This is a genomic window from Photobacterium sp. GB-1 (assembly GCF_003026165.1).
Classification (GTDB): Bacteria; Pseudomonadota; Gammaproteobacteria; order Enterobacterales; family Vibrionaceae; genus Photobacterium.
On sequence record NZ_PYOB01000008.1, the window covers coordinates 115343 to 159546 of the forward strand.

Annotated in this window: 36 protein-coding genes and 2 tRNA genes (1 of these 38 cut by a window edge); 28 read left to right on the plus strand and 10 right to left on the minus strand. The window is 41.6% G+C overall.

The window, feature by feature from the left end; all coding sequences use genetic code 11:
- The 12 genes from glmM to nlpI form a co-directional block, all read left to right on the plus strand.
- Positions 1 to 20, plus strand: the final stretch of a protein-coding gene (gene glmM / locus C9J45_RS10845) for a phosphoglucosamine mutase (protein WP_107207280.1). It extends 1318 nt beyond the left edge of the window; the window shows 20 of its 1338 coding nt (coding positions 1319-1338); the start codon falls outside the window, past its left edge; the stop codon is at positions 18 to 20.
- A 263-nt stretch (positions 21 to 283) separates the two neighbouring features.
- Positions 284 to 625: a preprotein translocase subunit SecG gene (secG, locus tag C9J45_RS10850; protein ID WP_107207281.1), complete on the plus strand. Its 342-nt coding sequence runs from the start codon at positions 284 to 286 to the stop codon at positions 623 to 625.
- Positions 626 to 636: 11 nt separating this feature from the next.
- A tRNA-Leu gene (locus C9J45_RS10855) sits at positions 637 to 721 on the plus strand.
- Positions 722 to 777: 56 nt separating this feature from the next.
- Positions 778 to 854, plus strand: a tRNA-Met gene (locus C9J45_RS10860).
- Positions 855 to 1042: 188 nt separating this feature from the next.
- On the plus strand, positions 1043 to 1498 hold the full coding sequence (gene rimP, locus C9J45_RS10865) for a ribosome maturation factor RimP (protein WP_005369547.1): 456 nt from the start codon (positions 1043 to 1045) through the stop codon (positions 1496 to 1498).
- A gap of 22 nt (positions 1499 to 1520) precedes the next feature.
- Positions 1521 to 3008, plus strand: coding sequence for a transcription termination factor NusA (gene nusA / locus C9J45_RS10870; RefSeq protein WP_107207283.1), 1488 nt, complete (start codon positions 1521 to 1523; stop codon positions 3006 to 3008).
- Positions 3009 to 3034: 26 nt separating this feature from the next.
- Positions 3035 to 5767, plus strand: a complete 2733-nt coding sequence (gene infB, locus C9J45_RS10875; protein WP_107207284.1) for a translation initiation factor IF-2 — start codon at positions 3035 to 3037, stop codon at positions 5765 to 5767.
- Between the two features lie 93 nt (positions 5768 to 5860).
- Positions 5861 to 6259, plus strand: a complete 399-nt coding sequence (gene rbfA / locus C9J45_RS10880; protein ID WP_105059538.1) for a 30S ribosome-binding factor RbfA — start codon at positions 5861 to 5863, stop codon at positions 6257 to 6259.
- Between the two features lie 2 nt (positions 6260 to 6261).
- Positions 6262 to 7212: a tRNA pseudouridine(55) synthase TruB gene (gene truB, locus C9J45_RS10885; protein WP_107207285.1), complete on the plus strand. Its 951-nt coding sequence runs from the start codon at positions 6262 to 6264 to the stop codon at positions 7210 to 7212.
- Positions 7213 to 7409: 197 nt separating this feature from the next.
- Positions 7410 to 7679: a 30S ribosomal protein S15 gene (gene rpsO, locus C9J45_RS10890; protein ID WP_005369538.1), complete on the plus strand. Its 270-nt coding sequence runs from the start codon at positions 7410 to 7412 to the stop codon at positions 7677 to 7679.
- A gap of 387 nt (positions 7680 to 8066) precedes the next feature.
- Positions 8067 to 10193, plus strand: a complete 2127-nt coding sequence (gene pnp / locus C9J45_RS10895) for a polyribonucleotide nucleotidyltransferase (protein WP_369917577.1) — start codon at positions 8067 to 8069, stop codon at positions 10191 to 10193.
- A 131-nt stretch (positions 10194 to 10324) separates the two neighbouring features.
- Positions 10325 to 11245, plus strand: coding sequence for a lipoprotein NlpI (nlpI, locus tag C9J45_RS10900; protein ID WP_107260496.1), 921 nt, complete (start codon positions 10325 to 10327; stop codon positions 11243 to 11245).
- A 39-nt stretch (positions 11246 to 11284) separates the two neighbouring features.
- Here the strand turns inward: nlpI and C9J45_RS10905 are convergent, their stop codons facing one another.
- The 3 genes from C9J45_RS10905 to C9J45_RS10915 all read right to left on the minus strand — a co-directional run bounded on the left by C9J45_RS10905 (position 11285) and on the right by C9J45_RS10915 (position 15363).
- A complete protein-coding gene (locus C9J45_RS10905; protein ID WP_107207287.1) occupies positions 11285 to 12163 on the minus strand; it encodes a U32 family peptidase in 879 nt (292 codons plus the stop codon).
- Positions 12164 to 12173: 10 nt separating this feature from the next.
- Positions 12174 to 13181: a peptidase U32 family protein gene (locus C9J45_RS10910; RefSeq protein WP_107207288.1), complete on the minus strand. Its 1008-nt coding sequence runs from the start codon at positions 13179 to 13181 to the stop codon at positions 12174 to 12176.
- Between the two features lie 148 nt (positions 13182 to 13329).
- Complete coding sequence (locus tag C9J45_RS10915) at positions 13330 to 15363, minus strand: EAL domain-containing protein (RefSeq protein WP_199187067.1); 2034 nt, start codon at positions 15361 to 15363, stop codon at positions 13330 to 13332.
- A gap of 227 nt (positions 15364 to 15590) precedes the next feature.
- Between C9J45_RS10915 and C9J45_RS10920 the strand changes: the two genes are divergently transcribed.
- From C9J45_RS10920 to rimI, 5 genes are all read left to right on the plus strand, one after another.
- Positions 15591 to 16112: an SCP2 domain-containing protein gene (locus C9J45_RS10920; protein ID WP_107292517.1), complete on the plus strand. Its 522-nt coding sequence runs from the start codon at positions 15591 to 15593 to the stop codon at positions 16110 to 16112.
- Entirely contained in the window at positions 16102 to 16605 is a 504-nt protein-coding gene (locus tag C9J45_RS10925) for a GNAT family N-acetyltransferase (protein WP_107207291.1), read from the plus strand. The genes C9J45_RS10920 and C9J45_RS10925 overlap by 11 nt, the downstream gene beginning before the upstream one ends.
- A gap of 187 nt (positions 16606 to 16792) precedes the next feature.
- On the plus strand, positions 16793 to 17890 hold the full coding sequence (locus tag C9J45_RS10930) for a glycerol dehydrogenase (RefSeq protein WP_107207292.1): 1098 nt from the start codon (positions 16793 to 16795) through the stop codon (positions 17888 to 17890).
- A gap of 170 nt (positions 17891 to 18060) precedes the next feature.
- Positions 18061 to 18462 (plus strand): DNA polymerase III subunit psi, encoded by a 402-nt coding sequence (locus C9J45_RS10935; RefSeq protein ID WP_107207293.1) that lies wholly within the window; start codon positions 18061 to 18063, stop codon positions 18460 to 18462.
- Positions 18452 to 18907: a ribosomal protein S18-alanine N-acetyltransferase gene (gene rimI / locus C9J45_RS10940; RefSeq protein WP_107207294.1), complete on the plus strand. Its 456-nt coding sequence runs from the start codon at positions 18452 to 18454 to the stop codon at positions 18905 to 18907. Before C9J45_RS10935 ends, rimI begins: the two co-directional genes overlap by 11 nt.
- A gap of 74 nt (positions 18908 to 18981) precedes the next feature.
- Here rimI and prfC read toward each other — a convergent pair whose 3' ends face one another.
- Positions 18982 to 20571: a peptide chain release factor 3 gene (prfC, locus tag C9J45_RS10945; RefSeq protein ID WP_107207295.1), complete on the minus strand. Its 1590-nt coding sequence runs from the start codon at positions 20569 to 20571 to the stop codon at positions 18982 to 18984.
- 216 nt (positions 20572 to 20787) lie between these two features.
- On the opposite strand from prfC, the gene C9J45_RS10950 reads away from it, so the two are divergent.
- The 6 genes from C9J45_RS10950 to deoD all read left to right on the plus strand — a co-directional run bounded on the left by C9J45_RS10950 (position 20788) and on the right by deoD (position 28115).
- Positions 20788 to 21570 carry a TatD family hydrolase gene (locus C9J45_RS10950; protein WP_107292518.1) on the plus strand — a complete coding sequence of 261 codons (783 nt, stop codon included), beginning with the start codon at positions 20788 to 20790 and terminating at the stop codon, positions 21568 to 21570.
- 221 nt (positions 21571 to 21791) lie between these two features.
- Positions 21792 to 23081: a NupC/NupG family nucleoside CNT transporter gene (locus C9J45_RS10955; RefSeq protein ID WP_107207297.1), complete on the plus strand. Its 1290-nt coding sequence runs from the start codon at positions 21792 to 21794 to the stop codon at positions 23079 to 23081.
- A gap of 588 nt (positions 23082 to 23669) precedes the next feature.
- Positions 23670 to 24446 carry a deoxyribose-phosphate aldolase gene (gene deoC, locus C9J45_RS10960; RefSeq protein ID WP_107207298.1) on the plus strand — a complete coding sequence of 259 codons (777 nt, stop codon included), beginning with the start codon at positions 23670 to 23672 and terminating at the stop codon, positions 24444 to 24446.
- Positions 24447 to 24657: 211 nt separating this feature from the next.
- Positions 24658 to 25989 carry a thymidine phosphorylase gene (deoA, locus tag C9J45_RS10965; protein WP_107246723.1) on the plus strand — a complete coding sequence of 444 codons (1332 nt, stop codon included), beginning with the start codon at positions 24658 to 24660 and terminating at the stop codon, positions 25987 to 25989.
- Between the two features lie 10 nt (positions 25990 to 25999).
- Positions 26000 to 27220 (plus strand): phosphopentomutase, encoded by a 1221-nt coding sequence (locus C9J45_RS10970; protein ID WP_107207300.1) that lies wholly within the window; start codon positions 26000 to 26002, stop codon positions 27218 to 27220.
- Positions 27221 to 27392: 172 nt separating this feature from the next.
- Positions 27393 to 28115, plus strand: a complete 723-nt coding sequence (deoD, locus tag C9J45_RS10975; RefSeq protein WP_107207301.1) for a purine-nucleoside phosphorylase — start codon at positions 27393 to 27395, stop codon at positions 28113 to 28115.
- A gap of 90 nt (positions 28116 to 28205) precedes the next feature.
- On the opposite strand, the gene C9J45_RS10980 is transcribed toward deoD, so the two are convergent.
- Positions 28206 to 28820, minus strand: coding sequence for a YtjB family periplasmic protein (locus tag C9J45_RS10980; RefSeq protein ID WP_107290864.1), 615 nt, complete (start codon positions 28818 to 28820; stop codon positions 28206 to 28208).
- Positions 28821 to 29153: 333 nt separating this feature from the next.
- Between C9J45_RS10980 and serB the strand changes: the two genes are divergently transcribed.
- Positions 29154 to 30119 carry a phosphoserine phosphatase gene (gene serB / locus C9J45_RS10985; RefSeq protein WP_107292519.1) on the plus strand — a complete coding sequence of 322 codons (966 nt, stop codon included), beginning with the start codon at positions 29154 to 29156 and terminating at the stop codon, positions 30117 to 30119.
- Positions 30120 to 30209: 90 nt separating this feature from the next.
- On the opposite strand, the gene C9J45_RS10990 is transcribed toward serB, so the two are convergent.
- Positions 30210 to 32561 carry a PilZ domain-containing protein gene (locus C9J45_RS10990; RefSeq protein ID WP_107292520.1) on the minus strand — a complete coding sequence of 784 codons (2352 nt, stop codon included), beginning with the start codon at positions 32559 to 32561 and terminating at the stop codon, positions 30210 to 30212.
- Positions 32562 to 32708: 147 nt separating this feature from the next.
- On the opposite strand from C9J45_RS10990, the gene radA reads away from it, so the two are divergent.
- Positions 32709 to 34103: a DNA repair protein RadA gene (radA, locus tag C9J45_RS10995; RefSeq protein WP_005369493.1), complete on the plus strand. Its 1395-nt coding sequence runs from the start codon at positions 32709 to 32711 to the stop codon at positions 34101 to 34103.
- A 66-nt stretch (positions 34104 to 34169) separates the two neighbouring features.
- On the opposite strand, the gene C9J45_RS11000 is transcribed toward radA, so the two are convergent.
- Together C9J45_RS11000 and ettA are read right to left on the minus strand one after the other, a co-directional pair.
- On the minus strand, positions 34170 to 35153 hold the full coding sequence (locus C9J45_RS11000) for a M23 family metallopeptidase (protein ID WP_107292521.1): 984 nt from the start codon (positions 35151 to 35153) through the stop codon (positions 34170 to 34172).
- 183 nt (positions 35154 to 35336) lie between these two features.
- Positions 35337 to 37004, minus strand: a complete 1668-nt coding sequence (gene ettA / locus C9J45_RS11005; protein ID WP_107246717.1) for an energy-dependent translational throttle protein EttA — start codon at positions 37002 to 37004, stop codon at positions 35337 to 35339.
- Positions 37005 to 37267: 263 nt separating this feature from the next.
- Here ettA and sltY point away from each other — a divergent pair, with 263 nt between their 5' ends.
- Together sltY and trpR are read left to right on the plus strand one after the other, a co-directional pair.
- Positions 37268 to 39217 (plus strand): murein transglycosylase, encoded by a 1950-nt coding sequence (gene sltY / locus C9J45_RS11010; protein ID WP_107207307.1) that lies wholly within the window; start codon positions 37268 to 37270, stop codon positions 39215 to 39217.
- Between the two features lie 156 nt (positions 39218 to 39373).
- Positions 39374 to 39691, plus strand: a complete 318-nt coding sequence (gene trpR, locus C9J45_RS11015) for a trp operon repressor (protein ID WP_107207326.1) — start codon at positions 39374 to 39376, stop codon at positions 39689 to 39691.
- A 48-nt stretch (positions 39692 to 39739) separates the two neighbouring features.
- Here trpR and yjjX read toward each other — a convergent pair whose 3' ends face one another.
- Positions 39740 to 40255, minus strand: coding sequence for an inosine/xanthosine triphosphatase (gene yjjX / locus C9J45_RS11020; protein WP_107292522.1), 516 nt, complete (start codon positions 40253 to 40255; stop codon positions 39740 to 39742).
- 146 nt (positions 40256 to 40401) lie between these two features.
- Positions 40402 to 41043, minus strand: a complete 642-nt coding sequence (locus C9J45_RS11025) for a helix-turn-helix transcriptional regulator (RefSeq protein WP_045128392.1) — start codon at positions 41041 to 41043, stop codon at positions 40402 to 40404.
- 653 nt (positions 41044 to 41696) lie between these two features.
- On the opposite strand from C9J45_RS11025, the gene C9J45_RS11030 reads away from it, so the two are divergent.
- The gene (locus C9J45_RS11030) at positions 41697 to 44171 is read left to right on the plus strand and encodes a hypothetical protein (RefSeq protein ID WP_146144323.1); all 2475 of its coding nucleotides are present in this window, start codon (positions 41697 to 41699) and stop codon (positions 44169 to 44171) included.
- Positions 44172 to 44204 lie beyond the last annotated feature (33 nt).

Here is a 44204-nt window from a genome sequence, read left to right on the forward strand (position 1 = left end):
CAGTAAAAGAAAACTGTTAATTTGCATTTTGCGATAAATTTCAATTACGAATTTTATCGCACAAACAAGAAGGCAGGGTAGCGTGATACTCTGCCTATATTTTTATGTCGACTTCGTTTTGGCTAAATGTTGTGCAAGTGGTGTGGTGTAAAGCATTTTTCATCAAATATTACTTGTCACTACGATAGGGTTTCGCTAGTATTCAGTCGCTCCTTGGAAGATGGAGTGCGCTGGCCCTGCCTAGAGCAAAGCTGGCATAGCAATTTAACCATAGGTGGAAGCCATGTACGAAATTCTACTTGTGATTTATCTTGTCGCCGCGCTTGGTGTAATTGGCCTAGTTTTGGTTCAGCAAGGTAAAGGCGCAGATATGGGAGCCTCATTTGGGGCTGGAGCATCAGGCACATTGTTTGGCTCTAGCGGTTCCGGTAACTTTTTAACCCGAATGACAACAGTTTTGGCTGCAATTTTCTTTGTTATCAGCCTTGTTCTTGGCAACATGAGTGCAAAACAAGCAACAGAGGAAAGTAGTTGGGATAACCTAACTGCACCAGCGACAACACAACCTGTTGTTGAAAAAACAAAAACTGAGAAGGCGCCATCAACTGATGAGATCCCTCAGTAATTAAAGATTTAGCCGAGATGGTGAAATTGGTAGACACGCTAGCATGAGGTGCTAGTGCCGCAAGGTGTAGGGGTTCAAGTCCCCTTCTCGGCACCATTATACTGGTTACTTGAAAAAGTAACGCCCGAACGATATAATCGTTAGAATTTGGACGCGGGGTGGAGCAGCTTGGTAGCTCGTCGGGCTCATAACCCGAAGGTCGTTGGTTCAAATCCAGCCCCCGCAACCACTTTCCTGAAAATAAACTATTCTTAAATACGAATGTTTGTTTTCTTACTGAGGCAGATTTATAGAGTCTCGGTAATCAGGGTCCAGTAATAAAAAACCCCGTAATTCGGGGTTTTTTATTATCTGAAACATGACCATTCAGGTATCTACTGGGCTTTATGCCCTTTTTTTGTTTCCAGGGGGGTTGTTTTGACAGCTTTAGAGACACAATTAACCGAAATGCTTGAACCATCAGTATTAGCTTTAGGCTATGAACTGGTAGGTTTAGAGTTCATTCGTGCTGGTGAGCACTCCACACTTCGCGTATTTATTGACCATGAAAATGGTATCAATGTTGATGATTGCGCAGAAGTTAGTCGCCAAATAAGTGCCGTAATGGATGTTGAAGATCCAATTACTGTTGCTTATAACTTGGAAGTATCTTCCCCTGGATTGGAAAGACCACTATTCAAAGCAGCACATTATCAACAGTTTGTTGGCCACGAAGCTAACATAGTGTTAAAAATGGCGATGGGTAACCGTCGTAAGTGGAAAGGTGACATTGTCGCAGTTGAAGGCGAATTGATCACACTTAAAGTAGATGGCAATGAAGAGTCCTTTGCACTGAGCAATATCTCTAAGGCCAACCTGGTTCCAAAATTCTAACCGCTAAATTGGGGCATTAGAAATGAACAAAGAAATCTTGGCTGTCGTAGAAGCGGTATCCAACGAAAAAGCTGTTCCTCGTGAGCGTATTTTTGAAGCATTAGAAATCGCACTTGCAACGGCAACGAAAAAGAAACATGAAGCAGAAATTGATGTACGTGTTGCAATTGATCGTAAAACTGGTGAGTTTGAAACTTTCCGTCGCTGGAAAGCGGTAGAAGAAGTGACTCAGCCAACGCTTGAGATTACTCTTGAAGCGGCACAGTTTGAAGATCCAACAATTGTTGCTGGCGATTACGTTGAAGATGATATTGAATCGGTAACGTTTGACCGTATTACGACACAAACTGCAAAACAAGTTATCGTACAAAAAGTACGTGAAGCTGAGCGCGCTCAAATTGTTGAGCAATTTATCGATAATGAAGGTGAGTTAATCACTGGTATCGTTAAAAAAGTAAACCGTGATGCGGTTATTATCGATCTTGGTAATAATGCTGAAGCTGTTATCCAGCGTGATGATCAGCTTCCACGTGAAAACTTCCGTCCGGGTGACCGTGTACGTGGTCTGCTATACAAAGTTGCGCCAGAAGCGCGTGGCTTCCAGTTATTCATGACACGTTCTAAGCCAGAAATGCTTTCTGAGCTATTCCGTATTGAAGTGCCAGAAATGGGCGAAGAGCTTATTGAACTAATGGGTGCTGCTCGCGATCCTGGTTCACGTGCAAAAATTGCAGTAAAAACTAACGATAAACGTATTGACCCAGTGGGTGCGTGTGTTGGTATGCGTGGTGCACGTGTTCAAGCGGTTTCTGGTGAGCTTGGCGGCGAGCGTATTGATATCGTGCTTTGGGATGAGAATCCAGCGCAATACGTGATCAATGCGATGGCTCCGGCTGAAGTTGATTCAATCATTGTTGATGAAGATAACCATACGATGGATATCGCAGTGCAGAAAGATAATTTAGCACAAGCGATTGGTCGTAGTGGTCAGAACGTGCGTCTGGCTTCTCAACTTACTGGTTGGGAACTAAACGTAATGACGGTTGAAGATCTTCAGAAGAAGCACCAAGAAGAAGCGAAAGAGTCAATTGAAGTGTTTACTAAGCACCTAGATATTGATGAAGAATTCGCAACGGTATTGGTTGAAGAAGGTTTCACTACATTAGAAGAAATTGCTTACGTTCCAGTAAGTGAGCTAATGGATGTTGATGGTCTTGATGAAGAGACTATCGATCAACTACGTAGTCGTGCAAAAGCTGCATTAACGACACTTGCGCTTGCTAAAGAAGAATCGCTTGACGGTGCTGAGCCAGCTGAAGACCTATTAGGTCTTGAAGGCCTTGAGCGCGAGTTAGCATTTAAACTAGCAGCAAAAGGTATTTGTACGCTTGAGGATCTTGCTGATCAGGGAACTGATGACTTGACCGATATCGAAGGCGTGGACGATGCAAAAGCGGGTGAGCTAATTATGGCTGCACGTAATATTTGCTGGTTCAGCGACGAAGCGTAATCAATATAAAGCAAGGGAGGAGCATTATGTCAGAGGTTACCGTTAAAACATTGGCGGAAGAAATTGGTACGCCAATTGACCGTTTACTTCAACAGCTCTCAGAGGCAGGTATTGCTAAGAAAGCTGATGAAAATGTAAGCCAAACCGAAAAGCAGGCGTTACTTAACCATCTCCAAAAAGAGCATGGAGGTAACAGCAATACTGACGGCGCTCCAAATCGTCTTACTTTGCAACGTAAGACACGCAGTACGCTGAGCGTGTCTGGTAGCGGCGGCAAGAACAAAAATGTTCAAGTTGAAGTGCGTAAAAAGCGCACTTACGTAAAACGTTCAGCTTTGGAAGAGGAACAACGCGCAGCGGAAGAAGCTGTGAAGCGTGAAGCCGAAGAAGCCGCAAAACGTGAAGCGGAAGCTATTGCCAAAAAAGCAGCGGAAGAAGCTGCAAAACGTGAAGCTGAAGTAGCAGCTAAGCGTGCCAAAGAAGAGCAGAGTAAAGCAGAAGAATCTGCAAAACGAGAAGCGGAAGAAAAAGCAAAGCGAGACGCAGAGGAAAAGGCGAATCGTACCAAACAGGAAAAGCGTAAAGCTGAAGAGAAAGCTTTACGCGCTGTTGCTGACAAACAGGCTAAACTAGATGCTGAGGCACTACAGCGTCGTCTGGAAGAGGAAGCCAAGCGAAAAGCCGAAGAAGAAAGTCAGCGCCAGCTAGAAGAGGCTCGCAAGATGGCAGAACAGAATGAAAAGAACGGGGTAAAACCTGATCAAAACGTAAGTATGGAAAAATCTGATTACCATACAACGACATCAACTTACGCACGTGCTGCGGAAGATGAACAAGACCGCAAAGAAGAAACTTCTCGCCGTCGTAAGAAGAAAAAGCCAGCTGCTAAGCAAGATGAGCGCGGTGGCCGTGGTGGCCGTAACCAACGTGGTCGCGGTAAACCTCAAATGAACAAGCCAAGCTCAATGCAACATGGCTTCGACAAAACAGCGCAAGTTGCTAAGCAAGACGTTGTTATTGGCGAAACAATAGTTGTTTCTGAACTTGCTAACAAGATGTCTGTAAAAGGCGTTGAAGTTATCAAGGTGATGATGAAGATGGGCGCTATGGCGACTATCAACCAAGTTATCGACCAAGAAACAGCAGCACTTGTTGCTGAAGAAATGGGTCACAAAGTTATTCTACGTAAAGAAAACGAGCTTGAAGAGTCAGTGCTTTCTGATCGTAACGCAGATGACCTAGCAAAAGTTTCTCGCGCGCCTGTTGTAACTATCATGGGGCACGTTGACCACGGTAAAACATCAACACTTGATTACATCCGTAAAGCGCACGTTGCTTCTGGCGAAGCCGGTGGTATTACTCAGCACATCGGTGCATACCACGTTGAAACTGACAACGGTATGATCACTTTCCTTGATACTCCTGGACACGCAGCGTTTACAGCTATGCGTGCTCGTGGTGCTCAAGCGACAGATATCGTTGTATTAGTGGTTGCAGCTGACGATGGTGTGATGCCTCAAACAATCGAAGCAATCCAGCACGCGAAAGCGGCAGGTGTTCCTTTGATCGTTGCGGTAAACAAGATCGATAAAGAAGATGCTAACCCAGATAACGTTAAAAACGAGCTTGCTCAATACGACGTTATTCCTGAGGAGTGGGGCGGTGAGAACATGTTTGTTCACATCTCTGCGAAACAGGGTACAAACATCGAAGGCTTACTAGAAGCTATTCTACTTCAGTCTGAAGTACTTGAACTAACAGCAGCCTCTGAAGGCATGGCTAAAGGTGTGGTTGTAGAATCACGTCTTGATAAAGGCCGTGGTCCTGTAGCGACTGTTCTTGTTCAAGAAGGTACGCTTCATAAGGGCGATATCGTTCTTTGTGGCTTAGAGTACGGTCGTGTTCGTGCGATGCGTAACGAACTAGGTCAAGAAATCGAAGAAGCGGGTCCATCTATCCCTGTAGAGATCTTAGGTCTTTCAGGCGTACCAGCATCTGGTGACGAAGCGACTGTTGTACGTGACGAGCGTAAAGCACGTGAAGTTGCACTTTACCGTCAAGGTAAATTCCGTGATGTTAAACTAGCTCGCCAGCAGAAAGCGAAACTAGAGAACATGTTCTCTAACATGACAGCTGGTGAAGTTGCAGAGCTTAACGTTGTGCTTAAGGCTGACGTTCAAGGTTCTGTAGAAGCTATCGCAGATTCTCTACGTAAACTTTCTACTGATGAAGTTAAAGTGAATATCGTAGGTTCTGGTGTTGGTGGTATTACTGAAACTGACGCAGTACTTGCAGCAGCTTCTAACGCTATCGTGCTTGGTTTCAACGTTCGTGCTGATGCGTCTGCGCGTCGTACTATCGAAAATGAAAACCTAGACTTACGTTACTACTCAATCATTTACCAGCTAATTGACGAAGTTAAAGCGGCAATGGGCGGTATGCTTGCTCCTGAATTCAAGCAAGAGATCATTGGTCTTGCTGAAGTTCGTGACGTATTTAAGTCACCTAAGATTGGCGCAATCGCTGGTTGTTTGGTAACTGAAGGTACTATCAAGCGTAACAACCCTATCCGTGTTCTACGTGATAACGTAGTAATCTACGAAGGTGAGCTTGAGTCACTACGTCGCTTTAAAGATGACGTTAACGAAGTTAAGAACGGCTACGAATGTGGTATCGGCGTTAAGAACTACAATGATGTTCGCGTTGGTGATCAGATCGAAGTTTACGAAATTGTTGAAATTCAGCGTACTCTTGATTAATTATCAACGTCGCTAACTGATTCAACAACATGATTATGGGGAGCTTCGGCTCCCCATTCTTTCAAGAGCCCTATTCTTAGAGAGAGCAACAAAATGGCAAAAGAATTTAGCCGTACCCAACGTGTAGCACAGCAGCTACAAAAAGAATTAGCTGTAATTCTACAGCGTGAAATCAAAGATCCAGCGATCGCAATGACAACGATTTCAAGCGTTGATGTATCACGTGATATGAATTACGCCAAAATCTATGTGACGTTTTTCCCAATCGGTGAGCAAACCGCTGAAGGTAGCCTAGAAGCATTACGTGAAATGGCGCCTTACATTCGTTCACTCTTAGGTAAAGAGATCCGTTTACGTGTAACACCTGAGCTGAACTTTATTTTTGATCAGTCTCTAACAGAAGGTATGCGTATTTCAAACCTAGTATCGAAAGCGGTACGTGACGATGAAGATCGTCGTGGTGATGAAGACGAAGAGAAAGGCGAGGAATAAGCATGGCACGTCGTCGTAAAGGTCGCCCAATTAATGGTGTCATTTTAGTTGATAAGCCTACGGGAATTAGTTCAAACGATACCTTACAGAAAGTAAAACGTATCTTTTTTGCTCAAAAGGCGGGCCATACTGGTGCGCTTGATCCTTTGGCGACGGGTATGCTGCCCATCTGTTTTGGTGAAGCAACAAAGTTCTCTCAGTTCTTGTTAGATTCAGATAAACGCTATCGTGTGATCGCAAAACTGGGCGAACGTACTGATACTTCTGATTCTGATGGCGAAGTAGTTGAAACACGTGATGTGAACGTTAATCGTGAGCAACTCGAAGCGTGTATTGATAAGTTCCGTGGTACAACAGATCAGATCCCATCAATGTATTCTGCGCTGAAGTACAAAGGGCGTAAATTATACGAATATGCACGTGAAGGCGTCGAGGTTCCTCGTGAATCACGAAAAATTACTGTTTATTCTGTTGATTTACTGCGTTTTGATAATAATGAAGTTGAAATGGAACTTCATGTATCAAAAGGTACTTATATTCGTACTATCGTTGATGATCTGGGCGAAATGCTTGGTTGTGGTGCTCACGTTATCATGTTGCGTCGTACAGGGGTTTCTAACTTCCCGTATGAGCGAATGGTTACTATTGAGCAGTTACAAGCGATGCTTGATGATGCAAAAGCCAATGAGATAGAACCAGGCTCTGTGCTGGATGCGTTATTGCTACCAACCGACACCGCAGTACAAGATTTGCCTGAAGTGAATATCAGTGCTGAGGTTGCGGTGCATGTGCTTAATGGTAATCCGGTAGAAGCTGACAATGTTCCTGCAAAAGGGACCTTAGTACGTATTTCTGTCGGCTCTGAGCGTGAGTTTATTGGTGTGGGGACTATCGATCTTAAAGGTATGCTAGCGCCAAAACGCGTCATGGCGAATGAACATCAGCAAGATTAATTGACAACGGTAGAACCACTCACTGCTTTGCTTTTAAAGAATGCAATGAAGACTTCTATTTATTGTTTATTATTGTCGTGGTTACTAATTATTCGCTTGTAGTTATCTATATCGATCAGTATAATCCGCGGCTTGGGTGCCGGCTGAATCAGAGATTGGCGGCACAAATTAAAACATCTTTGTATTAGGAATGAGTTATGTCTCTGAATGCAGAAACTAAAGCAGCAATCGTTGCAGAATACGCACAATGTGAAAATGATACTGGTTCTCCTGAAGTTCAGGTTGCACTTTTAACAGCGCAAATCAACCACCTTCAAGGTCACTTTGCTAACCACAAACACGACCACCACAGCCGTCGCGGTCTGCTACGTATGGTTTCTCGTCGTCGTAAGCTTCTAGATTACCTAAAAGGTAAGAACCTAGATCGTTACCAAGACCTAATCAAGCGTCTAGGCCTACGTCGCTAAGATTGCTTTTAGAAAGGAGCCTTATGGCTCCTTTCTTTTTGTTTTAAAAGATAATACATACCGCAGTTTATATTTTTCCTTCTGTTATTTTCCTCAATTTCGTCTACTATCTGTACCGAAGTTAATCTTATGTTTGTTGTATGCATGCTAAGGCAGGAATATGATAGATAAAAAGAGAAGCTGTAGTTAATCCCATTTTTATGTATCACGAGTCGTTTTCGTCGACCTTTAGGTCGCGGCTAATAAAATACCTCATCATGATGAGATATTTCCTTAGTCGCGATACGTGAAATTACATGAAAGTGAATATCATCACATGACGCTGTTGTTTGTCTTAGTTATAATTAGCAAGCAAATAGAAAGCGGAATATATTTAAGGAAATTCACGTGAATCCTATCGTAAAGACTTTCCAGTACGGTAACCACACGGTTACTCTAGAGACTGGTGTTATGGCACGTCAAGCGACGGCTGCAGTAATGGTTAGCATGGACGACACTTCTGTGTTCGTTTCTGTTGTTGGTAAGAAAACAGCAGTAGAAGGCCAAGACTTCTTCCCACTAACAGTGAACTACCAAGAGCGTACTTACGCTGCAGGTAAAATTCCTGGTGGTTTCTTCAAGCGCGAAGGTCGCCCTTCTGAAGGCGAAACTCTGACTGCACGTCTAATTGACCGTCCAATCCGCCCACTATTCCCTGACGATTTCAAAAACGAAGTTCAAGTTATCGCTACTGTGGTTTCTGTTAACCCTGCAGTAAGCCCTGACATCGTAACTATGATCGGTACATCTGCAGCACTTGCTATTTCTGGTATTCCATTTAATGGTCCTATCGGTGCGGCACGTGTTGGTTACATCAACGATCAATTCGTACTTAACCCAAGCAATGTTGAGCTAGAAGAAAGCCGTCTAGATCTTGTTGTTGCTGGTACAAAAGATGCTGTACTAATGGTTGAGTCAGAAGCTGACCGTCTATCTGAAGAGCAAATGCTACAAGCGGTTGTATTTGGTCATGACCAACAACAAGTTGCTATCAATGCAATCAACGAGTTTGCTGCTGAAGTGGCAACGCCAGCTTGGGATTGGGTTGCTCCTCAAGAGAACACTGCACTTAAAAATAAGATCGCAGAGCTTGCTGAAGCTAAGCTTGTTGATGCTTACCAAATCACTGAGAAAATGGCGCGTTACGACCGCATTCATGAGATTGCTGGTGAAGTTAACGATGCAATTCTTGCTGAAGATGCAGAAGCAAATACAAAAGAAATCCACACTATCTTCCACGATCTAGAGAAGACAGTTGTACGTGGTCGCATCATTGCGGGCAACCCACGTATTGATGGTCGTGAAAAAGACATGGTTCGTGCGTTAGACGTACGTACTGGTGTCCTTCCACGTACTCACGGTTCTTCACTATTTACTCGTGGTGAAACTCAGGCACTTGTTACTGCAACATTGGGTACACAACGTGACGCACAGATCATTGATGGTCTAACTGGTGAGACGAAAGATCACTTCCTACTACACTACAACTTCCCTCCATACTGTGTAGGTGAGACGGGTTTTGTAGGTTCGCCTAAGCGTCGTGAAATTGGTCACGGTAAACTGGCTAAGCGTGGTATTGCTGCTGTAATGCCATCTGTAGACGAATTCCCATACACAGTACGTGTAGTATCAGAAATCACTGAATCTAACGGTTCATCTTCAATGGCTTCTGTATGTGGTACGTCTCTTGCTCTTATGGACGCTGGTGTGCCAATTAAAGCGTCTGTTGCGGGTATCGCAATGGGTCTTGTTAAAGAAGGCGACGATTTCGTTGTTCTTTCTGACATCCTTGGTGACGAAGATCACCTAGGTGACATGGACTTTAAAGTAGCAGGTACTGATGACGGTATTACTGCACTTCAAATGGATATCAAGATCGAAGGTATCACTAAAGAGATCATGCAGATTGCTCTTAACCAAGCTAAAGGCGCGCGTAAGCACATCCTTAGCGTAATGGATAACGCAATCAATACTCCACGTGAAGATATCTCTCAGTTCGCTCCTCGTATCCATACGATGAAGATCAACCCTGAGAAGATCAAAGATGTTATCGGTAAAGGTGGTGCTGTTATTCGTGCACTTACTGAAGAAACGGGTACTACAATCGAGATCGAAGATGATGGCACAGTGAAGATCGCTGCGACTGAAGGTACTGCTGCGAAAGAAGCAATCCGTCGTATCGAAGAAATCACAGCTGACGTTGAAGTAGGTCGTATCTACACAGGTAAAGTAATGCGTATCGTTGATTTCGGTGCGTTTGTATCTGTGATTGGTACTAAAGAAGGTCTAGTACACATTTCTCAAATCTCACAAGATCGTGTAGAGAAAGTGTCTGACTACCTACAAATGGGTCAAGAAGTTCAAGTTAAAGTGCTAGAAATCGACCGTCAAGGCCGTATCCGTCTAAGCATGAAAGAAGCAGTTGAAACACCTGCTGCTGAAGCGCCAGCTCAAAACGAACAGCCTCAAGGCTAAGTTTTTTGCTAAAAGCATGATATAAAGGGGCTATCTAGCCCCTTTTTGTTATCTAAAAAACATCATGCCGTGTTCTATGGTGTAGAGTAATACAATAGGATCGTGATTATTAAGCCTTAGGGAGAAGCGCTTTGATAGCAACTCGCTTTACATTTGCCGTTATGACTGTAGCGATGATGCTAACAGGCTGTTCGGCGATGCCAACCAAGTGGACTCATCCACCGATGGCTATTCCATTTCAACCAACTTTACAGCAGCAAATTCAATTAGCTCGCATTGATCAAATTTTGCAGCGAGACGATATTCCACAGGCAACATTAGCGAAAATATATTACGAGCGTGGGCTAGTTAATGACAGCTTAGGGTTACGTGATTTAGCGCGATTAGATTTTAATAAATCCCTCAATTTAGAGCCGAACCAACCCGATTTATATAATGTGTTAGGGGTCTATTTTACCCAAATGGCACATTTTGATGCGGCTTATGAAGCGTTTGATTCTACCTTAGAGTTAGCGCCTAACCATCTTTATGCTCAACGTAATCGCGGTATTGCCCTGTACTACGGTGAGCGCTATGAATTAGCGAATCAAGATCTTTTGCCTCATTACGAACAGGATCATAATGATCCGTATCGCGTGATCTGGCTATACCTTAATGATGTTGAATTAAGCCCAGAGAAGGCGCAAGCTCAATTAAAACAGCGCTATGATGCCAGTGATAAAAAAGCGTGGGGATGGCAATTGGTACGTCTGTTTTTAGGGCAAATTACAGAGCGAGAATTACTCAGTGATATTGCACAGCAGAGCGAAAATAACGATCAACTTGCTGAACATTTAACAGAAGCGTATTTTTATCTCGGTAAGCTACATCAGAACAATCAGGATTATTCTACTGCGGTAATGCTCTATAAATTGGCGTTAGCGGGGAATGTGTATGAGTTTATTGAACACCGGTTGTCGCTCCTGGAGCTCAGTCGATTATACTCTGCGTATCAAGATCAATCCCCTGATACACAAAATGAAGAAACCGTCCCAGTAGTCCCTGGGGGATAAAAAGAAAAGCCGCATTAGCGGCTTTTTTTATTTAAGTAATTACTCGCTGATGTTCAATCCAGCTAAGCTATGCCAATAACCATTACATTGATGGCTATCCTCTAGTTGATGACGAGTTGCACTTTGTTCATTAGCTCGGAAATCATCAACCAAAGATAATGTATCAAGACCCAGTGGGCTTAAACGCACGACATCAACGATATCAGCCATACCTTTAAGATCGTTTATTAGGTTATAGCAGTAGCCTGATTGAGTCTGAATACCATTTAGGGTAAAGACTTTTTGGTTTTCTTGGCTATTGACTGTGATCCCTTGTGGATACTTGATACAGCAGGTTTCACAGTCATCTTTGGCGCGATTTTCTGCGCGAGCGGTAAAGCAACGGGCAGAATACGCTAACGGTAGATAGCCATAGCTAAACACTTCCGTTTCAAATTGATTGCGAATGCCCAGTTTTTCACATTCAATTAAGGTGTTATTTAACCATTCACGTGATAACTCAACCGGCATACACCAACGGGTCATGCCTTGTTTTAAAAACAGGTTTAATGTTTGGGCGTTATAACAGTTAACCGCAGGACCAACGACAAAAGGAATTTTTGCTTCAGAGGCTAATTGAATCGCAGAGACGTCGTTAGCTTCAATGATAAAATCACCATTATCGATGTACTTTTTCATGATGTTCACTTCGCTTGGCGCTTCGAGTAGCGCCATTGTCGATAGCACGACTTGTTTTCCACTATCGGCAATATCTTTCGCGATCTCTAACCATTGTGCAGGCTTTAGCTCGCGGCGTTTTGAACATACACTTTCGCCTAAATAAATGATATCAACATTGCTGTTTTTTGCTTGTTGGTAAAACGCTTCAACATCATTTTTAGGCCAGAAGTAAAGTAATGGGCCAAGAGAATATTTCATGGTTTGGCTCCTATTGCCATTTACGGTGATAAGCACCGAGTGTGGTTTGTTTACCTTCTGATACATTACCAAGACATGCATTCCAAGCAGGATTTACTTGGTAGCCTTCTGGATTAGCTAAATAGTGATCAATCGCTGCACGCCATGTGCGGGTGACCTGTTCAACATAAGCAGGGCTACGCTGACGACCTTCAATTTTTACTGAGGCGATATTGGCCTTAAATAGCTCAGGAAGAATCTCCAGAGTATTGAGGCTCGTTGGCTCTTCAAGGGCGTGATAGCGTTTGTTCTCACCGTCAATGTTGATATCAAAGCGACCTTTACACAGTGTAGGGTAGCCAGCGTTTTCACCATGGCCATAGCGGTCAATCAGTACTTCGTTTAAGCGAGACTCTAAGCCTTGTGGCGTTTCTTGCCAACGGACAAATTTGGCTGGTGAACAAGCGCCTACAGTATTAGGGGATTCACCGGTCATGTAAGACGATAAGTAGCAACGCCCTTCAGACATAATACATAGGCTACCAAAAGCAAAGACTTCTAGCTCCATATCTGTATTACGTGCCAGTTGTTTTACTTGATGAATCGATAAAACCCGAGGCAGTACAACACGCTTTATATTGAAATTTTGTTTATAAAAATCAATCGCGGCAGTGTTAGTTGCTGAAGCTTGTACTGATAGGTGAAGTTCTAAGTCAGGATACGTTGTAGCGGCGTACTCTAGCACTGCAATATCCGCGACAATCAGCGCATCAACCCCCATAGCGGCTGCATTATCTACCGCTTTTGTCCAGCGGTTGAAACCATCGGGATGGGCAAAGGTGTTGAGTGCAATATGTAATTTACGGTCGTGATCTTTTACGTACTGTACGGCTTTTTCGAGTTTACGGCCTGTAAAGTTTAAACCTGCAAAATGGCGGGCGTTAGTATCATCCTTGAAACCGATATAAACGGCATCTGCACCATTATCAATTGCGGTTTTTAAGGCTGGAAGGTTACCAGCGGGGCAGAGAAGCTCCATTATTTTTTATCATCCAGTCTTTGAATAAAATTATGACCTTTGATACTAAAATTCTTTATCTTATGGCGCTTTGATTTTAGGCAGGTTTTCGTTGTTTTTATTAATAAAAAGGAGCGTTATTGCTCCTTTTTTTTGTGGTGTTTTTGACTCATTTGTTTTGCAGTAAAATGGCTTCTAATTCATGCTTTGGCATGGGACGATAGAAGTGGAAACCTTGGATATAATCACAATTTAAATTAGATAGCAGTGTGGCTTGTTGACGGGTTTCAATCCCTTCGGCGACCACACTCATTTTTAGTGATTTACCTAAGTTGATGATGTTTTCAATTAAGGTTACCTGTTTAGGAATGGTGTCGATATCTTGAATAAACGCGCGATCCACTTTAAGTTCATCTAACGGAAAACGCGCAAGATATGAGAGTGACGAATACCCAGTACCAAAGTCATCAATCGACAGTGCAAAGCCAAGTTGCTTAATGGCATTGAGCATTTGGATGGTATGTTCACCATCACTCATTACCGCACTTTCTGTCAGCTCAAAGGTAATATCGGCAGGGTTGACATCTGTTGATAAACGTAATTTATCAACAAAGTTTATTAAGCCTGAATTACCAAACTGTTGCGGCGATAAGTTAATCGCGACTCGTCCTGTTAGCAATTTACGTTTTTTCCACAGGCTGACGGTGGTGAAGACCTCACGCATGACTGCGCAGCCGAGTTGTTCAATTAAGCCAGAGCTTTCTGCGACCGGAATAAATTGGGCAGGGCTAATATAGCCTTCGACAGGGTGTTTCCAACGTACTAACGCTTCTGCGCCGTCAATCGCAAAGTCACGGGCATTAACTTTTGGTTGATACCAAACTTCGAGGCCATTATTTTGCAGCGCTTTTTGTAGCTCTATTTCCAGCCATAAACGCATTCGTGCTTCTTTGCTCATCGCATCATTGAATTCAACTAAGCGATTTCGACCTCGATGTTTTGCTTCATACATGGCGGTATCGGCATTTTGTAGCATCATGCGTGCATCATTACCATGCCCCGGGGAGGTGACCATTCCAATTGAGCAGGCTAAGTGCTTTCTAAAGTGACGCAGCTCAAACGGTTGATTAACCAGCGCTATGATTTGCTCTGAGATAATCTCGCCAGTGCGTTCATGCTCAGGGTTTGGTAATAGGATCGCAAACTCATCACCGCTTAAATAGCCCAAAATTGCGGTTTCAGGTAGTAATCGACGTAAGCGTTGTGCAATTTCTTGCAGCACTTTATCGCCAATGTGGTGACCGAGTGAATCATTGATATTTTTAAAGTTATCAATATCAATATAGAGCATCACGACAGGCGTTTCTGCTTTCATCAGTTGGTCTAATTGACGAGTAAAGCCGTGACGATTGAGCAAACCAGTTAATGGATCCATTTGTACTAGTTGTTCAATTTGTCCTTGTTGGCGCTTATTGTCTTTTTCTTGAATGGTTTCGAGTTTCACCAGTAACGCTTCAGTCCCCATTTGTTTCACAGGAGAGATGGTCAGCTTTAAAGGCTTAGTCTGTTCGTTATGAATAATCGGGAAGTAGGTGATAGTTTCTTTATTGTCATTATTTTTTAAGCGATGACTGGTGCAAGGTTGTTTCTGATTATCGTGTAGTAGTTGATCCAGTGGGCGACCAAGTAGTTCTTTTTTTGAATGACAACCAAGTTGGATCGCGGCTTGTTCATTCGCATTAATAATAATGTTATTTTCAACTAAACAAATGCCTTCAGTGATCAAGTTATTCAATTGTGTTAACTGGTGTTCTGTCTCTTCTAATGAATGGATCAGGATCTGGCGTTCAGAGGTATCAATGGAATGTAGAATAATATGTTGTACGGTGCCGTTGCTATCTAATAATGGAGCAAGACTAAAGTGTAAACTTGATTCATGTCGGCTATCGTTAAGCACGACTTCTGCCTCAATACTTTCGCCATTAAATGCACGTTCATAGTAAGGTTTAAGGGAGTGATAATAATGTTGACCGAAGACATTGGTGTCGTTATTGCCGAGTAATTCTTCTCGCTCAAGACCACTAACTTCACTAAAGCGATTATTTACCGAGTGATAGTTATGTTGGCGATCAAGGATGGCAAAAAAGAAGGGGCTATTATCCGTCAGCAAAGGAAACCAATAATCTAGTTGCTCTGTTGGCATGTCGTCACCATTCTCCATGATTTGTGCGGATATGTGCATTGCTGAATAGTAGGCAATCGTATTTTCATTTATCTATGTACTCTAACTCGAATATGTACAACATAGCGAAAATTATTATCAACTTTGCTGAAACAGAAGCATTTTTTTTGACTCAAGGCATAAAACGAAATAGCGTTCTTGCCATACAATCGAAGACTAAGTGCGATTTTAAACAGGAATAAATCATAGTGATTGCTCAACTTCGAAAACAACTCGTTCAACATGGTCCTTCATTACTGTGTGTACCGGCCAAACTGACACCTTTTTCGCTTCAGAAAAAAGTGATGTTGGATGGCTTAGCTATGGTTTTCAAAGAGGCACTAGAGGATGGTGATTTTGAGTTTTTAGAAGATCGTTGGCTTAAAGTTGAAGTGCGTGATTTAGGCTTACAGTGGTTTATAAGTTACGAAAATGAAAAGTTAGTTGTAGCGGAATCTTGTGAACAAGAAGATGTGAGTTTCAGTGGTGAGTGTAATGATTTAGTACTTATTGCTGCACGGAAAGAAGATCCTGATACACTGTTCTTCCAACGTCGTCTTCGAATTGAAGGGGATACTGAGTTAGGGCTAGAAGTTAAAAACTTGATGGATAGTATCGATCTTGATTCTTTACCTGCTCCTGTGAAATTTATTTTGCAGCAATCTGCCGATTTCATTCATCAAGGTATGCATGATCGCAGTGCTGCCCAAGAGGCCTTAAATGCTCATTAGATCCGAAGCTCCCGCTGATATCTTAACGATTGATACGCTATTAAAAGCCGTATTTCCCACTGATGCTGAAGCTAAACTTGTTATGGCGTTACGCGAAAATGGAAATCGAACCCTATCGCTGGTGGCGTGTAATGATGAAGGTGAAGTGGTGGGTTATGCCTTTTTTAGCCCTGTAACGGTTGATGGTGTTGACACCAATTGGCAAGGCCTAGCGCCTTTAGCGGTTCGTGATGATTACCAAAATCAGGGAATTGGTTTGACGTTGCTTGAAGAAGCAAAAAGTGTACTCGCTGATTTTGATTATCCCGTTATAGTGGCGGTGGGAAATTCTGAATATTATGAAAAAGCGGGTTTTACAAAAGCCGTTGATCATCAACTTACTGCTACTTTGCCTGATACAGAAAATACGTTTATGGTTTATGAAGTTTTTCCTGAATCCGTCGCACAATATCAAGGTAAAGTTGAATACTGTAACGAATTCAACGCACAATAAATACATCGTACGTATTTATTGATTAATGCTTTAATGTCTGACAATGAAAGCACAGCGATACTACGCTGTGCTTTTTATATTGAAAAATCATTAGTATTGAGAAGTAAGATATCTAATTTCTACATATAGCTAATTACTACATCGTGATAGTTTGTTATTTATATAAATATAATTAGGACTGTCACCGATGATCCCTCGCAGCATCACATCGCCAAAAAAATTCATTATTGGTCAAGATTTACTTTCTCAACTTGATGTTTTTATAAAAGACTTTGGCAATAATGCCTTATTGATTTGTGATGATTTCATTTTAGATCGTGTTCAACAAGAAGCGTTGCCTTGTTTAGAACTCGCGGGGATCAAGGCATATTGCGAGAAATTTCAGTATGAATGTACTGATAATGAAATTGAACGTTTACGTAAGATAGCCACAACACAAAATGCCAATGTTGTTGTTGGTATTGGTGGTGGTAAAACCATGGATGTGGCGAAAGCCGTTGCGCATTATAGCAATGCATCAGTGGTGATCTTCCCAACAATAGCCTCAAGTGATGCACCTTGTACCGCGGTGTCTGTTATTTATAAAGATAGTGGTGAATTTGATCGTTATTTGTTATTGCCGCAAAACCCTGATGTGGTATTAGCAGATACTCGTATTATTGCTCAAGCGCCGGAAAAATATTTTGCCGCGGGTATTGGTGATGCGATAGCAACCTTTTTTGAAACGCGTGCTTGTTGTTACGCTGCTGGACTTAATCTAGTACAAAAACGTGTGTCACGTACCGGACTCGGTATGGCTCTTATGTGTTATGAGTTGATTGTCGATAACGTTGAAATGGCGATGGAAGCTGTACGCCGTCAGGAAGTTACACCGGCCTTAGAAGAAATGGTAGAAGCCATTGTGTATTTAAGCGGTGTGGCGGCAGAATCAGGCGGCATTGCGTGTGCACATGCGATTTGTAATGGCATGTCATCACTTGAGAAGTTTAATTATATTCAACATGGTGAAAAAGTAGCATTTGGTCTATTAGTACAATTAGTACTAGAGGAAGCCGATATTGAAGAAATAGAGAATGTAATTTACGTGATAAAAATGGCAGGGTTACCACTGACATTGGCTGATTTTGGTATTAATGAATGGGTTGAAGATGATTGGCGTCAGATTGTTGATCTTGCCTGTTCACCAAGCGGCTCAATGAGTAATATGCCTGTTGCTGTGAGTGCAGAGCAAGTGTACCAAGCGGTGATTGCAGCCAATGAATTAGCACAACGTTATCACGACTAAGTTGATTTTATGTGAGAGAAATACCGGCCTAGAGCCGGTATTTTTTTATCTCTGTTTTGAGTAAGCTTTATGAGTACAACCGATACGTAATTTGGTAGGATCTGCGCTCATTGCTCCTCATAGCGTGCTCAAGACATGCTGTGATTGATAGAAAAGATAGCAGGTGTGGAATGAAACAACGTGATATTCAGGTTCTACAAGAAATGGGACTCACTTATTGGCAGGTTAGAAAGCCTGAAATATTTCCCAATCAAGAGATCCCTGTTATCGATCTACCTGAACATTGCAAGTTACTACTGATAACCAATGATGAGCTTAATGAGCATGATGCTTGGCTCTTCGGACGGATCCTGAGCAGTATGAAACTAACGCCAGAACAAGCATTATGTTTACCTCTTGAAGCCGTTGAACAAGTCGGTGAGCATTATTTAACATGGTGTTGGTTTGCTGGTTGCCAAGGGGCTCACCCGACAGGCTGTCAGGTATTAAATTCCGTATCTTTACACTTAATGCATAATGATCCTTCATCGAAGAAAGCATTATGGCAACAGATCTGTAGTTATGACGTATAAAATTATTCCATTAGACACCCAGCATGTTGATGATGTTTGGCGTATTGAACAAGCGGCTCATGCTTTTCCATGGGCAGAGTCGATGATCCGTAAAGAGCCAAATCGTATTGCAGCAAACTATGTGTTAGTCGTTGATGATCAGGTAGTAGGGTACTGCTTTGGTCAATTAGTCGCGGGTGAAGGAACACTGTTAAATATTGCTATTGATCCTGCTCATCAACGAAAGGGATATGGCAAAGTGTTACTCAATGGTTTTATTGATGCGTTAGAAGCCAAGCAAGCGGAAGAGATTTGGTTAGAAGTCCGAGAGAGTAATACCGGTGCGTATAAACTTTATGAAGCAACTGGCTTTAATGAAACTAACCGCCGTATTGATTACTACCCAACGGAAAATGGGCGTGAAGATGCCTTGATCATGGCGTATATGTTTATGCCTTTTGGCTAGGCCAATAATCAGTGAGTAAGTGATATAAAAAAGCCGAGCGTGATGCTCGGCTTTGTTCTATCTAGCTGAGGTGATTAGTGCTCACGAGTTGCACGGAAATCAACTTCAGGGAAACGCTCTTTTGCAAGGTTTAAGTTAACCATCGTTGGGGCGATATAAGAGAGATTATCGCCACCATCTAGAGCAAGGTTAGATTGGTTCTTACGCTTAAACTCTTCGAGTTTTTTCACGTCATTACACTCAACCCAACGCGCAGTTGCTACATTAACGCCTTCATAGATTGCTTCAACGTTATATTCCGCTTTAAGACGGGCAACAACCACATCAAACTGAAGTACACCAACCGCACCAACGATCAAATCGTTGTTTTGCAGTGGGCGGAATACCTGTACCGCACCTTCTTCTGAAAGCTGTACCAGACCTTTTAATAGCTGCTTTTGCTTAAGTGGATCTTTAAGACGAATACGACGGAATAATTCTGGTGCGAAGTTAGGAATACCTGCGAACTTCAGGCTTTCACCTTGAGTGAAGGTATCACCAATTTGAATCGTACCGTGGTTATGTAGGCCGATAATATCACCAGCATAAGCCGTTTCTGCGCGAGAACGATCACCTGCCATAAATGTTACCGCATCAGAAATACTTACATTTTTGCCAGTACGAACATGGTTCATCTTCATACCTTGGGTGTAAGTACCCGATACAATACGCATAAAGGCAATACGGTCACGGTGTTTAGGATCCATGTTTGCTTGGATCTTAAATACGAAGCCAGAAAACTTCTCTTCTGTTGCTTCAACTTCACGCTCATTCGCTTGGCGAGAAAGTGGTGCAGGTGCCCATGCCGTTAAGCCATCAAGCATGTGATCAACACCAAAGTTACCCAGTGCGGTACCGAAAAATACTGGTGTTAGTTCACCGGCTAAAAATAGCTCTTCATCAAATTCATTTGATGCGCCCATTACAAGCTCTAGCTCTTCACGAAGTTGTTCCGCAAGCTCTGTACCAACAGCTTCATCAAGATCAGAATTTTCCAATCCTTTAATGATGCGTTGCTCTTGAATTGTGTGGCCTTGACCTGTGCTGTATAAGATCGTTTCATCACGGTGGATATGGTAAACACCTTTGAATTCTTTACCACAACCGATAGGCCATGAAATAGGGGCACAAGCCATACCTAATTCATTTTCTACTTCATCAAGAAGCTCCATTGGATCACGAATATCACGGTCCAATTTGTTCATGAAAGTAACAATCGGTGTATCACGTAGACGCGTCACTTCCATTAACTTACGAGTACGATCCTCGACACCTTTTGCCGCATCGATAACCATTAAACATGAGTCAACAGCGGTTAGGGTACGGTAAGTATCTTCAGAGAAATCTTCGTGTCCTGGAGTATCAAGAAGGTTTACTAGGCACTCGTTATATGGGAACTGCATTACAGATGTAGTTACCGAGATACCACGTTCTTTTTCCATCTCCATCCAGTCTGATTTGGCGTGTTGGTTTGAACCACGGCCTTTTACTGTACCGGCTTTTTGGATAGCGTTTCCGAATAACAGTACTTTTTCAGTAATGGTGGTCTTACCCGCATCGGGGTGAGAGATGATAGCGAAAGTACGACGTTTTGATACTTCGCCCTGAAACTGAGTTTGCGACATTAGCGTGTTCTTTTTTAATAAAAGTACTCCGTTGCTGCCGTATTACATCAAGCAAAGCAACAGAACAGAATGAATGGAGTGAGTTACTGCTTATTGTCGCTGATTTTAGCGCGAGACTCAATCTAGGTGTATAAGAATCATTAAGGGTAGTTAGAAATAATATTAAGATTATATTGAATCATCACTATTTACGTATTAGTTACTACAGGAATATTTATGATAGATACCCACTGCCATTTTGATTTCCCCCCCTTTAATGATGACCCAAAGCGAGCATTGACATTGGCGCAAGAGGGAGGGGTGAACCAGATAGTGATCCCAACGGTAGGGCAATCGAATTGGGCTAAAGTACAGCTGTTATGTCAGCGCTATCCCGCACTTTATTACGGTTTAGGTATTCATCCTTTCTTTAGTGCTGAGCATACGAGTGATGTTTGTCAGCGTTTACATTTTGAGTTGAAGGAAGCACTTCAACAACCATATTCAAAATGTGTTGCCGTAGGTGAATGTGGATTAGATTTTGCCATTGAAACCCTTGATAGAGAATTACAACATACATGGTTACAAGCACAATTACAGTTAGCGAATATCTATCGATTGCCGATTATTTTGCATTGCCGCAAAGCCTTTCCTGAATTAGTGCGAGCCATAAGAGCAGATACGCCATCTCAAGGTGGGGTCTATCATGGGTTTAGTGGCAGTTATCAGCAAGCGGTTCAATTAATAGATCTAGGCTTAAAAATTGGTGTTGGCGGTACTATTACCTATGAGCGTGCAAAAAAAACGCGAGAGACTATCGCGAAATTACCTCTCTCTGAGATTGTGTTAGAAACCGATGCGCCAGATATGCCCGTCTGTGGTTTCCAAGGTCAGCCGAACAGACCGGAAAGAATCGCTTATGTAATGAATACTGTTGCGTCTCTTAAAGGGATAAGTATCGAGTCTGTCACTGAAGCGACAACCTTAACGGCACATGAACTTTTCAAAATCCCATCGTGATCTTGGTGCAAAAGGTAAACGATTGCGTAAAACGTTTGCGTTTCACGGGTGAACTTTTTGTGATGGTGTTCACGTATCGATTAACTCTTTCATGGTTGTGGCATCAAAATTGTGAACTTAGCATTACTTTGTCCGCGCATCGATGGGTATAATGCGCCCGACTCTTAATAGAGCCGAATTGTCGAGACGCCAAACTTAACTTAATAGGATATACATAAACCATGAGCATGTTTATGAGCCTGGTTGGGATGGTTGTACTGCTACTTATTGCGGTACTACTATCAGACAACCGTAAAGCAATTAATCTACGTACTGTTGGAGGCGCGTTCGCTATCCAATTTTTATTAGGTGCATTCGTTCTTTATGTACCAGTTGGTCGTGATGTGCTATATGGCATGTCTCAGGCAGTTGCTAATGTTATTGCTTATGGTAATGACGGTATCAATTTCCTATTTGGCGGTCTAACATCGGACAAAATGTTTGAAGTGTTCGGTGGTGGCGGCTTCGTATTCGCACTACGCGTTCTTCCTGTTATTGTTTTCTTTTCCGCGTTGATCAGTGTTCTTTACTACCTAGGTGTGATGCAAATTGTTATCAACATCCTTGGTGGTGGTCTACGTAAAGTATTGGGTACTTCTCACGCTGAATCTATGTCAGCGACAGCAAACATTTTTGTTGGTCAAACAGAAGCGCCACTAGTTGTTCGTCCATTCATTCCTAAAATGACTCAGTCTGAGCTATTTGCAGTAATGTGTGGTGGTTTGGCGTCAGTTGCTGGTGGTGTACTTGCAGGTTACGCATCAATGGGTGTTCCTCTAGAGTACCTAATTGCAGCATCATTCATGGCAGCCCCTGGTGGTTTATTGTTTGCTAAAATCATCAAGCCAGAAACAGAGCAGCCTGTAGAGCAGATTGCCGGTGTCGACGAAGAAGGCGTTGAAAAACCAGCTAACGTTATTGACGCAGCAGCGGCCGGTGCATCATCAGGTATGCAGCTTGCGCTAAACGTAGGTGCGATGCTACTAGCATTCATCGGTCTAATCGCACTAATCAACGGTATGCTAGGTGGCATTGGTGGTTGGTTTGGTATGCCTCAGCTGACACTAGAACTTATCCTAGGTTACATTTTCGCACCACTTGCGTACCTAATTGGTGTGCCATGGGGTGAAGCACAAGTGGCGGGTTCATTCATTGGTCAGAAGATTGTTGTTAACGAATTCGTGGCTTACTTAAACTTTGCACCGTACTTAAAAGACGTGGCAGATGGCGGTATGGTTGTAGCACAAACAGGTGTTGCAATGACTGAGAAGACGAAAGCTATCATCTCATTCGCACTATGTGGTTTCGCAAACCTATCATCGGTTGCAATCCTACTTGGTGGTCTAGGTGGCCTTGCTCCAAGTCGCCGTGCAGAGATTGCTCGCTTTGGTATGAAGGCAGTAGCAGCAGGTACATTATCTAACCTAATGTCTGCAACGATTGCTGGTCTGTTTATCTCTTTAGCAATGTAATTGCAGAGATAACTGAATAAAGAAGAACGCCTCAATGAAAATTGGGGCGTTTTTTTATGCCTGATACTTTTGGTTATCAACAGGAAAAGTAAACATTATGGCTATTGTTCTAAATTAACTTCATAAAATCGATTGCGTTCCCTTTTCTTATATTCCACTCTGCTATTCTTATGCTAAAGATTATAAGTGTGTTGAGACAGGTAGTATCAGACTCAGCAGTAAATAGTGATGTCAGAAGTGCTCATTAACTGTTTCTGATTCTCTATTTTAGTAAACACATTATCCACTGGTGGAAACATAAGTTTGATAGGCTTAAGACGGCGGTCTTGCTATTATTGAGCCTAACAAATACAGCGATTTGTAAGAGCGGGCGAGTTGTTCGGCTCTTGCGCGGGAATAGGGATAAGTCATTTGGTAAGTATTCACTTACTAAAACTTCAAGGAATCAAGTCCGCTCATTTGTTGCAGTAGTTCTTACTGCATTCGGTAGCCTAATGAATAATCATTAGCGCTTTACCTTCGTTTATACTGATATTTAGAGCCTTATAGCTAAGCGCTTTAAATGTAATATTACGACTGGAGATAGTCATGAGCGATTTAAAAACTGCTGCACTACGTGCACTTAAATTAATGGATTTAACAACACTGAATGACGACGACACTGACGCAAAAGTGATCGAGCTTTGTAAGAATGCAAAAACAGTGGTTGGTAATACTGCAGCAGTGTGTATTTACCCTCGCTTTATCCCAGTAGCGAAAAAGCAACTACGTGAGCAAGGTACGCCAGATGTCCGTATTGCAACGGTAACGAACTTCCCACATGGTAATGATGATATCGAGATTGCTGTTGCAGAAACCAAAGCGGCAGTGGCTTACGGTGCTGACGAAGTAGACGTAGTATTCCCATACCGCGCACTTATGGCGGGTAATGCAGAGGTTGGCTTTGAACTTGTCAAGCAATGTAAAGCGGCATGTGGTGATAACGTACTGCTTAAAGTCATTATCGAAACGGGTGAGCTAAAAACTGAAGCGCTAATTAAGCAAGCATCTGAAATCTCAATTAAAGCTGGTGCTGATTTTATTAAAACCTCAACCGGTAAAGTGCCTGTTAATGCAACACCAGAATACGCACAAATCATGCTTAACGTGATCAAAGATATGGGCGTTGCTAAAACTGTTGGCTTTAAGCCTGCTGGTGGTGTTCGTACTGCTGAAGATGCACAGCAATACCTAGCAATGGCTGATGATATTCTTGGTGCAGAGTGGGCTGATAGCCGTCACTACCGTTTTGGTGCATCGAGCTTACTTGCTAATTTGTTACACACACTAGGTGAAGGTGAAGAAGCGGCGCAAGGCGGCTACTAATCCTTTGTAAACAAGGTGGTGATGTGCCACCTTGTTTTAACTCTTTGTCGGCATTATAAATGCCGTACTAATTCTTGAATTGGCTTTTTCCAGCACTGCATTTTCGCGGTTGTTGCCTTTTTTGCACCTAAAATTTAGAAATAAAGCAAAATAAAACACAATTTAAGCATTGGTGACCCTACTTCGCTGAATTAAAAATAAGAGGAACAGCATGTACTTACCTCAAGAAATCATTCGTAAAAAGCGTGACAATATTGAATTAAGCGCCGATGAAATTAACTTTTTCATTCAAGGTGTAGCGAAAGACACCGTCTCTGAAGGCCAAATCGCCGCATTTGCAATGGCGATTTATTTTAATGATATGACGATGGATGAGCGCGTTGCCTTAACTTGTGCGATGCGTGATTCAGGCATGGTGATTGATTGGGGATACATGCACTTTGATGGTCCTATTGTTGATAAGCACTCAACTGGCGGTGTCGGTGATGTTACTTCACTGATGCTAGGTGCAATGGTGGCAGCATGTGGTGGTTATGTACCGATGATCTCTGGTCGTGGCTTAGGTCATACGGGGGGGACATTAGATAAGTTAGAAGCTATCCCTGGTTATAACATCACACCAACCAATGACGTTTTCGGTAAAGTAACCAAAGAAGCCGGTGTGGCAATTATTGGTCAGACCGGTGATTTAGCACCTGCGGATAAACGTGTGTACGCAACTCGTGATGTAACCGCGACGGTTGATAATATCTCACTTATTACCGCTTCTATTTTATCGAAGAAATTGGCGGCGGGCTTAGATTACCTCGTCATGGATGTGAAAGTAGGCTCTGGTGCTTTCATGCCAACTTACCAAGCCTCTGAAGAGCTTGCGAAATCAATTGTAGCAGTGGCAAATGGTGCGGGTACGTGTACTTCTGCATTGCTAACCGACATGAACCAAGTATTAGCATCAAGCGCGGGTAACGCAGTTGAAGTGCGTGAAGCGGTCCAGTTTCTAACTGGTGAATACCGTAACTCTCGTTTGTTTGAAGTCACCATGGCACTGTGTGCTGAAATGTTAGTGATCAGTAAATTAGCAGCTGATACCCAACAAGCGCGTGTAAAACTACAGGCCGTATTAGACAACGGTCAAGCCGCTGAGCGGTTTGGTAAAATGGTAGCAGGCTTAGGTGGCCCTACTGATTTTATCGAGAATTATGACAACTATTTAGAGAAAACTGAGATTGTAAAACCAGTATTTGCTGAAACAACAGGTTTTGCTCATGCTATGGATACGCGTGGCTTAGGTATGGCGGTTGTTGGTATGGGCGGTGGTCGTCGTGTTGCTAGCGATAATATTGACTATGCGGTTGGTTTTAGCGACATGATCCGTTTAGGTGATGAAGTTTACGCTGATACCCCTCTTGCAATGGTACATGCTCGTACTGAAGCGCAATGGGAAGAAGCAGCGAAAGCGATTCGCAGTAATATTACGGTGAATGAGAACAAACCTGAAGCGACACCTGAAGTTTACCGACGTATCACCAAACAAGATGTGTAATGGAGTAACGATGAAACGTTCAATTATTTTAGTGCTAGATTCTTTTGGTATTGGTGCCTCTGCAGACGCTGATAAATTTGGTGATGTAGGTGCAAATACCTTAGGCCATATAGCACAGGCGTGTGCGCGTGGCGAAGCCAATAATGGCGATCGCAACGGTCCATTACACTTACCTAATTTAACTAAGCTTGGTTTAGCGAAAGCGTGTGAAGAATCATGCGGTAGCTTCCCTGAAGGCATGGATCCAAATTCCGAGATCACTGGAGCTTATGGCCATGCGCAAGAACTTTCTTCTGGTAAGGACACACCGTCTGGTCACTGGGAAATTGCCGGTGTACCCGTATTGTTTGAATGGGGTTACTTTAGCGATAAAGAAAACAGTTTTCCTAAAGAACTGACCGATCGTATTCTTGCTCGTGCAGGTTTAGATAGTTTCTTAGGTAACTGCCATGCATCAGGTACACAAGTGCTTGATGATTTGGGTGAAGAGCACATGAAGACAGGGATGCCTATCTTCTATACGTCTGCTGACTCAGTATTCCAAATTGCGTGTCATGAAGAAACATTCGGTTTAGAGCGTTTATTAGAGCTTTGCCAAATTGCGCGTGAAGAGCTAGAAGATTACAACATTGGTCGTGTTATCGCGCGTCCATTTATCGGTGCGGGTAAAGGTCAATTTGAGCGTACAGGGAATCGCCGTGACTTGTCGCTTGAGCCGCCAGCAGCAACGATCTTGCAAAAGCTTGTTGATGAAAAACAAGGTGAAGTGGTATCGATTGGTAAAATTTCTGATATCTATGCCGGCTGTGGTATTTCAAGCAAAGTAAAAGCGACAGGTATTCCTGCTTTATTTGATGCAACACTTGAACAAATGAAACAAGCGGGTGACAACACTATTATATTTACCAACTTTGTTGATTTTGATTCAGCCTATGGTCACCGTCGTAATGTTGCGGGTTATGCGGCTGCGCTTGAGTATTTCGATCGCCGTCTTCCTGAGATTTTAGCGTTACTTCAAGGTGACGATGTACTGATCATTACCGCCGATCATGGTTGTGATCCAACATGGCCGGGCACAGATCATACTCGTGAACACATTCCAGTATTGGTATCGGGTCCTAAAGTTAAGCCGGGATCATTAGGTTTACGTGAAAGCTTTGCTGATATTGGTCAGAGCCTAGCTGAGTACTTCGGTACAACAGATATGGAATACGGTAAGTCGTTTCTATAACTAAAATTTAAAATAAGGGTAAATCTTATTTACCCTTATTTATTCTTTAAAAGACATGATTGTTCAGCATTTTCCACTTTATAATGTCGGGCAATCACAGCATGTTTAGCTAAACGTTAGTGATTAATTTTCAACACTGACAGCTAACTAAAATTAGGAAAAGGATACAACTATGGCTACTCCACATATTAATGCTGAAATGGGTGATTTTGCAGATGTCGTTTTAATGCCGGGCGATCCGCTACGTGCTAAATACATCGCTGAAACTTTCCTAGATGATGCAAAAGAAGTATGTAACGTACGTAGTATGTTAGGCTTCACGGGCACATACAAAGGTCGCACGATCTCAGTTATGGGCCATGGTATGGGTATTCCATCATGTTCTATCTACGCAACAGAATTAATTAAAGATTTTGGTGTGAAGAAAATCATTCGTGTGGGTAGTTGTGGTGCTGTACGTGATGACGTTAAGTTACGTGATGTTGTTATCGGTATGGGCGCATCAACAGATTCTAAAGTAAACCGTATTCGTTTTGGCGGTCATGACTTTGCAGCGATTGCTGATTTCGGCATGGTACAAAATGCGGTAGATGCAGCAAAAGCGAAAGGTATCCCAGTTAAAGTGGGTAATATCTTCTCTGCTGATCTGTTCTACAATCCTGATTTTGAATTCTTCAAAACAATGGATAAGTACGGCATCGTTGGTGTTGAGATGGAAGCGGCTGGTATCTATGGTGTTGCAGCTGAGTTTGGTGCTAAAGCATTAACTATCTGTACTGTTTCTGATCACATCCTACGTGGCGAAGCAACAACATCGGAAGAGCGTCAATTAACATTCAACGAGATGATTGAAATCGCGTTAGATTCTGTGATCTTAGGTGATGCAGAAGCATAATCTTTACTGATTACGTACAAAAAAACGGAAACAGCTCGGCTGTTTCCGTTTTTTTTATCTTGTTAATTTGCCTGCGATTAACAACCGTATTTAATCTTTCGCGTTTGCGGTAAGAAAAAACGGAAAGTGCCAGATGTCTTTTCTGCGACCGAAGGTAAAAGCAAGCAACACCCCAATCATCAATGAAGCCAGTGTTAAGCCTCGAATAATACGGGTCATATAATGAATTTGGTCTTTGGCATTGGCTAACAGTTTATTGTGCTCAAGCGTAATACGAACAAAACCAATCACATGCTTATTAGCAAAAATAGGCTCAACAATTTGCTGGCGACCAATGCTGGCCATCGCAAGCGGTGTTGATAGCCCTGTCAGTTGTGTCAATGGCATTGAGTTATCAGTTTTCGCCAAGGTCACACCTTCAATATTGTAGATAGTGGCGTCCAAAATTAATGGCTCATCGGATAAGTTATTCACCAATTTTTGTAATTTATCTTGGTTATTATCCGTAATATCACTGGCTGCATTTTCTGCTGCTTGTCGTACTAACATACGTGACAATGTTTGAGTTTGCTCACTTAGCATTTGGTAGTTACGCTGGGTTAAGAGCGCGCTGTATTCCAGCATTCCAATTAATACTAAGCCACATAATAGGAGAACAGAAAGCCGTCCTAGATGTTGCCAGCGTTTCTTTTTCCACTTTATCATCGAGTTAACCTTTGCTGTGTTCTGATGGTATTTTACACGATAATAGAGTCGTTAAGAATATCCCTGTTTATTTGATTTATTAGTAATAAAAACAGATGGTTAAATGTCCGTTCTGATATTTAGTCATAAATAATTACTCTTTTTGTTGTATTTATTTAAGATAAATAAGTGAAAATTAACTATGTTTCATTACAGTTTAGTAACATTTTTGGGTTGCTCTTCACTATCAGTATCGGTAGTTTGTAAAGAAGTAGCGACAAATTGCACCATTATTACGATATTGCCATTTAAATCATCGTAATATAGCAATAAGTTACTTTTAGGATAAATAATATGGATATTGAGTACGTGCTGAAAATAAAAAAACACCCCACGCTGTATAAACGTTTCCCACAATTATTAACGGTAACCAATGGTGATAAACGCCAAGCGCAATGGTTATTTTATGGGAAAAATATTAGCCATTATGATGTTGAATTATTAAATAGTGCAGTACACGGTGATCTTCAATTGCTGGCTGGCTGGAAAGTGGGATCTTATGATGTTTTCACGATTGCGAATGATCTTACTGAGCAAGCAGAGCAAATACTGGCTGAATTACAGTTAGATTACTTCCAGCTTTCCGATCTTCCTGAGTTAGCGGAGCCAGGTTTAATTGTTTTTGATATGGACTCTACCGCGATTCAAATTGAATGTATTGATGAAATCGCTAAGTTAGCTGGTGTGGGAGAGCAAGTCGCTGAAGTGACAGAGCGAGCGATGCAAGGTGAACTCGATTTTGAGCAGAGTTTACGTCAACGTGTTGGTACACTCGAAGGTGCCGATGAAGCGATATTGGCTCAAGTAAAAGAAAACTTACCCTTTATGCCTGAGATGCGTGAAGTAGTGGCAACATTGCATGCCTATGGGTGGAAAGTCGCGATTGCATCTGGTGGCTTTACTTATTTCTCTGATTATTTACAGCAAGAGTTAGACTTAGTTGGGGCGTTCTCAAATCAATTAGAAATCGTTGATGGTAAATTAACGGGGAATGTTCTTGGTGATGTGGTGGATGCGCAAGCAAAAGCGAATATCTTGCAAAGTCTTGCTGAGCAATATGATATCGAACCACACAATACGGTCGCTGTAGGTGATGGAGCAAATGATCTGGTGATGATGAAAGCGGCAGGTTTAGGGATTGCTTATCACGCGAAACCGAAAGTTGAACAACAAGCACCTGCCGTGATCCGCCACGCTGATCTCGGTGGTATTTTATGTATCTTATCAGCATCGCTCGTACCTCAACGACTAAGCTGGTAAGTCATTTAGAAATAGATAAAAAGCCGTTGATTGTCTCTATTTATTATAGAAACGATCAACGGCTTTTTTAATGGCTAAAGAAAAGCGTTATTAGCTGATCTCTAATCGAACTAACACTTCATCTGTTATATCAAAGATTTCGCCGCAACCGATCAAAGAAATAAATTCGGCTTCTAAAGCTCGTGCTCGATGGAGAGTTAAACGCGCTAATTCACTCAGTTTTTCACCAATTAATGCTGTTAAAGGATTAAAAATAGGTAAGGCGGTGACACGAATAGCGATAAAGCTACCGCTTTTTCGTGCAAATGAGATAAAGCGAATACGCTCTTCGACGCTTTCAAACTCATAGCTAGCTTTAACTGCTATCTTTTTTACCTTGCCATCAATTTGCTCAAAAGCGATATAGAGTTCATGGACATAAGGTTCACGTATATTCTCGATAGGGCGCATTGGATAAGCTAACATTTCATTTACTCGACGCTTAAACAGTAAGCCAAGTTCAAAATGTTTTTGCTCGCCCAGCTGATAAAAAATATCAGCGAGTGGCGACAGTGGAAAGTTTGATCCAACAGCTTTGACTTTTATTTTGTGATCTATCTTTTCGGCAAAATAAGGAATGCTATTTAAACGGGTTAATAGCATTTGGTGCATAGCAAGTAACATAGCAGGCGAGGGAAGTTGCTCCTCACAAAGAGCGAACCTTTCTTCATTATTTTGAATAAGTTTACGTAAAAACTTTTCACCGATGCGTGATTCTTGACTATCTCGTATCGTAAGTTGGATATTTTTTCCGTTAGGGCTAGTCCGAATCACTTGATAGGGCATACGGGTTAAGATGTCGAGTTTAGCCAAGCGCTGTAGTTGCTCAAATTTAATCGTAACGTGATCATCTTTTTTACAGCGAAATGGCGTATCAAGATTAATATTGAGTCCACGGCTCGAAAAGTCGATAGAATGGCCATGGCTAATTAATTGCCCTTGTTGATATAACGAGATCGTTGTTTTATAGCTAAAACGTGATTCACTGCGTTGAGGTTTTGGATCAAAATGGATCGCTTCAGCCAAACAAACCGGATTTTTAGGATGTCTAAATGGGTTGATCGCTTGGCTGGATAACGTTGATTTCTGCGTTAAATGATAATCTGATTGGGTATTTTTATGGGTGATATCTTGCAGAACCCCAACATGGGTGAGATCTTGGAATTTCTCAATCATTTCAGGGGCAACATCATTGAGCTTCTCAAGCTCTTGTTGACGTAAAGGGGAAACCGTCAACCGCATCACTCGCCAACTATCACGGTGCGAGCCTAATTGCCAAAAAATACGGCGTTGTTCTTGGTCCATTTCAGGTAAAGCGGCAGAATAAAAATAACGGTGGCCTTGATGATCGTGATGGAAGCAATAAATTAAGGTGCTAGATTGCTTTAGCCCTTTATGTCCAAGTGAAGCAATACGCTGCTCTGATAATAATTGATTGATCACAGGCTGATTACGTTCATCGTGCCAGTATTGCCATAAATAACGGTTGTGATCGGTCAGTAAAGCGTATTTAAGCTCAGTATCAGAGAAAAAGAGAGGCAGCCCGACGGTATGTTTAAGAAAGCAATGTTCATAGCCTTGGGTACGCGCCTGAATAATTTTATCTTCATGATTATTTCGATGGCGGAGTATGCCTTTATTTTGACTAGCGATGATCAGCTTTTTTAACGCTTCATTTTCACTTAGCGCAATGAGACGTAGCCATTTAAAGCTAGCGTCTTCAGGGTTATCATCAATGCCTAATACCCGATAGCGATGAGGTTGCTCTAAAAGAGGCTCATTGTGTATTTCTGCCAATTGTGGGAAGTAAGCATCAATAGTCTGTCCTAACCGATAGCTAAAGGCCGAAGGGACTTTAAATTTCGCTCCTGATGACGAAAGATCCGTTGTCATTCCCCAGATCTGTTGATTAAAAGGAATGCTGATAGTTACGGGGGTGCTAATTTGCAGTCGGTTTTCTTCTCGATGGAGATAATGACCAAAACGGATCAAATTAGCGGTAAATAACTCTGTGGTTACTTTTTTCTCCGTCGATGTTGCACGCTCACCTTGTTGATGTAATTCTCTAAAATTATTATGCGTGTTCACCAAGGCCTCATAGAGACCAACGCAATATTGATTATTGAAGACCTTACTACGGCGGTGAAGAATATTAATAGCAACATCATCAAGCCAATGGGTTTGACCATTAAAAGTATAAGAGCGGCATTGACCTTTTACACGACCACGTAAATCAATGATTTTTTTGCACGGGGCCATTAACCGATTAATTTCCATTTTGATACGGAGTTTGATCGGCCCTGATTCATTACTGGTTAAACTATCAAAAACTTGGTGGAAATCTTCACTTCCATAAGCAGGTAGTAGTTGCTCTATGAGTGCTTTGTAATCGTCCAACTGCATTTTATTTTCTGTTAAAAGATTCACTGATAGTATTATCTGCTAATGGTGATAAAAGTTTAATGTAAAGTAACAAAAATTCACATTTAAGTTGAGGTTTACATTGAATAATATTGGTTTATTCGATGGATTAGACATTTAGGGTAAAGAATGGCAAAAGCAGCAAAACGAGCATATGTTTGTAGTGATTGTGGGATGGACTTTGCTCGTTGGCAAGGTCAGTGCTCTGGATGTAAATCGTGGAATACGATCACTGAATTTACGATCCCTAACACCAAGTCTGGCTTAACCAGTAGCTCGGCACGTTCAAGTATTGGCGGCTATGCGGGTGTTGTGGGGGGCGGTTCTAAAAAACTCAATGAAGTTGAAACCGTTGAAGCTGAAAAAATGCTAACGGGCATTGGCGAGCTTGATCGTGTGTTATGCGGTGGTTTAACGACGGGATCAGTGAATATTATTTCTGGTGATCCAGGGGCGGGTAAAACAACGCTATTGTCAGATCTGGTTTCTCGGATGTCACAGCTGATGCCATCACTTTACTGTACAGCAGAAGAATCTCTGTCGCAGTTTAAGAACCGTGTAAACCGACTTAAGTTAAATTGCAATGAAGATAATTTATATCTGATGGCGGAAACCAGTGTTGAAGCGATCATCGCAGAGCTTGAAGTTAAGCAAATCAAGTTTGCGGTGATTGACTCCATTCAGGCGGTATCAACAGAGCTTGCCAATGGTAGCCCGGGTTCGCCATCGCAAGTAAAGGCAGCAGCGCAAGCATTAACGCAGTACTGTAAACAAAATAATGTGACGATGTTTTTGATCGCACATGTGAATAAAAACAATGAAATTGCCGGTCCTCAGACCCTTGTTCACATTGTCGATTCTCTGCTGCACATTGATACCAATGATGGGCAGGTACGTACATTGCGTGCCAATAAAAACCGTTTTGGTGATGTTGATACGGTAGGTATTTTCCGTATGACAGAGCGCGGTATGCTCAGTGTTGATAATCCAAGTGAGATCTTTTTATCTGGCTCAACAACAGAATCTTCAGGCTCTGCCATTACCTGTATTCGAAAAGGTAACCGTAACCTATTGTTAGAGATCCAGTGTTTAACCACTGAAACTGAAGGCGAGTTTCCACAGCGTGTTTGTGTGGGGTTGAATATGAACCGGATAAAGATGCTAACGGGGATCTTACGTAAACATGCGAAGACCAAGATTTATCACGATACTTTTTTCAATATTGTTGGCGGCTTGAAAATTGACGAGTCGGAAACCTGTATTGATTTGGCGCTGGTGGCGGCGTTGTTAAGTAGTCTGAATGAATTTGTGGTGCCGCGTACTACGTGCATTATGGGAGAGCTCAGTCTTAACGGTGATGTGCGCCCAATTGATAGCGGTGTACCTCGGGTAAAAGAAGCAGCGCAGCATGGTTTTACCGAAATTTTTATCCCTTACCGTAATTACCATAAATCGATGGAAGGCTTAGGGGCGAAGATCACGCCTGTCAAAACCATTCATGAGCTGTTAGATCTGATCAATTAATGAAATGCGAGAGGTGTTTCTTTTGAATAAAGAACCGTGCCTCTCGTTTTTCGTTATCGCTCACCGTTAAGGTGTGTTGGTTTGTTTGGGATTTGATTTCGGCTGATTAACGGTTTGAAATGTTGCTTCATGATTTTTAGAAGCAAGCTGTATCTGCATCTCAACCATACTACCCACCGTGTCGAGTAAGGATGCCCATTGCACATTGGGTTCTTTTTTAAAGATCGTGTCGAAGTTTTTAATATCCCAATTGACGAAGGGACGTGGATTTAACGGTTTTCCTAAAAAGTGGATCTCATAATGGAGATGAGGGCCTGTGGAAAGACCTGAATTTCCTGTCCAGCCAATCAATTCCCCTTTATTCACAAATTGTCCTGCTTTGACATTAAATTTGCTCATATGGGAGTAAGTCGATACAAATCCCATGGCGTGATTTAAGATCAGTTGATTACCATAACCATGTTTGCTGCTCTTCGCTTTTTCTATTACCGCATCGGCTGGGGCATAAATAGGCGTCCCGCTTTTTGCCGCAAAGTCTAAACCATCATGCCTTTTTCGTTGTTTAGTTATAGGGTGCACACGGGTACCAAACCCTGATGTTAATTGTACATTTGGAGTGGGTTCACCATTAGGAATAAGCTGAAACAGGGTAGCTTTTACCGCCGAATTGATCGCAGCGGTATTAACGCGTTTTTGAAGATCAAGATCTTTATTTTTTTCACCTAATCCCAGCACACTCTCCATATCATCAATACGTTGATTAAGTATTGTTAAGGCTTGTTTTTTTTGCTCTATTGTCGCGTTCAACGTTCTATTTAATGCGGTTTCTTCAGATAATGATGCACTGAGCTCTAAGGCTTGTTTTTGTAGTTTAGAGACTTGCTGGTGGGAGCTTTGGGCTGAGGTATAAAGCTCAAATATGGCATGTGTACTGTAGGTAAGCGCGCCACAAAGCAGAAATAGGGCCCCATAACGAAAACTATTAATCAGTAATGCTTTTTTATTACTTTTATGTAGTTGGGTAGCAAGCGATTTTATATTAAACATCATGAAAGAAGACACATTGAGCAATTTCTGAAGCTAGAGTCTATGTGCTTAGATTAATTATTGCTAGTTACCTGTCTCTCATTTGTGTAATAGCCTTGCAGTTTAATGGTCTTATCTCCCTTGTTTTATTAATAAACAAAAAGAGCGACCGAAGCCGCTCTTTTTCATTTATCACGAGTGAATTGCTTATTTAGCAATACGCTTGTACTTGATACGGTGTGGTTCTGTCGCATCTGAGCCTAGCGTTTTCTTCAGCCAATCAGCGTATTCAGTGAAGTTACCTTCAAAGAAGTTCACCTGACCTTCGTCACGGTAGTCTAGGATGTGTGTTGCGATACGGTCTAGGAACCAACGGTCGTGCGAGATCACCATTGCACAGCCTGGGAACTCTAGTAGCGCTTCTTCTAGTGCACGTAGCGTTTCAACGTCAAGGTCGTTGGTTGGCTCATCGAGGAGTAATACGTTACCCCCTGCTTTAAGTAGTTTCGCAAGGTGAACACGGTTACGCTCACCACCAGATAGATCACCAATGCGTTTTTGTTGGTCACTACCTTTGAAGTTAAAGCGAGACACGTATGCACGCGCAGGGATTTCAAAGCTGTTGATCTTGATGATATCAGCGCCTTCAGAAATCTCTTGGTAAACCGTGTTGTTGTCGTTCATGCTATCGCGGAACTGCTCAACCGATGCCAGTTTCACAGTATCACCTAGCTCAATAGTACCTGAATCAGGTTGCTCTGTACCACTTAGCATCTTAAATAGGGTCGATTTACCCGCACCGTTGGCACCGATGATACCAACGATAGCACCCTTAGGCATGCTGAATGATAAGTCATCGATAAGTACGCGATCACCGAACGATTTGGTTAGGTTGTTCACTTCGATAACTTTGTCACCTAGACGCTCACCTGGTGGAATGAATAGCTCGTTAGTTTCATTACGCTTTTGGTGATCGTTGCTTTGTAGCTCTTCAAAGCGTGCCATACGTGCTTTCGATTTCGCTTGGCGACCTTTAGGGTTCTGACGTACCCACTCAAGTTCTTTCTCGATAGTCTTCTGTAACGCGCGCTCTTGAGATGCTTCTTGTTTTAGACGTGCATCTTTTTGCTCTAGCCATGAAGAGTAGTTACCTTGCCATGGAATACCTTCACCACGGTCAAGCTCTAAGATCCAGCCAGCAGCATTATCTAGGAAGTAACGGTCGTGCGTGATAGCCACAACAGTACCGCTGTAATCGACGAGGAAGTGCTCAAGCCATGCCACAGATTCAGCATCTAAGTGGTTGGTTGGTTCGTCAAGTAGGAGCATGTCAGGCTTATCAAGCAGTAGACGGCAGATAGCAACACGGCGACGCTCACCACCGGATAGGTTCTTAATCACAGCATCCCATTCAGGAAGACGAAGTGCATCTGCTGCACGCTCAAGTTGCATACCTAGGTTGTGACCATCTTTGGTCTCGATTAGTGCTTCAAGCTCGCCTTGCTCTTTAGCAAGTACATCAAAATCTGCATCAGGTTCTGCGTAAGCTGCGTATACTTGGTCAAGACGGATCAGTGCTTCTTTTACATCAGACACTGATTCTTCAACGATCTCACGTACCGTTTTACTTTCGTCTAGGATTGGTTCCTGTGGTAGGTAACCAATTTTTAGGCCTGCTTGTGGACGTGCTTCACCTTCGATATCAGTATCGATACCCGCCATGATACGTAGTAATGTTGATTTACCTGCACCGTTTAGACCGAGGACACCGATCTTAGCGCCAGGGAAAAAGCTCAGTGAAATATCTTTTAGAATTTGACGCTTAGGTGGGACGATTTTTCCCACTCGCGACATGGTATAGACGTAATCAGCCATATCCGTGTGTGATCTCTACTTAAAAAATGAAAGGGAATATTTTACCTGTTCTGGACTGAAGTTTAACAGAATTGTTTATATTTGGTGGCGAGAGCAATAAAAAAACTGACTCAAAAAAGCAGGTTGATTTCGCATAAATGTAACAAAAGGCTATTCCATTATCTGAATAGGCTTATGAATTATTTGCTAATATGATTGTCTCAGATGTAGTTGCTGGTACCGTTTAGCCCAAGCAACTGGGATTCTACTTTCATCTATTTGATATGGAGCTTCTAGTGCCACGCATTCCAACTTCCCCCAATATTTTTTCGATTGCACTGTTATCACTGGGCATGATTAGCACGTTTACCGTGCAGGCAGCCTCGTTAGAGCAACAGCGTACTTGGTATGATCAGGCGCAAACAGCGTTTGATAACAATAACATGGCGGTATTTAATGCCAACAAAAGTAAATTAGGTGGGTATCCGCTATACCCTTACTTGGAATACCGTCTCTTTAATAAAGACTTAGATAATAAAACACCTAGCCAAGTAAAAACCTTTGTTAACCAATATAAGGCATTGCCTTTTAGCCAAACCATTCAGCGTAACTACCTGTCTGATCTTGCAGGGGCTGAGAAATGGCGTGACTTCCTATCGATGCAGCCAACAGAGCCAAGTAGTACTTCTCTAAAATGTTCTTACTTTTATGCTAAGAGCCAAACCGGTCATGCAAGCCAAGCATGGGCGGGAGTAGAGAAACTGTGGGAGACAGGGGGAACATTACCTGCGGTTTGTGACCCATTATTAGAAGCATGGACGGCTGCGGGTAAACGTACTAATACCTTGATTCTTGATCGTATGTTGCTAGCGTTTAAGAAAGGGAATAAGAGTTTAGCTACCTATCTTGATAAGCAACTAACAGGCAGTTCACAAGCCACGGGCGACAAAATCCTTGCGCTATTAGATAAGCCTCAAGGTGTGGCTGATTTTGCTAAACAGAGCAAAGTGACCAAGTTCAACCAAGCGTTAACTGAAGCGGCCTATTATCGCTTAGCGCGTGCTGATGTTAAGCAAGCTGTTGCTTCATATAATCAAGTGGTTGCGGGCCAGCATTTTGATAAAGCAACCAAGCAAGCATTGGCTGATGCGGTGGCATCACGACTCATGTCAACCAGTGATCCTGCGTTAGCGAAATGGCGTGATAGCAAACTGAAAACGAGCCAAAACGTGAGTATTTTAGAACGTCGTATTCGTAATTCGATCCGTGAAGCGGATTGGAGCGGCGTACAAACGTGGATCAATCGCTTGCCAAAAGAGGCGAAAGACAGCTCTCGTTGGACATTCTGGCAAGCGCAGCTACTTGCGAAAAAAGGGCAAAAGAAGCAAGCCGATAAAATTTATCAATCACTGTTAGGTGAGCGTGATTTTTATAGTGCTGCTGCTGCAACAATCTTACATAAGCCGATTGTATACCCTAATCAAAAAGGGCCAACATCGACTAAGTTAATTCAACCTTATACTAAGACCTTAAAACGTATTGGTGAGTTAATAGATACTGATAGGCTAATAACAGCAAACCGTGAATGGGGCTACTTATTATCGAGAGTACAAGGGGTACAAACTAAACGTGAGTTAGCGGTATATGCGGAAAAACATAAGTGGCATCACTTAGCGGTTCAGGCGACGATTTCAGGTAAATTATGGGATCATATGGCACTTCGTTTCCCACTCGCGCATAAATGGTGGTTTGACTTCTTTAGTAAAAAACGGGGTATACCGACATCTACCATGATGGCATTAGCTCGACAAGAAAGTGCCTTAAATATTCATGCGCAATCACACGTTGGTGCGCGTGGTTTAATGCAATTAATGCCAGCAACAGCAGCGCATACAGCGAAGAAATTAGGCCGAGATTATGCTGGTAAAGAAAGCTTATTTGATCCTGGCGTTAATATTCGCTTAGGCAGTGGCTACCTAAAAATGATGCTAGATAACAATGACGATAATCGTATTTATTCTTTTGCTTCGTATAACGCAGGGCCTGGTCGCGTAAAACAGTGGAGAAAACAGACCGACGGTAAGTTAGATGTGTATAGCTTTATTGAGCAAATTCCATTTAATGAAACCCGAGGTTATGTGCAAAATGTGCTTATGTTCGATGTGTACTACAATGAACTAATGGGTAAAAAGGCACCGTTATTAACGCAGAAAGAGTTAAAAGCCCGTTATTAATAACAGTGACTTACTATCGTGATTAACCATAAAAGCCGAGTGTTGTGACACTCGGCTTTTTCTTATTTGTAATATCGAGAATTACTGGCTGATATCTTGGTGTCGATAGATTATCAAGGTACACTGCAGCAAGATGACATACCTGATGAGGTAACTATGACAACAACTTCTGATAGCCCTGACTTCACCGAGTGGCAGAATGTACTTGATTTGATCCGCCATGCTTCTGCAGAGGAGCGAGATGCGTTGTTATTCCAAGTATTATTAACTCATGATGAGCGAGAAGCATTAATTTCACGTGTGAATATCGTCCATGAATTACTCAATGGTGAACGTAGTCAGCGTAAGATCAGTGAATTATTAGGGGTCGGTGTTGCTACAATCACCCGAGGTTCTAATGAGTTAAAACATCAGGATGATGAAACAAAAGCATGGTTAGCGAATTTTCTTGCGCAGAATAAACCAGAGCAATAATCATGTTGAAAATAGGATATTGTTATTTCAACAATATCCTATTTTTTATTAGAACAATTGCGGATTAAGGAAAGGGATCAAAGCCAAGATTAACGCTTGCTGATAAACCGAGCTTCGCGTTAATAAATCATTGGTGAGCATCGCAATCGCTCCGCCTTTTTGTTTCACATTTTGTTGGTTAAACATTTCATCCATAATGTCACCTAATTCCATGCCTTGTTGTATTTTCTCAAGGGCTAATGGCGGTAACGGTAATGATGCTGAGCGTGATTCACTATATTGCCCGTCATGCTCTATCACCATCCATGCAAAGGTAAATTTGTCGTCAACCCCCGCTTCTAATCCCACAATGTAGTTAGCATCAGGACATTGTTCACGACAGTGTTTTACCCTATTTCGAGCGCCCAACAAGGTTTCTTCACTGGTAAGGGGCTGATCTCGAACACCACTTTGGGCCGCAATACCTTCAACATTAAAACAAAGCAGAGGAAAGGCGAGAGAGAAAGCATCGCGTACAGCAGCAACTTTTGCTGGGTTGGTTGAAGCGACCATAACTGTTTGCATGAGTGAATACCTAAATCAAATCGAATGCGTCTCAGTGTACTGGAAAGATATTGAGTCGGTAAACTATTGAAATGATATCGGGAAAAGGAAAATAAAAAAGCCCGCGATTTCTCGCAGGCTTTCGTATATTCGATGTTTTCTGATAATTACAGGCGATCGTAAGCCCAATCAGATTGGATGATGTAACCGTGAATTTGAAACTCATCGTTATTAACGAATAAGTTAGGAAAATCAGGTTGTGATGTAGAGAATACAACACCATCAGCGAGTTGCGTCATATGGTAAAAATCAGGCTCACTACCACGAACAGAAGCAAAAACAGGTTGCTTAGGACGGTAATCGGCTTTTTTTGTCGCTAGCGCATAGCTACCAACAGGCGCACATTGTGAAATATTTTCGTTATCGATTAACAGGCCTAAACACTCTTCACGCTCTAGGTGCTGGGGGATAGCGCGCTTGCTGATCACCTCGACAGAGCTACCGTCGTTATATGCTGAAAAGTCTTTACGGTGAATAACAGGGATGTAAGTGCATGTCGCGGCACTATCTAACTCAGTACTGATTGTTGTTGTTGCTTGAGTACCTGTATCGACCTGACCTGTTAAAATATAACCAATAGAGGTATTTAATGTATCTGCAATTTTTTCTAGTTCACGAACTTCAATGCCGTACTTGCCGGATAGTTTACGGCTCATCGTGCCTTGTTGAAGATCTAGAGCTTCGCCAAGTTGTTTTTGGCTAATACCTTGAACCTTAGCTAAACGCTTAATTCTCTCTAAATATTCCATAACATTAGCTTCCTGCTTTAAAATAAGGTGAATGCAAAAGGGCATTCTTAAAAGTCATAATTGAGTTTACTTATTATTGTAATAAAGGAATCCCTTAAGCAACAAAAGTGAGATTTATCTAGGTAAAGAAATATACCCTGAGGGAAATATGGGTAAAAAAAGGGACAAAATGCGCGATTAAAAAAAAGTAACTAGAAGAGAATATCGCTAATACTGCATGAAATGTCACTGTAATAGTGGTTAGTGATTATAAGGTATTGATTAAAATAATTATATTAATAAATTTGATTGGTTTTCATGATGTCTCATTAAGGATTGATATGTATTCTGGTGCATATTTTATTTGAAATGGATATTAATAACCGCATTGGTTAGTGTTTGTAGGTATTTAATCGGTATTGTGTTTATTAATAGATATTTAATATTAAAGAACTTGACTATTCTCTCTTGGAATAAGTGTAAGTGCGATTATCATCATAGAAGGAATTTTGAATATCAACAAAGACTGCCATGATAATTTCAATAAAATTAATGTTTAAGTTGTAGATGAGAGGTTGAGCTAAGGAATCATCGAATACACTATTACTTGTTATGCATCTAGATGCGCAGCCTGTATGCTCTTGGTTGAATTGTATTGATTAAGGGAATGGTTGGTGAGATATATAGTGGTTTCAATTATGCTTTTGGCTATGTTTGGTTGTAAGGAAGATAATGAAAAAAGTGATATTGGACCTTTATCTGATGTAGAGTCTTTTGCCCGCTCTAATGAGCAAGACGTTGTTGACAGTAATGATGCATTACCCCCAGAAAACCCTTCCGTTATAAATGATAATGTTTCTCCTCATCCTGAAGGTTCAACGGTTGTTGATGAAGACATAGAAAATAATGTTTCTCCTCAGCCTGAAGGTTCAACAGTTGTTGATGAGAATATAGAAGGAGATGAGACGCTTCCGAGACCGGATCAAAATGAAAAAAAACAAGATATTAACCTACTTGTTTCAGTTGATGGTGTAACCGTTTCTCATTCAGATTTATTAGTATTTGATAAAGAAAATCGATTTATAATAAAAGATAATACTCAATATATATTACATAAAATTTCTGGCTGTAACGGTTACCTTGATAATGAATATTATATTATTAATGATATAAGTAGTTGTAACATTAATGCTGAATTTAAGAAGAAAAAATATCACGTAACATCTAACATTGAGGGTGATGGTGAGCTATTACCATCAGATTTTCATATTGAAAAAGATAAACAAATTAATGTAAGTATATCCCCTAGTAAGTTTAATAATCTGATCTCTATAAAAGGTTGTAACGGTGAATTAAATGGTGATTTTTATACCATTGATCGTGTTAATAACGATTGTAAAATAGAAGCTTTATTTGAAAAGGAACCGTTGACATCGATTAAATATGAAAATGTAAAATATACTGAGACAAACTTGCTGGTATCACCGAAAAAAACACCGATGGTCGATGCTGTTATCACTAACATTGAAAGCAATCAACCGAGCCATCAATTTAACTTCACAGATATATATTTCAATTATATTGATGGCTACTGGCACATAGATAATAAAACATCATTACCTTTAAAAATGGTTTCTGTTAAGTTTGACGATAATATAGTGCTAATACAATTATCACAACAATTACCCCCATATAGCTCTGGAGTGCTCGATTTTTATTCTGTATCTCCAGCTGATATTAAACTTGAAAGCCAAACTAAAATGTTTAACCCTCAGATGATAATAGGACCTTATCAAGATTTATGTTCTGAAAAAGAAGGCGATGGTACAGCGTGTTATTCTTTACCTGATGAAGTAGAAAGAAAAATTATTGAGGTCTATTTAGCTAATATGCACTTATTGGCGAATACATTTAATTATACAAAAGAAAAAGAGGCTTTTTTTGAACGACGATGCAGTCTAAATAATGAAGATTGTGATAATTATAGTGACGATTTACTTCCTATTTCACAAAGGAATTTAATGCGATTTGGTGCAGAAGGTCACCGATTGACATTAAAAGTGATGAGAAATGAATATAAAGCAGAAGGCGTTGGAGGGGGAAGTACGCCAAACTTATCGTTATTTGAAACAACGACAGGTGGGTGGGCTTCGATTTACTACAAGTACACTAAACCTGAGTATAGTAAGTACAGGCATTTTACTAATTCAGCGTACACGATTTGGTATCATGAAATCGCTCATGGCTTTGGTTATGGGCACGCGAGTGGCATGACATATGGTTTTGCTGATTATTTTTCAGCAAGTCTCGTTTCAAATGATCTAACTGATATTGAGAGAACGCAATTACCTTTAAATCCTATTCCTGATTTATTATTAGACACTGAATTTATAGATGATAATACAATTAACATCGAATTTTTATCTAAAACAGGCGCTGAATTAAAAAATGTAAAACTTGATGTTTTAACGTCTTGTCAATGGAACTACTCTCTTGAATATTATGACTCTTATGAAAATGATTCTGTTGTTATCCATTATGATGATGCCCCTAAGTGTCCTTTATTTTTAAGAGCTATATCGAGTGATTTAAAATTCATTGCCACTAAGAAAATAAGTAAGTTTGAACTAACAACATCGAAGCAATATAAGATAAAAAATAAAACATTTACTATTCTCAGTGATAGGCTTTTAGATAGAGAAGCAAATGGCTGGGGAATTAGAAGCCTTTGCCCTTTAAATAACCATTTAGCAACGAAAGATGAGTATAGTGAATTATGGCAATACTTATATGATGCGGATAAGTTAGCGTCTTTATCGAAAAAACTATATTTGGCATCAGATGGTCCCAGAAGTTATGTTATTTGGCAACTTAACCTCACTATGGATGAAATGGTTGCTAAACATTATGGAATGACGAAATTGTTAAACTACCAGGGTCTGGCTTGTGTTACGGATGAACCATTAAAAGCTAATGATGAATATCAGGAACTTAATCTTGATAAAGAGTTTAATGATCCAAAGTATTGGCATACAACTGAATTAAATGATGTACTTTTTGGGAAAGTTAAAAACAAAAACTTCTGGCATGTAAGTAAAATAGAAAAAGCATTGTTTAATAAACACTATTCCCTTAAGTTAAATAATTAATTTTTTATAATAAAAAGGCCGACTCTTTCGAGT

What these genes read in the sequence shown, in the direction of transcription:
- nusA (WP_107207283.1), top strand. Translation starts at nt 1,521, where the DNA reads ATGAACAAAGAAATCTTGGCTGTCGTAGAAGCGGTATCCAACGAAAAA.
- deoD (WP_107207301.1), top strand. Translation starts at nt 27,393, where the DNA reads ATGGCTACTCCACATATTAATGCTGAAATGGGTGATTTTGCAGATGTC.
- deoC (WP_107207298.1), top strand. Translation starts at nt 23,670, where the DNA reads ATGAGCGATTTAAAAACTGCTGCACTACGTGCACTTAAATTAATGGAT.
- radA (WP_005369493.1), top strand. Translation starts at nt 32,709, where the DNA reads ATGGCAAAAGCAGCAAAACGAGCATATGTTTGTAGTGATTGTGGGATG.
- serB (WP_107292519.1), top strand. Translation starts at nt 29,154, where the DNA reads ATGGATATTGAGTACGTGCTGAAAATAAAAAAACACCCCACGCTGTAT.
- rimI (WP_107207294.1), top strand. Translation starts at nt 18,452, where the DNA reads ATGACGTATAAAATTATTCCATTAGACACCCAGCATGTTGATGATGTT.
- C9J45_RS10905 (WP_107207287.1), bottom strand. Translation starts at nt 12,163, where the DNA reads ATGAAATATTCTCTTGGCCCATTACTTTACTTCTGGCCTAAAAATGAT.
- deoA (WP_107246723.1), top strand. Translation starts at nt 24,658, where the DNA reads ATGTACTTACCTCAAGAAATCATTCGTAAAAAGCGTGACAATATTGAA.
- C9J45_RS10915 (WP_199187067.1), bottom strand. Translation starts at nt 15,363, where the DNA reads ATGCCAACAGAGCAACTAGATTATTGGTTTCCTTTGCTGACGGATAAT.
- rbfA (WP_105059538.1), top strand. Translation starts at nt 5,861, where the DNA reads ATGGCAAAAGAATTTAGCCGTACCCAACGTGTAGCACAGCAGCTACAA.
- C9J45_RS10990 (WP_107292520.1), bottom strand. Translation starts at nt 32,561, where the DNA reads ATGCAGTTGGACGATTACAAAGCACTCATAGAGCAACTACTACCTGCT.
- C9J45_RS10950 (WP_107292518.1), top strand. Translation starts at nt 20,788, where the DNA reads ATGATAGATACCCACTGCCATTTTGATTTCCCCCCCTTTAATGATGAC.
- C9J45_RS10910 (WP_107207288.1), bottom strand. Translation starts at nt 13,181, where the DNA reads ATGGAGCTTCTCTGCCCCGCTGGTAACCTTCCAGCCTTAAAAACCGCA.
- trpR (WP_107207326.1), top strand. Translation starts at nt 39,374, where the DNA reads ATGACAACAACTTCTGATAGCCCTGACTTCACCGAGTGGCAGAATGTA.
- C9J45_RS10970 (WP_107207300.1), top strand. Translation starts at nt 26,000, where the DNA reads ATGAAACGTTCAATTATTTTAGTGCTAGATTCTTTTGGTATTGGTGCC.
- secG (WP_107207281.1), top strand. Translation starts at nt 284, where the DNA reads ATGTACGAAATTCTACTTGTGATTTATCTTGTCGCCGCGCTTGGTGTA.
- C9J45_RS11000 (WP_107292521.1), bottom strand. Translation starts at nt 35,153, where the DNA reads ATGATGTTTAATATAAAATCGCTTGCTACCCAACTACATAAAAGTAAT.
- C9J45_RS10935 (WP_107207293.1), top strand. Translation starts at nt 18,061, where the DNA reads ATGAAACAACGTGATATTCAGGTTCTACAAGAAATGGGACTCACTTAT.
- C9J45_RS11025 (WP_045128392.1), bottom strand. Translation starts at nt 41,043, where the DNA reads ATGGAATATTTAGAGAGAATTAAGCGTTTAGCTAAGGTTCAAGGTATT.
- C9J45_RS10925 (WP_107207291.1), top strand. Translation starts at nt 16,102, where the DNA reads ATGCTCATTAGATCCGAAGCTCCCGCTGATATCTTAACGATTGATACG.
- yjjX (WP_107292522.1), bottom strand. Translation starts at nt 40,255, where the DNA reads ATGCAAACAGTTATGGTCGCTTCAACCAACCCAGCAAAAGTTGCTGCT.
- C9J45_RS10930 (WP_107207292.1), top strand. Translation starts at nt 16,793, where the DNA reads ATGATCCCTCGCAGCATCACATCGCCAAAAAAATTCATTATTGGTCAA.
- C9J45_RS10980 (WP_107290864.1), bottom strand. Translation starts at nt 28,820, where the DNA reads ATGATAAAGTGGAAAAAGAAACGCTGGCAACATCTAGGACGGCTTTCT.
- prfC (WP_107207295.1), bottom strand. Translation starts at nt 20,571, where the DNA reads ATGTCGCAAACTCAGTTTCAGGGCGAAGTATCAAAACGTCGTACTTTC.
- sltY (WP_107207307.1), top strand. Translation starts at nt 37,268, where the DNA reads ATGGAGCTTCTAGTGCCACGCATTCCAACTTCCCCCAATATTTTTTCG.
- rpsO (WP_005369538.1), top strand. Translation starts at nt 7,410, where the DNA reads ATGTCTCTGAATGCAGAAACTAAAGCAGCAATCGTTGCAGAATACGCA.
- truB (WP_107207285.1), top strand. Translation starts at nt 6,262, where the DNA reads ATGGCACGTCGTCGTAAAGGTCGCCCAATTAATGGTGTCATTTTAGTT.
- ettA (WP_107246717.1), bottom strand. Translation starts at nt 37,004, where the DNA reads ATGGCTGATTACGTCTATACCATGTCGCGAGTGGGAAAAATCGTCCCA.
- C9J45_RS10955 (WP_107207297.1), top strand. Translation starts at nt 21,792, where the DNA reads ATGAGCATGTTTATGAGCCTGGTTGGGATGGTTGTACTGCTACTTATT.
- infB (WP_107207284.1), top strand. Translation starts at nt 3,035, where the DNA reads ATGTCAGAGGTTACCGTTAAAACATTGGCGGAAGAAATTGGTACGCCA.